General features: G+C 60.5%; 53 protein-coding genes and 1 pseudogene (1 of these 54 only partly in view). 27 read left to right on the forward strand and 27 right to left on the reverse strand.

Features of this window, described 5'->3' with window-relative positions:
• Both FZ934_RS25045 and FZ934_RS25050 read right to left on the reverse strand, forming a co-directional pair.
• A protein-coding gene (locus FZ934_RS25045) for a phage tail protein (RefSeq protein ID WP_153273507.1) crosses the window boundary here: on the reverse strand, positions 1 to 3,847 show its 5' portion. 2,636 nt of this gene lie to the left of the window's left edge; only the first 3,847 of its 6,483 coding nucleotides appear in the window; the start codon lies at positions 3,845 to 3,847; the stop codon falls past the left edge of the window.
• A 90-nt stretch (positions 3,848 to 3,937) separates the two neighbouring features.
• Positions 3,938 to 4,261 (reverse strand): hypothetical protein, encoded by a 324-nt coding sequence (locus FZ934_RS25050; protein ID WP_153273508.1) that lies wholly within the window; start codon positions 4,259 to 4,261, stop codon positions 3,938 to 3,940.
• A gap of 397 nt (positions 4,262 to 4,658) precedes the next feature.
• On the opposite strand from FZ934_RS25050, the gene FZ934_RS25055 reads away from it, so the two are divergent.
• Positions 4,659 to 5,351 carry a J domain-containing protein gene (locus tag FZ934_RS25055; RefSeq protein WP_432443632.1) on the forward strand — a complete coding sequence of 231 codons (693 nt, stop codon included), beginning with the start codon at positions 4,659 to 4,661 and terminating at the stop codon, positions 5,349 to 5,351.
• A 13-nt stretch (positions 5,352 to 5,364) separates the two neighbouring features.
• Here the strand turns inward: FZ934_RS25055 and FZ934_RS25060 are convergent, their stop codons facing one another.
• The 3 genes from FZ934_RS25060 to FZ934_RS25070 all read right to left on the reverse strand — a co-directional run bounded on the left by FZ934_RS25060 (position 5,365) and on the right by FZ934_RS25070 (position 7,734).
• A complete protein-coding gene (locus tag FZ934_RS25060) occupies positions 5,365 to 6,366 on the reverse strand; it encodes a Tim44 domain-containing protein (protein ID WP_153273509.1) in 1,002 nt (333 codons plus the stop codon).
• A gap of 84 nt (positions 6,367 to 6,450) precedes the next feature.
• Positions 6,451 to 6,909, reverse strand: coding sequence for a YbaK/EbsC family protein (locus tag FZ934_RS25065; protein WP_153273510.1), 459 nt, complete (start codon positions 6,907 to 6,909; stop codon positions 6,451 to 6,453).
• 33 nt (positions 6,910 to 6,942) lie between these two features.
• Entirely contained in the window at positions 6,943 to 7,734 is a 792-nt protein-coding gene (locus FZ934_RS25070; protein WP_113362655.1) for a DeoR/GlpR family DNA-binding transcription regulator, read from the reverse strand.
• 211 nt (positions 7,735 to 7,945) lie between these two features.
• Between FZ934_RS25070 and FZ934_RS25075 the strand changes: the two genes are divergently transcribed.
• A complete protein-coding gene (locus FZ934_RS25075) occupies positions 7,946 to 8,968 on the forward strand; it encodes an LLM class flavin-dependent oxidoreductase (RefSeq protein WP_153273511.1) in 1,023 nt (340 codons plus the stop codon).
• Between the two features lie 454 nt (positions 8,969 to 9,422).
• Complete coding sequence (locus FZ934_RS25080) at positions 9,423 to 9,707, forward strand: BON domain-containing protein (protein ID WP_113362721.1); 285 nt, start codon at positions 9,423 to 9,425, stop codon at positions 9,705 to 9,707.
• A gap of 349 nt (positions 9,708 to 10,056) precedes the next feature.
• Here FZ934_RS25080 and FZ934_RS25085 read toward each other — a convergent pair whose 3' ends face one another.
• The gene (locus FZ934_RS25085; protein ID WP_153273512.1) at positions 10,057 to 10,203 is read right to left on the reverse strand and encodes a DUF1127 domain-containing protein; all 147 of its coding nucleotides are present in this window, start codon (positions 10,201 to 10,203) and stop codon (positions 10,057 to 10,059) included.
• A 447-nt stretch (positions 10,204 to 10,650) separates the two neighbouring features.
• Here FZ934_RS25085 and FZ934_RS25090 point away from each other — a divergent pair, with 447 nt between their 5' ends.
• The 4 genes from FZ934_RS25090 (at position 10,651) to FZ934_RS25105 (ending at position 15,693) form a co-directional block, all read left to right on the forward strand.
• Positions 10,651 to 11,652 (forward strand): ABC transporter substrate-binding protein, encoded by a 1,002-nt coding sequence (locus FZ934_RS25090; protein WP_153273513.1) that lies wholly within the window; start codon positions 10,651 to 10,653, stop codon positions 11,650 to 11,652.
• A gap of 97 nt (positions 11,653 to 11,749) precedes the next feature.
• Positions 11,750 to 12,637: an ABC transporter permease gene (locus tag FZ934_RS25095; RefSeq protein ID WP_153273514.1), complete on the forward strand. Its 888-nt coding sequence runs from the start codon at positions 11,750 to 11,752 to the stop codon at positions 12,635 to 12,637.
• Positions 12,630 to 13,667 carry a quaternary amine ABC transporter ATP-binding protein gene (locus FZ934_RS25100; protein WP_153273515.1) on the forward strand — a complete coding sequence of 346 codons (1,038 nt, stop codon included), beginning with the start codon at positions 12,630 to 12,632 and terminating at the stop codon, positions 13,665 to 13,667. Before FZ934_RS25095 ends, FZ934_RS25100 begins: the two co-directional genes overlap by 8 nt.
• A gap of 229 nt (positions 13,668 to 13,896) precedes the next feature.
• Positions 13,897 to 15,693, forward strand: a complete 1,797-nt coding sequence (locus FZ934_RS25105; RefSeq protein ID WP_153273516.1) for a PAS domain-containing sensor histidine kinase — start codon at positions 13,897 to 13,899, stop codon at positions 15,691 to 15,693.
• 104 nt (positions 15,694 to 15,797) lie between these two features.
• Here the strand turns inward: FZ934_RS25105 and FZ934_RS25110 are convergent, their stop codons facing one another.
• A complete protein-coding gene (locus tag FZ934_RS25110; RefSeq protein ID WP_246737939.1) occupies positions 15,798 to 16,598 on the reverse strand; it encodes a 2OG-Fe(II) oxygenase in 801 nt (266 codons plus the stop codon).
• Positions 16,599 to 17,280: 682 nt separating this feature from the next.
• On the opposite strand from FZ934_RS25110, the gene FZ934_RS25115 reads away from it, so the two are divergent.
• Positions 17,281 to 17,808 (forward strand): hypothetical protein, encoded by a 528-nt coding sequence (locus FZ934_RS25115; RefSeq protein ID WP_153273518.1) that lies wholly within the window; start codon positions 17,281 to 17,283, stop codon positions 17,806 to 17,808.
• Between the two features lie 10 nt (positions 17,809 to 17,818).
• Here FZ934_RS25115 and FZ934_RS25120 read toward each other — a convergent pair whose 3' ends face one another.
• The 11 genes and pseudogenes from FZ934_RS25120 to FZ934_RS25170 form a co-directional block, all read right to left on the reverse strand.
• Entirely contained in the window at positions 17,819 to 18,763 is a 945-nt protein-coding gene (locus FZ934_RS25120; protein ID WP_153273519.1) for a LysR substrate-binding domain-containing protein, read from the reverse strand.
• A gap of 15 nt (positions 18,764 to 18,778) precedes the next feature.
• Entirely contained in the window at positions 18,779 to 20,359 is a 1,581-nt protein-coding gene (ahpF, locus tag FZ934_RS25125) for an alkyl hydroperoxide reductase subunit F (protein WP_153273520.1), read from the reverse strand.
• Between the two features lie 89 nt (positions 20,360 to 20,448).
• A complete protein-coding gene (gene ahpC / locus FZ934_RS25130; RefSeq protein WP_153273521.1) occupies positions 20,449 to 21,012 on the reverse strand; it encodes an alkyl hydroperoxide reductase subunit C in 564 nt (187 codons plus the stop codon).
• A gap of 157 nt (positions 21,013 to 21,169) precedes the next feature.
• Complete coding sequence (locus tag FZ934_RS25135) at positions 21,170 to 21,874, reverse strand: SDR family oxidoreductase (protein WP_153273522.1); 705 nt, start codon at positions 21,872 to 21,874, stop codon at positions 21,170 to 21,172.
• A gap of 60 nt (positions 21,875 to 21,934) precedes the next feature.
• Positions 21,935 to 22,852: a DMT family transporter gene (locus FZ934_RS25140; RefSeq protein ID WP_153273523.1), complete on the reverse strand. Its 918-nt coding sequence runs from the start codon at positions 22,850 to 22,852 to the stop codon at positions 21,935 to 21,937.
• 85 nt (positions 22,853 to 22,937) lie between these two features.
• A complete protein-coding gene (mmsB, locus tag FZ934_RS25145) occupies positions 22,938 to 23,822 on the reverse strand; it encodes a 3-hydroxyisobutyrate dehydrogenase (RefSeq protein ID WP_153273524.1) in 885 nt (294 codons plus the stop codon).
• Positions 23,823 to 23,986: 164 nt separating this feature from the next.
• Entirely contained in the window at positions 23,987 to 24,976 is a 990-nt protein-coding gene (locus FZ934_RS25150; RefSeq protein ID WP_153273525.1) for a branched-chain amino acid ABC transporter permease, read from the reverse strand.
• Between the two features lie 2 nt (positions 24,977 to 24,978).
• On the reverse strand, positions 24,979 to 25,866 hold the full coding sequence (locus tag FZ934_RS25155; RefSeq protein ID WP_153273526.1) for a branched-chain amino acid ABC transporter permease: 888 nt from the start codon (positions 25,864 to 25,866) through the stop codon (positions 24,979 to 24,981).
• A 4-nt stretch (positions 25,867 to 25,870) separates the two neighbouring features.
• Entirely contained in the window at positions 25,871 to 26,572 is a 702-nt protein-coding gene (locus FZ934_RS25160; RefSeq protein ID WP_153273527.1) for an ABC transporter ATP-binding protein, read from the reverse strand.
• Positions 26,572 to 27,353, reverse strand: a pseudogene (locus tag FZ934_RS25165) (ABC transporter ATP-binding protein). The gene FZ934_RS25160 and the pseudogene FZ934_RS25165 overlap by 1 nt, the downstream one beginning before the upstream one ends.
• Before the next feature lie 3 nt (positions 27,354 to 27,356).
• Positions 27,357 to 28,562 carry an ABC transporter substrate-binding protein gene (locus FZ934_RS25170; RefSeq protein ID WP_056821746.1) on the reverse strand — a complete coding sequence of 402 codons (1,206 nt, stop codon included), beginning with the start codon at positions 28,560 to 28,562 and terminating at the stop codon, positions 27,357 to 27,359.
• A 324-nt stretch (positions 28,563 to 28,886) separates the two neighbouring features.
• On the opposite strand from FZ934_RS25170, the gene FZ934_RS25175 reads away from it, so the two are divergent.
• From FZ934_RS25175 to FZ934_RS25195, 5 genes are all read left to right on the forward strand, one after another.
• Positions 28,887 to 29,825 carry a LysR family transcriptional regulator gene (locus FZ934_RS25175; RefSeq protein WP_153273528.1) on the forward strand — a complete coding sequence of 313 codons (939 nt, stop codon included), beginning with the start codon at positions 28,887 to 28,889 and terminating at the stop codon, positions 29,823 to 29,825.
• Positions 29,826 to 29,900: 75 nt separating this feature from the next.
• Positions 29,901 to 31,088: an acyl-CoA dehydrogenase gene (locus tag FZ934_RS25180; protein WP_153273529.1), complete on the forward strand. Its 1,188-nt coding sequence runs from the start codon at positions 29,901 to 29,903 to the stop codon at positions 31,086 to 31,088.
• Between the two features lie 457 nt (positions 31,089 to 31,545).
• On the forward strand, positions 31,546 to 33,003 hold the full coding sequence (locus tag FZ934_RS25185) for a transglycosylase SLT domain-containing protein (protein WP_153273530.1): 1,458 nt from the start codon (positions 31,546 to 31,548) through the stop codon (positions 33,001 to 33,003).
• A gap of 154 nt (positions 33,004 to 33,157) precedes the next feature.
• Complete coding sequence (locus FZ934_RS25190; RefSeq protein WP_153273531.1) at positions 33,158 to 33,616, forward strand: DUF4126 domain-containing protein; 459 nt, start codon at positions 33,158 to 33,160, stop codon at positions 33,614 to 33,616.
• Positions 33,616 to 34,983, forward strand: coding sequence for an FAD-containing oxidoreductase (locus tag FZ934_RS25195; protein WP_153273532.1), 1,368 nt, complete (start codon positions 33,616 to 33,618; stop codon positions 34,981 to 34,983). Before FZ934_RS25190 ends, FZ934_RS25195 begins: the two co-directional genes overlap by 1 nt.
• A gap of 45 nt (positions 34,984 to 35,028) precedes the next feature.
• Here FZ934_RS25195 and FZ934_RS25200 read toward each other — a convergent pair whose 3' ends face one another.
• Both FZ934_RS25200 and ampC read right to left on the reverse strand, forming a co-directional pair.
• Positions 35,029 to 35,379 carry a hypothetical protein gene (locus FZ934_RS25200; protein WP_153273533.1) on the reverse strand — a complete coding sequence of 117 codons (351 nt, stop codon included), beginning with the start codon at positions 35,377 to 35,379 and terminating at the stop codon, positions 35,029 to 35,031.
• A 519-nt stretch (positions 35,380 to 35,898) separates the two neighbouring features.
• Positions 35,899 to 37,083, reverse strand: coding sequence for a class C beta-lactamase (ampC, locus tag FZ934_RS25205; protein ID WP_153273534.1), 1,185 nt, complete (start codon positions 37,081 to 37,083; stop codon positions 35,899 to 35,901).
• A gap of 204 nt (positions 37,084 to 37,287) precedes the next feature.
• Between ampC and FZ934_RS25210 the strand changes: the two genes are divergently transcribed.
• The 3 genes from FZ934_RS25210 (at position 37,288) to FZ934_RS25220 (ending at position 39,639) form a co-directional block, all read left to right on the forward strand.
• Positions 37,288 to 38,172, forward strand: a complete 885-nt coding sequence (locus FZ934_RS25210; RefSeq protein WP_153273535.1) for a LysR family transcriptional regulator — start codon at positions 37,288 to 37,290, stop codon at positions 38,170 to 38,172.
• A gap of 85 nt (positions 38,173 to 38,257) precedes the next feature.
• On the forward strand, positions 38,258 to 39,094 hold the full coding sequence (locus tag FZ934_RS25215) for a nickel-binding protein (protein WP_153273536.1): 837 nt from the start codon (positions 38,258 to 38,260) through the stop codon (positions 39,092 to 39,094).
• A 41-nt stretch (positions 39,095 to 39,135) separates the two neighbouring features.
• A complete protein-coding gene (locus tag FZ934_RS25220) occupies positions 39,136 to 39,639 on the forward strand; it encodes a GNAT family N-acetyltransferase (RefSeq protein WP_153273537.1) in 504 nt (167 codons plus the stop codon).
• 49 nt (positions 39,640 to 39,688) lie between these two features.
• Here FZ934_RS25220 and FZ934_RS25225 read toward each other — a convergent pair whose 3' ends face one another.
• Positions 39,689 to 40,732, reverse strand: a complete 1,044-nt coding sequence (locus FZ934_RS25225; RefSeq protein WP_153273538.1) for an NAD(P)-dependent alcohol dehydrogenase — start codon at positions 40,730 to 40,732, stop codon at positions 39,689 to 39,691.
• 282 nt (positions 40,733 to 41,014) lie between these two features.
• On the opposite strand from FZ934_RS25225, the gene FZ934_RS25230 reads away from it, so the two are divergent.
• From FZ934_RS25230 to FZ934_RS25255, 6 genes are all read left to right on the forward strand, one after another.
• Positions 41,015 to 41,470 (forward strand): PTS sugar transporter subunit IIA, encoded by a 456-nt coding sequence (locus FZ934_RS25230; protein ID WP_153273539.1) that lies wholly within the window; start codon positions 41,015 to 41,017, stop codon positions 41,468 to 41,470.
• A gap of 180 nt (positions 41,471 to 41,650) precedes the next feature.
• Entirely contained in the window at positions 41,651 to 42,676 is a 1,026-nt protein-coding gene (locus FZ934_RS25235; RefSeq protein WP_153273540.1) for a sulfate ABC transporter substrate-binding protein, read from the forward strand.
• Between the two features lie 8 nt (positions 42,677 to 42,684).
• A complete protein-coding gene (gene cysT, locus FZ934_RS25240) occupies positions 42,685 to 43,542 on the forward strand; it encodes a sulfate ABC transporter permease subunit CysT (RefSeq protein WP_153273541.1) in 858 nt (285 codons plus the stop codon).
• On the forward strand, positions 43,532 to 44,404 hold the full coding sequence (cysW, locus tag FZ934_RS25245; protein WP_153273542.1) for a sulfate ABC transporter permease subunit CysW: 873 nt from the start codon (positions 43,532 to 43,534) through the stop codon (positions 44,402 to 44,404). Before cysT ends, cysW begins: the two co-directional genes overlap by 11 nt.
• 10 nt (positions 44,405 to 44,414) lie before the next feature.
• Positions 44,415 to 45,461 (forward strand): sulfate/molybdate ABC transporter ATP-binding protein, encoded by a 1,047-nt coding sequence (locus FZ934_RS25250; protein ID WP_113362624.1) that lies wholly within the window; start codon positions 44,415 to 44,417, stop codon positions 45,459 to 45,461.
• A 142-nt stretch (positions 45,462 to 45,603) separates the two neighbouring features.
• Positions 45,604 to 47,064 (forward strand): sensor domain-containing diguanylate cyclase, encoded by a 1,461-nt coding sequence (locus FZ934_RS25255; RefSeq protein ID WP_153273543.1) that lies wholly within the window; start codon positions 45,604 to 45,606, stop codon positions 47,062 to 47,064.
• Between the two features lie 47 nt (positions 47,065 to 47,111).
• On the opposite strand, the gene FZ934_RS25260 is transcribed toward FZ934_RS25255, so the two are convergent.
• From FZ934_RS25260 to FZ934_RS25270, 3 genes are all read right to left on the reverse strand, one after another.
• Complete coding sequence (locus FZ934_RS25260) at positions 47,112 to 48,098, reverse strand: alpha/beta hydrolase (protein WP_153274035.1); 987 nt, start codon at positions 48,096 to 48,098, stop codon at positions 47,112 to 47,114.
• Positions 48,099 to 48,250: 152 nt separating this feature from the next.
• Positions 48,251 to 49,111: an endonuclease/exonuclease/phosphatase family protein gene (locus tag FZ934_RS25265; RefSeq protein WP_153273544.1), complete on the reverse strand. Its 861-nt coding sequence runs from the start codon at positions 49,109 to 49,111 to the stop codon at positions 48,251 to 48,253.
• Positions 49,112 to 49,199: 88 nt separating this feature from the next.
• Entirely contained in the window at positions 49,200 to 50,663 is a 1,464-nt protein-coding gene (locus tag FZ934_RS25270) for a phospholipase D-like domain-containing protein (RefSeq protein WP_153274036.1), read from the reverse strand.
• A 209-nt stretch (positions 50,664 to 50,872) separates the two neighbouring features.
• Between FZ934_RS25270 and FZ934_RS25275 the strand changes: the two genes are divergently transcribed.
• The 5 genes from FZ934_RS25275 to FZ934_RS25290 all read left to right on the forward strand — a co-directional run bounded on the left by FZ934_RS25275 (position 50,873) and on the right by FZ934_RS25290 (position 53,654).
• On the forward strand, positions 50,873 to 51,136 hold the full coding sequence (locus tag FZ934_RS25275; RefSeq protein WP_153273545.1) for a DUF2934 domain-containing protein: 264 nt from the start codon (positions 50,873 to 50,875) through the stop codon (positions 51,134 to 51,136).
• A 288-nt stretch (positions 51,137 to 51,424) separates the two neighbouring features.
• A complete protein-coding gene (locus FZ934_RS27915) occupies positions 51,425 to 51,598 on the forward strand; it encodes a hypothetical protein (RefSeq protein WP_194273827.1) in 174 nt (57 codons plus the stop codon).
• 80 nt (positions 51,599 to 51,678) lie between these two features.
• Positions 51,679 to 51,993: a plasmid stabilization protein gene (locus FZ934_RS25280; protein ID WP_153273546.1), complete on the forward strand. Its 315-nt coding sequence runs from the start codon at positions 51,679 to 51,681 to the stop codon at positions 51,991 to 51,993.
• Between the two features lie 41 nt (positions 51,994 to 52,034).
• On the forward strand, positions 52,035 to 52,766 hold the full coding sequence (locus tag FZ934_RS25285; RefSeq protein WP_153273547.1) for a glutathione S-transferase: 732 nt from the start codon (positions 52,035 to 52,037) through the stop codon (positions 52,764 to 52,766).
• A 93-nt stretch (positions 52,767 to 52,859) separates the two neighbouring features.
• On the forward strand, positions 52,860 to 53,654 hold the full coding sequence (locus FZ934_RS25290; RefSeq protein ID WP_153273548.1) for an SDR family NAD(P)-dependent oxidoreductase: 795 nt from the start codon (positions 52,860 to 52,862) through the stop codon (positions 53,652 to 53,654).
• A gap of 65 nt (positions 53,655 to 53,719) precedes the next feature.
• Here FZ934_RS25290 and pcaF read toward each other — a convergent pair whose 3' ends face one another.
• The 3 genes from pcaF to FZ934_RS25305 are packed head-to-tail and all read right to left on the reverse strand — an operon-like array spanning position 53,720 to position 56,571.
• Positions 53,720 to 54,925 (reverse strand): 3-oxoadipyl-CoA thiolase, encoded by a 1,206-nt coding sequence (gene pcaF / locus FZ934_RS25295; protein ID WP_153273549.1) that lies wholly within the window; start codon positions 54,923 to 54,925, stop codon positions 53,720 to 53,722.
• 1 nt (position 54,926) lies between these two features.
• On the reverse strand, positions 54,927 to 55,709 hold the full coding sequence (locus FZ934_RS25300; protein WP_153273550.1) for a CoA-transferase subunit beta: 783 nt from the start codon (positions 55,707 to 55,709) through the stop codon (positions 54,927 to 54,929).
• Positions 55,710 to 55,719: 10 nt separating this feature from the next.
• A complete protein-coding gene (locus FZ934_RS25305; RefSeq protein ID WP_153273551.1) occupies positions 55,720 to 56,571 on the reverse strand; it encodes a CoA transferase subunit A in 852 nt (283 codons plus the stop codon).
• Positions 56,572 to 56,766: the final 195 nt, after the last annotated feature.

Here is a 56,766-nt window from a genome sequence, read left to right on the forward strand (position 1 = left end):
AAGCCGCCGCGCCGATGGATTGCCGTGCGGAAGCCGCCCGCTGGCGGACCTCGCCTTTCAGTGCCTCAAGTTGCGCGATGGCAGCCTCAACCGGATCGCCAGCAGCGGATGCGTCCCACAAGCCGGCGACGATGCCCCGGGCGGTCGATATGGCCTCGTTCAGCCGCGCTTCCAGGGCGCGCGCATCATCCGCCATTGTCTGCAGATGTGCTCTCAGCGCGATCGCCTGGGCGGCGCCACCTCCGACTCCGGTCGGCTTCGATCGCATCATCGAGACGGTTTCGACCACGGCACCGATCGGTTCGCCGGCGGCTCTCGCTGCGGTCAGGTTCGCCGGAGCGCTGCCGCTATCCACGTCGAACGTGCAGCGATCGAACATCGGATCGCGCATGCGGTCATCCGGCTGCCGCCCGTCGGGATCCGCCCGGTCGATGACCGGCCGTCCTGTTGGTGAAGGTGCCGGCGCATTGACAAAATCCACACCGGCGACCGGCAGCCACTGATCGGGAAGATCCCCATCCTCTTCCCGCACCGAGGTAAAGAAGACCAGTTGGCTTGGATCGCTTAGGCGCGAATGAACCGCCGCTGACGCGCCCGTATTTGCGCTTGCCAGCCGAAGCCGGATATCCGGCTTGGGAAAAAGATCCCGATCTGCATCGCTTCTCCAGAGGGGGACGATCCAGCCGGCCTCGATATCGCGACCCCAGCTGCTTTTCACCGGGATACGGCGGGTGCGAAACAGGCATGCTTCGACGAAACCCCGCGCCTTCTGTCCGCCGCTCTTTTCGGGATAGGCGCGATCCGGCTCCAGAAGCTCCACATACTCCTGAACCTTGCGCACGACGGGACGGCCGAGGTGCTGCCCCTCCTGCTCTTCGGCAAACTGATCCGGCGGCAAGACCGTCCGCTCATAGACGATGACGTGCTTTGCAATATTCCAGAACACGCCGATGCGGCCGATGCGCTCCAGCGTGTAGGTATCGGTTCGTCCAACAACCGTGTTCGAAACGATGCGCGTCTTTCCATTTGCAAAGAAGGCGCGCATGAAGCCCGAGCCGCCAAGCGCGGTGAAACTCGGCTCGATGATCTGCCCGCGTGTGCTCGCCGGTTTTTTCATCACCTCCTGAAAGATGTTCTTCGACTCGAAGCCGCGCGTGGCTCCGCCCTTCAGATTGGTGGATTGGCTTTGCGGATCCCACGGATCGGGATCGACTTCGGCATTTGCCCGCAATTCGAAAGCGACCTTGTCATCCACCGACAACGGGCCCTCGGTGCCCTCGCGGTAAATCCCGAACTGTGCGAGGCGCGTTTCATAGACTTTCGAGAAGCCGGCCGCGAGGTCCCGCTGGCGATCGTAAAGCTCCGCTTCCACAAGCGACTGCCGGCTCGTACCCGTCAGAGAACGGATAATCCCCTTCGGGCGCGCGGGAAGCGGCGTACGCAGTCCACCGATACGCGCGCCGATCTCCGCAAGCCGCAGGCCCGACGACGTCAACCGGCTTGCAAGGCCATAGAGGAACTCGAATCTGGCGGTCGCCAGCCCCGCGCCTGGAGCCCGATCACCGGCGGAACCGAGAATCCGGCGCAGGTTCCACGGCGCCTCTGCATACTGCTGCTTGAAATACGAGGACTGCAGCGACATGCGCGCAAGCGTCCCCAGGCGGTAGTCGACGGTAATCTCGGCGCCTGTCGGCGAGATCGGGGGCCACGGCGCACCCTTCTCGAACGCCTCTCCCGTGGCCTGTGGCGGAAAGGACAGGTTGAAACCATCGGTGACGCCGGCGATCTCCCATTTGCCGCCGCCGAACTCCGAGGTTTCCCAGTTCGCGATCTCCCCGTCACTGTCTTCGGACTGCGTGAGATCGAGCCCGAAGGTGGCGACGTTGGCCATTGCCACGGTCAATGGCTCGGCGTCGATGACGATCGTCCGATCTCCGGATTTCACCTCACCCGTCGAGGGGGTCCCGGCAGTGTTGCTGAGTGGTTTACGATGCAGCACAAGCGCGAGGCGGCGATTGCTACCGGTGGCGGTCACCTCTTCTCCGGTCAGGAAAAAAGGCGTCCGTAGCGAATCCTCTTCTGACGTCACCTTGGGCCTGTCGACGAGCACCAACGGCACATCGCGGGACAGGTTGCCCGCTATCCGCTTTTCGCGCGTGATCCTTGGGAACTCCGGATCAGAGGTGTCCACGTCGCGGCGCCTGAGCGGCTCGAGCACGGCATCGAATGCGCGTCCGCTGTCCGGTGGCGCGTCCTGCGCACCCGGACGGACATCAGCCAGATCGAACTGATCGATATGAGCGACAATTCTCGGAATTGCTTCACCCGGATAGGGCAGTCGGGCGCGTCCGGCCTGCCGTTTCGGATCACGCCTGGAAGTCGCATAGTGCGGCAAAGCCGAGTCGGCGGGATCAAACGTTACCGCAAGACGCATTTCCAGGCGACCCGCCTGCTCCTTCGCATGTCCGGGCACGTCGAAATCCAGCGCCCCGAAACGGAGGGCGGAAGTCGGCTCCTTGCCCGCATCAGTGTCAGCAACGATCTCGACCCTGATCTCCGGTATGCTGGACGCTCTAGGCAAAGCGTCGAACCAGCAGAAGGTATCTCTTATCGCCTCCCGCTCGACGCGTACCTTTACCCGGCGGCGGACCGGCAGGCCGTCATGGGTGACAAGACCCGGAAAGACCGCATCGGCGGTGAAAACAGCAGCCGCCTGCGTCGGGCGAAGGACAGCCAGGACAATATCGCCGACATCATCGCTGCGAGCGTCGGGCTGTACCATGTCGAACAGAGCATCAAACTCTCCGCTCTCCCCTTTGGAGCTGCCGACATTCTGCAGCAGGGGGACGAAAGACGTTTCGTGAGCATCGTCGACAGTTCTCAATGCGGAGAGATAGGGTTGTGCGACGCGCTCGTTCCAGAGATCGGCAAACAGGTGTGGCGACAGCGCCGTAATCTCGACGTAGGAATGAAGCGCGCTGTCTATTTTCCTGGGATCGTCGAAGTCCGGCTGATTGAATACGTCGGGTATCAGGTGGAAATCGACCGGCTTCGTGATCTCGATCGCAACTCGGGAAGCGCTACGGCTGTCCACAACGATGTTTGCCGAACCAGGTTTGGCGGATGTCGGCTCGACCTGCACCCGACCGCCGAAGGTCAAAAAGTCGTTTGCGCCGCCGCGACCCTTCCGGCGGATCCCCACCGGTCTGAGGCCAATGGCGCGCGGTTGCTTGTATTTGCCATCCGCTTTCGGAGGAATCCGCTTCACATCCCTGAAACCGATGCCAGTTGGCTGGCCAAGCATTCGCGCCAGCAATGGATAGGCATCAGGCGAAATCGCAACCGGCGCATTTGTTGCGAATATGGCACGTTCGAAGCTGTCGGAAGGCGAAGGATTGGAAAGCGTCTTGAGTGAACGATAGCCGCTGATTTCGGCGTCATCGCCTGGAAAGGCGTCCCCAGCGTAGTTGGAAGCGTAGTATGTGAAAACGTTAAGCGAGTCATCCGCATTGAACATGCCGGTCTGGGACAGTGTCCATCTCAGCACGCAGGAAAGGCCGGGACCGTCCGGTAGTAAGCTGGCCATCTGGAACGACCTCAGCATAGCGAGGACGATCTGCTGATCTTTGGCATAGTAATGAAAACGACCGCGCATCCGAAGGCTGAAGCGCAACTTCGTTTCATCGCCATCAAAGAGTTCAATGTATTGGAAGGTGCTGTCGGCGCCGAAGAAATTATCGAACACCAGCTTGCCCGTGATATCCAGCCCGAATTGCATCCGGCTGCGTTGGCCATCTGCGTTGATGGCATATAGGCGGCCCGCCAGCCGCGCGATGACGCCTTCCATATCGATACCCTCATCGATGGAGTGGAACACCTCGCCTGGGAGGCCATTCAGAAGTCGGTGTGGCGCAACCCGCGCAGGAGCGAACCTGCGTCAGGAACCGAGGAACCATTGAAACGGATCGTCACCAAACGTGCCTCCGAACCCCGGAAGCATGATTTCACCATCACCGGAGCTATTGCCCTCGGTGTAGCCCTTGAGGAGCATGACCTTGTGGTCGCTCTTGTCGTAGAGTCGCATGTTGTTGGAGTTTCCGGGACTGCCGAGTATCCAGTTTTCCCACTGTCCCTTGCTCTCCAGCAAGGCCGAGGTCGGATCGGCTTCCAAGACCGTCCAATCGCCCTTTGTAACGAGCGACCCGCCGGTGATCGTCAAAACAACATGCTTGCGTGGCCTTACAAGGCGCAATGTGGGCATAGCAATACCTCCCGCTGAGCCGATGGCTCCGCAGCAACATGAGTTCATTGATGGTAGGAAAATCAGAATTAAGAAGCGACAATCGCTAGATTATCTCGATTTTCGATTTATGAAATCGCAGGAAACGCAGAGAAATACTTATTTTAATCATGCATAGATCGGAATGTACGCAACATATGCATCCGAAATGACAATTTATACACTATAATTACCACCACCATTTCAACAAATCAATCCTAAAAATTGCATCTATAATTCGACACAACCAAATACTCGCGATGCCAGTCAACTTCGGTGGAGACAGCATTCCGCAATGCATTCTTTTGTCCAAACTCTGCCCCAGTGATGGTAGAAGAAGGGAAACCATGCCACGGCGCGCCTCGCGGGCGCCGGCGCGATGTCCGACAAAAGCGGAGAGATAGTGACCAATCCCTACGAGATTCTCGGCGTTCGGCGCGACGCGAGCGACGATCAGATCAAGGCGGCCTATCGGCGGCGCGCCAAGTCAACACACCCAGATTCCGGCGGCGACCCTGCCGCCTTCGGCAGGGTGCAGAAAGCCTATGAACTTCTGCTGGATCCCGTGCGCCGAAAGGTTTTCGACGATACCGGGTACGACGTCGAGTTGGCCGATCCGGTTGACCTCCAAGCCCTGATCGTCATCGAAAAGCTTGTCAACGAGCTGACGCTCGACGAGCGCGAGCCCGGCTCATTCGACCCTTTGGCCCGCATGCGTTCGGATCTGTCGGAAGAGATGCGCAAGGCGAGGTTCAGCAAACGCGAACTCGAACGCCACGCCGCCCGCATCGAGCATCATCTCGAGCGGCTCGAAAAGCGGCCGACGACCGACATTCTCGGCTCGATGCTGAGAGCGCGGATCAAGGCGATCACCACGGCCGTGAATGAGACCGAGGCCAAGATCAAGGCCAGCGAGCGCGCCTGCGAAATGCTCTACGACTACAGCTATGAAGTTGACCTTCGGGAAGGCGACGAGGCCTTGATCGAAGGAGAGGACGCGGTTGCTACGCTCTCGCCAAAGCGGGAAGAACGCCCGCTTTGGGTTGTGCCGGCCGCCGCGCAGGAAGGCTAGAGCGCCCGGCCGGTCAGGCCGCGCGCTGCTCTGTTCCCTGGATCGCCGCGAGCTTCCAGTCATTGCCGGGCTTGCGCACGAACGTCCAGACCTCGGTCGTTTCCGTCGGCGACCTGACGTCACCGCTGACGACGCGACCGCTTGTGCGCTCGACGAGCGCGTCCACCGACGAATATCGCATCGCAAGCGTGGCGTAGTCGGCACCATCTTCCCGCCAGGCTTCGGCAATATCGCCCTGCAGGAGCTTGACGTCGGAGACCTGGTTGCGAACACCGTTGGTGGCATTCTCTCCCAGTTCCTCCGCGAGATAGGACATGGCTTCAGGCGTCGTGAGTCGACGCAGCGTCGGATAATCCTCCGAGCCGTAGGCGGTCTGGACCTCGGTCAACAGACCCTCGAAGCGGTCGAGATCGCCCTGCTTCAGTCCGATCTCGTCACTTGGGCCTGAGTTCGCCTGGCTCTGGCCGTAGCCGGCTCCAGAGCCGATGGACGGGATGGTGAAAGACGATCCCGCGCTCGGCCTTACATTATACGATGGCGCGGAGGCGGCCGAGCCGTAAGACGGCTGGCGCCGATTGGCGAAGTAGCGCATGGCAAAGGAAACCGCCATCGCGATCAAAGCGATCTGAAGCAGCATCCCGAGGAAGCCGAAGCCGCCACCGAAGCCGTGTCCAAGCAACATGCCGAGCAGGCCGCCCGCAACCAGGCCGCCGATCATCGACCGGCCGAAGCCGCCGCCGAAGAAGCCACCGGGACGCTGGGCTGTGGAAGGCTGTTGCGTGCTGTAGGGTGCGTTCGTCTGCTGCCCCGGCGTCATCGACCGATCAATCGGAGCCGCGGGAGACGGTGCCGTTCGGGTCACGGGAGGCGCCTGAAATGTGCGCGTGCCGCGGCTTCCAAAGCCGGAACCACCCGCGCGCCGGGCATCAGCCTCTCCAATCGAAGCGAACACCGTAGCGCCCGTCAAGACGGCGATCGCCGCGATCTTGGCAAAACGCGAAACAGCAGCAGGCATCTCAAATTCTCCTTCCGGTGGAAACAGCAGTCCCGACCTATATAGGTAGGATTTCCGCCGTTTGAAGCAGAAAGCGAGTTTTGCCTATTGGCAGACATCCACCCAGGTTGCGTTGGTGAGTTCCGCCAGGCGTTCCGTCGCGATGCGCACCGCCGAATTGGTGGATCCGGCCGCTGGTACGACAACATCGAAGCGGCGCAGCGACACATCACAATAGACCGGCAAGGGCGTCGGCAGACCGAAGGGGCAAACGCCACCCACGGGATGACTGGTTACAGCAACCACCTCGTCGGCCTGCAACATGCGCCCCTTCGCGCCAAAGGCGTCCTTGAACTTGCGGTTATCGAGCCGCGCAAGACCGCCAGCCACGACAAGAATCGGTTCGTCGCCGACCCGTAGGCAAATGGTCTTGGCAATCTGCGAAGGATCAACCCCGTGCGCCTCAGCGGCCAGCGCCACGGTCGACGAACTCTCGGAGGTTTCGATGATCTCGATATCAGGGGCGTTTGCGCTGAAGAAAGCGCGGACGGTTTCAAGGCTCATGGCAAGGGATCGCAAAATCGTTGAAGGGAAATCTTATTCGGCCGATTGCATGGATTGCAACCGCCTGTCGGTCTCGATCAGCCGCACACCGTTTTCCCGACAAAGATCCTGGATGGAATCGATCTCGCAGTGATCGGTGATGAAGGTATTCACCTGCGACAACTGCGCGATCCTGACCGGGGCCGTGCGCTCGAATTTGGTCGAGTCGGCGACCAGGATGACATGGCGTGCATTGGCGATGATGGCCTGCGCCACCTTCACCTCGCGAAAGTCGTAGTCCAGCAACGCGCCATCCTGATCGATCGCGGATGCACCGATCACGGCATAATCGACCTTGAACTGACGAATGAAATCGACGGCGGCCTCGCCGACGATACCGCCATCGGACGCACGGACCACGCCCCCGGCGATCACGACTTCCATCGACGGCAGAAGCCTCAGCCGGTTGGCGACATTGATATTGTTGGTGATGACCATCAGCTCGCGGTGGTTGATCAACGCCTCGCCAACCGCCTCCGTCGTGGTCCCGATGTTGATGAACAGAGAAGCGTTGTTCGGGATGAGCGCCGCCGCAGCCAGGCCGATCGACTGCTTCTCACCGGCCGCGATCTGCCGGCGTGCCTCGTACTTCACATTCTCGGTGCCGCTCGGGAAAAGCGCCCCGCCGTGAACCCGTGTCAGCACCTGTGCGTCGCAGAGGTCGTTCAGATCCTTTCGGATGGTTTGCGGCGTGACCGAAAAATGCGCCGCCAGGTCTTCGACGAAAACGCGCCCATTTGCCTTGGCCATATCGACGATTTCGGTTTGGCGATCGCTGAGGAACATTTCCAACAGCCCTTTCCGGTCTTGCGTGCCCATGTTTGGGAGACATGCATATCAGAGGCTGCAAGTGCTAGCAAAGCCGGTCCGTTCTGCAAGCAGCCGGCGCGCCAGAAACTCCTCGCTTCGACATTCACCGCGCGATAGGGTCGCGCCATCTGCAGCGGGCCCTACCGGCCGAACTGTGTTCGAGCGTCTCTTGGCAAGGTAATCATTGATGAAAAAGATCGGTTTTCTCTCCTTCGGGCATTGGATGCCCTCGCCCCAATCCGAAACGCGCTCCGCGTCCGACGCGCTCCTCCAGTCCATCGATCTCGCCGTCGCCGCTGAAGAGCTTGGCGCGGACGGCGCCTATTTCCGGGTCCATCATTTTGCCCGCCAGCTGGCTTCGCCCTTCCCTCTGCTTGCAGCGGTCGGTGCCAGGACCAGCAGGATCGAGATCGGCACTGCGGTGATCGACATGCGCTATGAGAATCCGCTTTACATGGCCGAGGACGCCGGTTCCGCCGACCTTATTTCAGGAGGCCGGCTTCAGCTCGGCATCAGCCGCGGCTCGCCCGAGCAGGTGATCGATGGTTGGCGTTACTTCGGCTACCAGCTCGGCGAGGGAACGACCGCATCCGACATGGCGCGCCACCACACGGAAGTGTTTCTCGACGTCCTGAAGGGCGAAGGTTTCGCCGAGCCGAATCCGCGTCCGATGTTTCCCAATCCGCCCGGAGCTCTTCGTCTGGAGCCACATTCGGAAGGCTTGCGCGAGCGTATCTGGTGGGGTTCTAGTTCCAATGCGACGGCCGTGTGGGCGGCACAGCTTGGCATGAACCTGCAGAGCTCAACCTTGAAGGACGATGAAAACGGCCAGCCCTTCCATGTGCAGCAGGCCGAGCAGATCCGGGCCTATCGAGAAGCATGGAAGGCTGCCGGCCATCAGCGAGAGCCGCGCGTCTCGGTCAGCCGCAGCATCTTTGCGCTGGTCGGCGATCAAGACCGCGCCTATTTCGGCCGTGGCAACAAGGAGGCCGACACGATCGGCTTCATCGATGATACAACCCGGGCCATTTTCGGCCGCAGCTATGCGGCGGAGCCAGATGCCCTTGTCCGGCAACTCGCCGAGGACGAGGCTATCGCGGAAGCAGATACCCTGCTTCTGACCGTGCCCAACCAGCTCGGTGTTGCCTACAATGCCCATGTCATTGAATCCATCCTGACGCATGTCGCTCCGGCGCTCGGCTGGCGATAGCGCCGCCCAGGCGGGGGGACAGCTTTGTACCCAAAGAAGGCCCCGCCCGCCCATGGACATCACGGCAGCATTCTTTAGATGCGGAAGCCGTACGGATGTGCTCCGTCGGCTCTCTGCGACGGTTCCCCAACAACCGCTACATTGCTTGGCTCGCCGTTTCGGCGAGCCTTTTTCTCCAATCCGCGTGATGGTTTCTTTTGTCGCCGCATGAGAAACGCGTACACCATGTCAAAGTTAATTTCGGCACCTCGCCAACACGACTAAGATCCACCTCTTGGGCGCTGGCGGCCCCTATTGCAGGCCGTTTCGCAGAGGAGCGTGAACGGGATCTCTCTGATGACAATGGTCGGATGGATCGAAAGCGCTGCCTGCGCATTGATGCATCAGACAGTCGCGAAGCCGAAGGCGCCGACAAGCACCATCCGGCAACGCCATACGCAACGAGGAGGCGAAAATGGTAATGCGTTTCGATGGTTACGAACAATCCAGAAACAGCGCCGAGGCGGGCCACTGCTCGGCGGCGACCAGGGCTGCCGTGCGTAGCGCCCTGGAGGCGGCGGCCGAATTCGATAGCACTCAGATCATCGTCTCGATCCTGGGTGATTTCGTTGTTCTGGAAGGCTTCGTGCGCTGCCGCGGCGACGACGAACTGGCGGTGGACGTGGCCGCCGCCGTCGTAGGACCCGCCTATGTTCACAACCGATTGATCTGTCGGGGCGCGATCCGCAATCCACACTGATGTGATGCCGCTGGCCATTGATGATTTAGGCTAGACCTAAAAGCAAAAAAGCCTGCCGCGGGAGGAGGTGCGGCAGGCTTTCCTTGAATGGTCGAACAGCAACGGGAGGAGGAGTGTTGCTGTTCAGCAAAAGACCTTGGGAGGAGGAGTAGGTCTCTTGCAGAGCAAAGCGACGCGGGAGGAGGTGCATCGCTTCGATGCTTGTGACTATACACGATCAGCGCTCAATTCGTAGGCAGAAATTTGCAAGGCAGCCATGCGCTATGCGATTGCCGGGATGCTCGCAGGAAACAAAAAAGGCGCCCGCTTTGCGGACGCCGACAGCAGAGCCGATAAGGTTCAGCCGAACTTAGCGGGCGATAGCAGCCCGAGCAACGCTGGGGATGTCAGCGCGTGCGATACCAAGATCGTGAAGTTCGCGCGTGGTCATGCGGCCCAGCTCGGAGACCGTCTGACGATACCTGCGCCAATTGTTGAAAGAGCGTGCTACGTTCATGATAAATCCCCTTTCCGTGGGCTTTCGAAGCTCAGCTGCCAGTCCTTGGCGCTTTGTTTGCTTCGATGACGCTCATATAGGCGCAATCGCCTCCGTCTAACAGCAGCAAGTCGTCACGCCACCTATGCGCGGAATGCATGACGACTAGCACTGACGGTCAGATCCTTCACAGAGGGCTCAAGGATCGTTTGCTCCCGTATGCGGGAAAAAGCGAGACAGTCCCCCATAGGCATGGTTAAGTCGTTACTTGAATACCCGGGCTCCGTGGCAGCTGCTATCGAGGCAGTAGAAAATAACGAAAAACCGTGGCGCGGTTTGCGATTAGCCGACGGTTCGCATGGGAGAAAACAATCAGGATGAGTGGGAGAACCTGATGCCGATACTGGAGCCCGCAGACGCGGCATGTGGGCTCCCGGAAATCTCGCCGCTAAGAAAAAGGGAACCAGAATGAATAAGTTGCTTGCATCCACATGCCTCATGTTCAGCCTACTGGGAGGCATCTCCGTTGCCAACGCCGCTGAATGCGGCACCGTCACCATCGCCAGCATGAACTGGCAGAGTGCGGAAGTTCTCTCCAACATCGACAAGATCATCCTCAACGAAGGCTATGGCTGCCAGGCCGAGATCACCGTTGGCGATACCGTTCCGACGATCACCTCCATGGCGGAAAAGGGCCAGCCCGACATTGCTCCCGAGGCCTGGGTCGATCTTCTTCCCGATGTGGTCAAGCGCGGCGTCGATGAGGGCAAGCTCGTCCAGGCTGCGACGGCCCTTCCGGATGGCGGCGTTCAGGGCTGGTGGATTCCGAAATACGTTGCCGACGAGCATCCCGACATCAAGTCGATCGGTGACGTCCTGAAGCACCCCGAGCTGTTCCCGGATCCGGAAGATTCCAGCAAGGGTGCGATCTACAACGGTCCGCAGGGCTGGGGCGGTACGGTCGTGACGGCGCAGCTTTACAAGGCGTTCGGCGCTGAGAAGGCAGGCTTCACGCTCGTCGACACGGGCTCGGCCGCTGGTCTCGATGGCTCCGTTGCCAAGGCCTATGAACGCAAGAAGGGATGGGTCGGCTACTACTGGTCTCCGACCGCATTGCTCGGCAAGTACGAGATGGTGAAGCTCGAAGCCGGCGTTCCGGCGGACGCTGCCGAATGGAAGCGCTGCAACACGGTTGCCGACTGCCCGGATCCGAAGCCGAATGCCTGGCCGGTCGACCACGTTGTGACCCTGGTCGCAAAGCCGTTCTCCGAGAAGGCGGGCCCTGACGTCATGGGCTACCTTAACAACCGCTCCTGGAGCAACGAGACTGTCAACAAGCTGATGGCCTGGATGACGGAAAACCAGGCAAGCGGTGAGGAAGGTGCGAAGCACTTCCTCAAGGATAGCGCCGACGTATGGTCGAAGTGGGTTTCCCCGCAGGCGGCAGAAAAGATCAAGGCTTCGCTTTGATCGAAGCGGGTGCGGCGCGTGAAAACGCGCCGTACTGATCGCCGAAAAATATACAATAACACGATCTCGGCTTCTTATAAAAATAAAGGGGAACCGGATGGAATGGCTATACAAATTCCCGCACATGGACGACGATTCCCTTCGGAATCTCAAGAAGGCCATTGATGATGGTTTTCGCGCTTTCACGCGCACTTACGGCGATGGCATCGAAGCCTTCTTTTCGCCGCTGCAGAAATTTCTGATCGCCTCGGAGCGTTTCATGACGCAAACGCCCTGGCCGATCATCACGTTGATCATCCTGGCGATCGCCTGGGGCGCGAGCCGGAACATCAAGGTTGTTCTCGGCTGCCTCTTCACGCTGCTGGCGATCGGCTATTTCGATATGTGGGACGACACAATGCGGACGATCTCCATGATCTTCGTCTGCACCCTCCTGTCTATTGCCATCGGCATTCCGATCGGCATTCTGATGTCCCGCTCGGATCGCTTTCAGCGCATCGTCAATCCGCTGCTGGACGTGATGCAGACGATGCCGAGCTTCGTCTACCTCATCCCCGTCGTCATGCTGCTCGGCATCGGCAAGGTTCCGGGCCTCATCGCCGTGGTCATCTACGCCATCCCGCCGATGATCCGACTGACCAACCTGGGGATCCGTCTGGTCGACAAGGACGTTCTCGAAGCCGCGGATGCATTCGGGTCCTCGAACTGGCAGAAACTCAAGAATGTGCAGCTGCCGCTGGCACTCCCGACAATCATGGCCGGCATCAACCAGACGATCATGATGGCGCTGGCGATGGTCGTCGTGGCCTCGATGATCGGCGTCCAGGGCCTCGGCCAACCGGTCCTCAAGGCGATCGCCAACCAGTATTTCACACTTGGAATCTTCAACGGCCTTGCCATCGTCGGCATTGCCATCATCTTCGATCGGGTCAGCCAGGCATACGGACAGCGACTCCAGAAACATCGGGAGATCGTTCATGGCTAATCCGGCATTCGACGGCATCAGAGTTCGCAATCTCTACAAGATCTTCGGCCCCAACGCTCATGCCTACGTCGAGGCCGTGAAAAACGGCATGACGAAGGCCGAACTGAACGCCAAGGCCGGGCTTATCCTCGGGCTCAAGAATATCAATATCGACATGCCCGCGGGCTGCATCCAGGTCATCATGGGCCTTTCGGGCTCCGGCAAGTCGACGCTGATCCGCCACATCAACCGGCTGATCGACCCGACTGCCGGCGAGGTGCTGGTCGGCGGCGAGGATGTCGTCAAGATGAACCCGACGGGACTTCGCACCTTCCGTCGTCACCAGACCGCCATGGTCTTCCAGAAGTTTGCGCTGCTGCCGCATCGCAACGTCCTCGACAACACCGTCTACGGCCTCGAGGTCCAGGGCGTTCCGAAGTCGAAGAGCATCGACGTCGCGATGAACTGGATTGAACGGGTCGGCCTCAAGGGCTTTGAAAAAAAGTATCCGAACCAGTTGTCCGGCGGCATGCAGCAGCGCGTCGGTCTGGCGCGCGCGCTGTCCAACGACGCTCCCGTGCTTCTCATGGACGAGGCCTACTCGGCGCTCGATCCCCTGATCCGCATGGACATGCAGACTGTTCTTCTCGACCTCCAGAAGGAGATCAAGAAAACCATCGTCTTCATTACCCATGATCTCGATGAGGCGCTTCGGCTGGGCGACCAGATCGCAATCCTTCGAGACGGCGAAATCATCCAGCAGGGCACCAGCCAGGACATCGTGCTCCGCCCTGCGGACGAGTATATCGCCAATTTCGTTCGGGAGGTGAACCGCGGTCGCGTGATCCAGGTCGACGCAGTCATGGCGCCGCTGACACCTGGGTTCCAGGCGAACGGAACAACTGTTGCGTGCGGAACGACCATCGAAGATGCTATCCGCGTCCTTGCCATGGCACCGGCAGTCGACGTGGCGGTTACCGACGAAAGTGGCCAACCGATCGGTCTTCTCAACCTGCAACGGCTGGCGAGCGCCGTCGTGGCGCCGCACTAGGCATCGATCACGCTTGGGCCAGCGCCGCTTGTCATGGCGGCACTGGCTTTCCTTGGATGACCCACGGTTGTTTCGGGATTCATCATGTCGGAAACAACTCCGCCGATCGACCACGCGTGCGCCGTTTTCCTTGAAGATTGCTATTGACGAAAAGCCTGCAGACCGTTGAATTGTCGATGACAATTACGGGAGGGCGGACTCTTTGCCGAATAGTGACGGGGCAAGCGAGATGGCAGATGCGTTCTGCAACCGCGACTGGGATGACACCGGCCTGGGCCCGAAAGAGAATTGGCCGACTTGCCTGAAGGTGGCCGTCGACATCATGCTGTCGGCCGATGCCCAGATCGTGATGTTCTGGGGCGAGGACTTCATCGCTCTCTACAATGACGCCTACAGACCAACGATCGGCAGCAAGCATCCGCAGGCGCTCGGCCGCCCGGCAAGGGAGAACTGGGGCGAGTTGTGGGGCGATCTGGAGCCACTGCTTCGGCGCGTCCTTGATGATGGCGAAACCGTCGCCGCGAAGGATCGCCCTTTCTACATCGAACGGCATGGATATCCCGAAACTGTCTATTTCGACATATCCTATTCTCCGGTCCGTGATGACACGGGAAAGCCGCTCGGTGTCTTCTGCATCGTCAACGAGACAAGCGAACGAATCCGCTCCGAGAAAGCTTTGCGAGAGAGCGAAGAGCGGCTTCGTGCGATCTTTTCGCAGACGGCGGCCGGAATCGGGCAGCTGGATCTCGACGGACGGATTCTTCTTGCCAATCGCCGCCTGTCCGAGATCGTCGGTTACACCGAGGCCGAATTGCTGACGATGCACATACAGGATCTCACTCTGGCGGAGGATTGGGAGGAAAACGCTCGCCTGCTGGAGCAGATGGTGGCGACCGGACAGAGCTTCGAAATCGAGAAGCGCTACGTCCGCAAGGACGGCAGCCTCGTTTGGGTGTCCAACTCAGTATCAGCCCTGCGCGACAGTGGCGGAAAGATACGTCAGGCGACGGCGGTCATCATCGACATCACCGAGCGCAAGCGCGCCCAGGAAGTGGAGCGACGGCTGGCAGCGATCATCGCGTCCTCGGACGACGCCATCCTCGGCACCGATCTCAACATGAACATCACCAGCTGGAACATCGGCGCCGAGAAACTCTATGGCTATCGAGCCGATGAGACGATCGGCCGCTCAGTCCTGATGCTTGTGCCGGATGACCGGCTCGACGAGGAGCCCGCGATCCTCCGGGAGGTTAGCGCCGGGCGGAAGGTCGAGCCGTATGAAACCAAGCGGCGGCGGCGAGGCGGTAGCCAGGTTGATGTCCTGCTGAGCGTATCCCCGATCTATGATGTCTACGGGCGGATCGTCGGCGCCTCGAAGATTGCCCACGATATCAGTGCACGCAAGGAAGCCGAGCGGCTTCAGGCCGTGCTGGTGGGGGAGCTAAATCATCGCGTCAAGAACGTGCTCGCGACCGTGATGGCGATCGCCCGCCAGACTTTCGGACGAGACGAGGCTTATCGCACGGGGGTCGATGCATTCGAAGCGCGCCTGGCATCGATGTCTCGCGCCCATGACCTGCTGACGCACGGTAGCTGGGAGCGCGCGGCGCTTGCCGCCGTCGTCGAGCAATCCTTGTCGCCCTATTCGCCCGAACGGTTCCAAATATCAGGACCGCATCTGCAGGTCGCTCCGCGCGCCGTCGTTTCGATCTCGCTCGCACTTCACGAACTGACCACGAATGCGGCCAAGTATGGAGCTCTTTCCGTCCCTGCCGGCCGCGTCGTGTTGTCATGGTGGATAGAGGCCGGCGATCCACCGAGGCTTCGCCTGCGCTGGCAGGAGTCAGGCGGCCCGAAGGTGGAGCCTCCCACAAAGCGCGGCTTCGGCTCGCGCCTTATAGAAAGCCTTTTGGCGGCCGAGCTGCGAGGCAAGGTCTCGATAATCTACGATCCGGATGGCGTCTTGTGCGAGGTGGATGCCGAGATGACGGATGCCTGGGAATACGACACGAGCGCACCGGCATAAGCGTCTCGCGACCATGTCCAACGCTCCGGCACAAAACGGAATGCCAGCACTGCCGAGGGCCGAGCTGGCATTCATAATTTCGGCTCGATACCCGCGAGACGGCGTCAGAATCCCATCCGGCTCAGAGGGCCGATAATCTTGCGGAACAGCATCGGCGGCGTGACTTCCTTCAGCAACTCGCGCCGCTGCTCGGCATAGTCTCGCTTGTCCTTGGTGTTCGGGCGCGGCTTGAACAGTGTCGAATGTGATTTCCGGGTGTCATCCCAGGTCGCCGTGTAATAGTAGAGGGCGATGGAGAATCTTGAGCGATCATCCGGCTGGGCAACGACCGTCGGATTGCCGTGGAAAGATTCCGATGTCGTCGAGAAGGCCACCATGCGGTTGAAGAGCGGCACGAAACCCTTCACCTTCCCCTTCATCTCCTTGTCCCAGATTTCGAACGAGCCACCCCACTCCTCGCGCCAATCCTTGTTGAGGTAGATCAGCACGTTGATCCGGCGTTCGAGCTTCATTTTCGAATGAAGATTGAAATCCGCATGGATATCGAGATGGCCGCCATTCGCGACTTCATGGATGCCGGCGCCGAAGAAGAACGGGTCGGGAATCAAACCCTCAATACCGGTGAGGTCCTCGAGGAAGAGCAGAAACGGCCGCGAGTTGAGGGCGTAAAACAGGTTCTTGGTATAGCTGGGAAGCCGCTCCGGCAGGTATGATGTCTTCCTGTTCTCCTGAGCGCGAGCGAAGCTGCTCTCGGCGGCCGGCAGCGAGGAAAGATCGCTAAGCACATTCTCGAGAATATCCGGCGGCAGGAAGTTGTCGATGCAGATATGCGGATATGGCTCGTTGTGCTGGTAGGCCTCCGAATAGGATTTCGCTGCAGCACGCGCGGCGTCCGTATCAATCAATAAATTCTCGGAATTCAACGGATATGCTGGGTTTGCCATCTTTCCCTCCACAGGCGCATCGAGATTGTGGCGAAATCGTGAATCTTGTAAATGGTCCCACCGGGCGGCAATTGGGATGAAAAATACACCTTTCGATCTAGGTTGAGACCAAGGTTTCAGCCCCTATCGAAGCGAGTGGATCGACCACTACAGCATTTCCGACGACGTCGTATTTTCAGGAAAGTATTATGCGGCAAGGCCGAAAGCCTCGGCTGCGCTTCGAATTGGCGCTCAGCCCGCTTGAGGGTAGTGGCCAGAAAACGAAAAAGCCTGCCGCGGGAGGAGGTGCGGCAGGCTTTCGAAAAATAACCGAACAGCAGCTGGGAGGAGGAGTGCTGCTGTTCCCACAGGCGCCCTTGGGAGGAGGAGTAGAGCGCTTGCGAATTACGAAGGGCTGCCGGAGGAGGTGCAGCGCTTCGATGAAAAGGAGAATACAGGATTTCCGCCCAAATGATAGGCACGAACCTGCAGGGCAGCTATGCGCTATGCGCGTGGCGCGCAGCTGAATGTCGAGCTTGCCCTGTTTTCCGCATTGTAAGACTTCTCTTGGCGGAAATGGGAGAATGATCGTGCGGATCGTGACACTGGCTTTGGAAAACGGTTCTTTTCTGCTAGGAGGCGCCAATCAAAAAGGACATCGAGCATGGCTGCGGCGCGTTATCGTGAATATGTTTTAGATCTGAAGTCGCGTATCGAGGCGCTTCATGCCGAGCCGGAGCGCTTCCAGACTTATGAGCTGGCAATGGAGCTTCTCGCCAAGCAGAACCTCATCAGCTATTCGCTGAAGAAGCAGCGCGGCGTGAGCGACAGTCTTTTCTATCGCCGCGACACCGCGACGGGTCAAGGCGTCCAGATGCAACAGGAAACCGCATACAAGCTCTTCTCCGGCTTTCTGGGCCTTGGTGAGTTCTTCGCCGCGACCGGCCGAACGGACGGGCTGAACGAGGAAGCCTTTGCCGAGCGGCTGACGCGCAACTGGCAATATCCGAGTTGCGCCGTGCATCTCTCCTACCGCAAAAAGGGAAGTGAGCGGTCAACGTCGATGAAGATGCTGTTCATCGGACTGAATGGCGAGGCCGATGCGACAACCTACGAGAACGGCATGGACGATCTCACACTTCTCGTGCAGCAGCGCCCCTATTCGTCAGCCGTCCTTTGGGAATGGAAGTAGCCGCCGGATTTCAGCCGGCTGCGCCTGCGCGCAGCCGCGTTACGGATTGACCGTCAGGCGCTTCCGCAAGCAGGTCCTGCGCGACCTCGCGCACGAGCGCCGCGACATCCTTCAGGAAGCCTCCCATTGCCGAGCCGCTTCTCCAGAAAAGCGCGAGCTGACGACTTGGTGAATCATCTTCGAAATTGAGAAGGCGGATATTGCCGCGGACCGGGTAATGCGTCGCAAGTTCGGGCAGGAGGGTTATTCCGACATCGGCGCTGACCATCTGGCGCAAGGTTTCCAGGCTGGTGGCGCGGAAGGACGCCCGTTCCGACGCGCCTGACAGCCGGCAGACATCGAGAGCCTGATCCCGCAAGCAATGACCGTCTTCGAGAAGCATGAGATCAAGCCCCTGAAGCTCGTTCAGGGAGAGGTGAGTACGCTTCGCAAGGCGGTGCGCCGCTGGCACGGCCAGCAGAAATCGCTCCTCGAAAAGCAGCTCGGATTTCAGCCGCTCGTCATTGACGGGAAGAGCAAGGATGGCGGGATCGAGCGTGCCATCCCGCAGCCGCATCAGCAGGCTATCGCTCTTTTCCTCCGTCAGCAGGGTTTCGAGATCCGGGAAAGCTGCCCGCAGCCGCGGAACGACATGCGGCAGGAGATACGGCCCAAGTGTCGGGAATATCCCGAGCTTCAGGGTGCCGCAGCCCGGATTCTGGCTGCGAAGCGCCGCAGCCTTCATCTCGCCTATCTCGGCCATGATGCGCCGAGCCCGCTCGACCGCATCCTGCCCGAATGGCGTCAGCATCACCGCCCGGGGCGTGCGTTCGATCAACGGCGCTCCCAGCGCCTCCTCGAGCTTGCGTATCTGTATCGAGAGTGTCGGCTGGGTGACAAGGCAAACTTCCGCCGCCTTGCCAAAATGCCGATGCTCCGCCAAGGCGATCAGATACTCAAGCTCTCGAAGTGTCATTCTCTATCGCTGACGTTATGCGGCCTTGACCGCGTCCGCCGGCGTCTCCGCATGACGGATCAGATAGTCGAACGCACCGAGAGACGCTTTTGCGCCTTCACCCAGGGCAATGACGATCTGCTTGTAAGGCACTGTCGTGCAATCGCCGGCGGCAAATACGCCGGGCACCGACGTCTGGCCGTGATGATCGACGACAACCTCGCCCCGTGGGGAGAGATCGACAGTGCCCTTCAGCCACTCCGTATTCGGCAGGAGGCCGATCTGGACGAAGATACCGTCCAGATTCAGCGTGTGTCGCTGCCCGGCAATGCGGTTCTCATAGACGAGACCCGTTACCTTCTGGCCATCGCCCAACACTTCGGTTGTCTTGGCCGAGAGCACAACGTCGACGTTGGGCAGGCTCTCAAGCTTGCGCTGCAACACCTCATCGGCGCGCAGCTTCGAATCGAATTCGATCAAGGTCACGTGCTGAACGATGTTGGCGAGGTCGATCGCCGCTTCCACGCCGGAGTTTCCACCGCCGATGACTGCAACCCGCTTGCCCTTGAACAGCGGACCGTCGCAATGCGGGCAATAGGCAACGCCCTTGTTACGGTAGCTGTCTTCGCCGGGCACACCCATCTGCCGCCAGCGCGCGCCTGTGGCGACAATGACGGTCTTCGATCGAAGCACGGCTCCGTTCTCGAGTTCGACTGACACAAGCCCCTTGCCGGCAACCAGCTTGCTGGCGCGCTGCAGGTTCATGATGTCGACATCATAGTCCCGAACGTGTTCCTCCAAGGCAGCGGCGAAGTGCGGTCCCTCGGTATGACGAACCGAAATGAAGTTTTCGATCGACATGGTATCGAGCACCTGTCCGCCGAAACGTTCCGCAGCCACACCTGTCCGGATTCCCTTTCGCGCCGCATAGATTGCTGCAGCCGCACCGGCAGGACCGCCGCCGACCACGAGAACGTCATAGGGGGCGCGATCGTTGAGGCGCTCGGCGGCCTTCGCCGCAGCATTCGTATCCAGCTTGGAAACGATTTCCTCGATCTCCATGCGGCCCTGCCCGAAGACCTGACCGTTGAGATAGACCGTGGGGACCGACATGATTTGCCGGCTCTCGACCTCTTTGGGGAAGAGCGCGCCGTCGATGGCGACATGCTTGATCCGCGGATTCAATACGGCCATCAGGTTCAAAGCCTGAACGACATCGGGGCAGTTCTGGCAAGACAGGGAGAAATAGGTTTCGAACGTCAGGTCGGTGTCCAGATCCTTGATCTGGTCCGCAATCGCCTGCTCGACGCGCGGCGGATGGCCGCCAACCTGCAGCAGTGCCAGAACGAGCGATGTGAATTCGTGTCCCATCGGAATGCCCGCAAAGCGCAGGTTTATGTCATGCCCAGGGCTTGTCAGCGCAAACGAAGGCGCACGCTCGTTCTGGCCATGCAATTCCGTCACGGAGATCTTGTCGCAGAGCGACACCAGCGCGTTCAGAAGCTCCGACAGCTCGCGTGATTTCGCACTGTCGTCCAGCGACGCCACGATCTCGATCGGGCGGACAACGCGTTCCAGATAGCTTTTGAGCTGGGATTTCAGGGCTTCGTCGAGCATTGCGCACTCCGCTAAATAAATTCATCTGCCGCGCATGCGGCATAGCCGTAGCGAGCCGCTTCCAATCGAGGAAGCGGCTCACTGATCAATCAGATCTTGCCAACGAGGTGCAGCGAGGGAGCGAGCGTCTTTTCGCCCTCTTCCCACTTCGCAGGGCATACTTCGCCCGGATGCGCGCGGACATACTGGGCTGCCTTGATCCGGCGCAGCAGATCGGCGGCGTTGCGGCCAACACCTTCCGCCGTCACTTCCATGGCCTGGATCACGCCGTCAGGATCGACGACGAAGGTGCCGCGGTCGGCAAGGCCTTCGCTTTCGCGCATGACGTTGAAGTTGCGCGTTACGGTGCCGGTCGGGTCGCCGATCATGGTGTACTGAATCTTGCCGATCGTCTCTGAGCTGTCGTGCCACGCCTTGTGCGTGAAGTGGGTATCCGTGGAGACGGAATAGACCTCGACGTCAAGACGCTGAAGCTCGGCGTAATGATCTGCGACATCACCGAGTTCGGTCGGGCAGACGAACGTGAAGTCCGCAGGATAGAAGAAGAAAACCGCCCACTTTCCCTTCGTGTCGACGTCGGTCACTTCGACGAACTTGCCCTGCTTGTAAGCCTGGGCCTTGAAGGGCTTGATTGCGGTGTTGATGAGGGACATGCGGACTCCTGTAAATTGCTGCGAAGCGAGATATCGCTTTCGCGGCGCAACATAAACAGGCGTCCACCATAAATGAAATAGATAAACTATAAAATTCCGATAGAGAACATCAATCGATCCCTATCGGAAAAAGCAGGGGCGCGGCGCAGGTATCGCCTTAGACCGAACGCCCCAGGCCACCGTCGACACGGATGTTCTGGCCGGTAATGTAACCCGCGCCTTCAGACGCGAGGAAAGCAATGGTGGCGGCAATCTCCTCGCTCGTCCCATAACGCTTCATCGGGACCGAATCGCGTCGTTCCTCGGTGCCCGGCAGGCTGTCGATCCAGCCCGGCAGCACGTTGTTCATGCGGATGTTATCTGCCGCATAAGTGTCCGCATAAATCTTGGTGTAGGAAGCGAGGCCCGCACGGAAGACTGCGGATGTCGGAAACATCGCGGCGGGCTCAAACGCCCAGGCTGTGGAGATGTTGACGATCGCGCCGGACTTCTGCGCCTGCATGATCGGCGTGACGATCCGTGTCGGTCGGATCACGTTCATCAGGTAGACATCGAGCCCCTTGTGCCAATCCTCGTCGGTGATCTCGATGATCTGCGCCCGCGGTCCATGGCCTGCGCTGTTGACCAGGACATCGATCCGCCCCCAGTTCGACATGGCAAGATCGACGAGACGCTGCATGTCCTCATTCGATTGATTCGAACCGGTGACGCCCACACCCTGAAGTTCCGCGGCCAATGCCTCGCCCTTGCCCGACGACGACAGAATGGCAACCTTGAAACCATCCGCCGCGAGCCGGCGTGCCGCCGCTGCTCCCATTCCGCTCCCACCAGCTGTCACGAGCGCTACTTTTTGCGTTGGCATATCGCTGTCCTCTTCTTCAATGGAGTTCGACTTCAAGAATTTCTAAGGCTGAGGACCTGTTCAGTGACCATCCACCGGCACCGCTTCGACCGAGACAGTCTCCAACAGGTTCTTCCGATGGAAGATAAACAATCCCGCCACAACGATGATTGCCCCTCCCACAATCACGTACATATCAGGAATGTCGCCGAAGAAAGCGTATCCGAATGCAATCGCCCATATCAACAGCGTGTATTGCAGCGGCGCCAGCAGCGAAGCGGGCGCAAGCTTCAGGGAGCGGGTGATGAGCAGGTGCGCGCAGGACGCGACGACGCCGAGCGCCAGCATGCTGCCGAGTTCGATCGGCGTGGTCGGCTGCCACGACCCGATCGACAGAACGACGCCGACGACAAGCGCGGCCAGCATCTGCCAGGTTACCAGCGTCGTATCGCTGGTGTTGCGCAGATACCGGTTGAGTACCAGCGACATCGAGAATGACAGGCTGCCGACAATACCGAAAAGCGATGGCAAGGACAGCATCGCCGAAGATGGACGCAGGGCGATAACGACGCCGCAGAAGCCGACGAGGACGGCGAGCCAGCGGCGCCAGCCGATACGCTCGTTCAGAAAGAAATGAGAGAGGGCAGCGACATAGATCGGCCCGGCCATATAGAACGTCATAACGTCCGCGAGCGGGAGGTAGGCAACGGCAGCATAGAAGAGGCCGACATCAAGCGTGGCGAACAGGACACGCAGGACCTGCAGGCCCTTTCGCTCGACGCGAAACAGCTTCTCCGGCCCCTGCTTGACCAGCAGCGGTCCGAGCACGATGAAGCAGCCGAGCGAACGGATAAGAAGCACCTGCCCGAGCGAAAAGTTCGTCACCAGCCACTTACCCATGGCATCGTTCAGCGCAAAGAGAAGGTCTCCAAGCAGCATCAAGGCGACCCCGACCAGAACGGCGTTCTTGACGCCCGATGCCGTGGGTTGAAGCTGCATGTCGTATTCCTCTTGTCGGCCACCGCGGCGCTGTAGTTGCCGGGGCCGTCGCTGATATCGGTGAGCGTGTCAAGCCACCCGGGCGCTATATGCTCCTGCCGCGCAACATTTCGATGATGGCCGAAAAGTCGCGCCCTCCGTTGCCCTGCTTTTCGAAGAGTGCATATAGCTGCGCGGCCTCCGCGCCGAGTGGCGTCGACGCACCCGTGGAGAGTGCTGCTTCCTGGGAGAGACGGAGGTCCTTCAGCATGAGAGCTGCCGCAAAGCCCGGCTTGTAGTCGTTGTTGGCCGGTGAAGCGGGAACCGGTCCCGGCACCGGGCAATAGGTGCTTACCGACCAGCACTGCCCTGATGAGGTCGATGCGACGTCGAAAAGAGCCTGATGCGACAGACCGAGCTTTTCGCCGAGCGCGAATGCCTCGCAGACCCCGATCATCGATATGCCGAGGATCATGTTGTTGCAGATCTTCGCCGCCTGCCCCGCGCCCGCCTCGCCGCAATGGATGATCTTCTTTCCCATGGCTTCCAGAACCGGCCGTGCCTTCTCGAACGCCTCGTCGGAACCGCCGGCCATAAACGTCAGGGTCCCGGCAGTCGCTCCGCCAGTGCCGCCGGAAACCGGAGCGTCAAGCGACAGGCATCCGGCTGTTCTGGCCAACTCATGAGCCTTTCGCGCGCTGTCGACATCGATGGTCGAGCAGTCGATGACGAGTGTTCCGCTCGCGACCGAGGCCAGGATATCGGGCCAGGCCGTCAAGACATGTTTTCCTTGCGGCAGCATCGTCACCACGATTTCCGCTCCCGAGACCGCCTGGCTGATATGGCTCGCCGGCACCACGCCAGTTGCTTCCGCGGCTTGCAGAACGGTTGCGGCGAGATCGAAACCGGTCACCTCATGGCCCGCCTTGACGAGGTTGGCGGCCATCGGCCCACCCATGTTGCCAAGTCCGATGAATGCGATGCGTGCCATGCCGTTCTCCTACCTGTTGTCTTCGAGGATCATGGCGGCCGCCCTCTCGGTAATCATGATCGTCGGCGAATTGCTGTGAAAGGTACCGAACGGATAGGTATGTCGCAGTCTCGTTCGGTCGAGAGAGAATATTCCGGTCCTCGGAGAGACGATTGCCTGGCACGTTAGCGGCGATAGACGAAGCCGAGTTTCCGACCGAGGCGCGACGCGTAGAATTCACCGATGATGCCGCGGCGGAAGATCAGCACGCAGATCATGAACACGACGCCCGTGATGATCGTCACCGGGAATTCCGATGTTGCCAGATAGTTTTCCAGTGTGACGATGAGGCCCGCGCCGAACAGCGGACCGATCAGCGTGCCGATGCCGCCAAGCAGCGTCATCAGGATCACCTCGCCCGACATCTGCCAGGCGACATCGGTCAAGGTCGCAAACTGGAAGACCAGCGATTTCACGGCGCCCGCGAGCCCCGCCAGCGCTGCCGACATCACGAAGGCACCGAGCTTGTAGCGCGCGACGGAATAGCCAAGCGATACCGCCCGCTGCTCGTTCTCACGGATCGACTTCAGGATCATTCCGAACGGCGAGTTGATGAAGCGCCAGATGATCAGGATGCCGACGATGAAGACGGCAAGAACGAAGTAATACATGTTGGTCGAGCTGCTGAGGTCGATGAGGCCGAACAGATGGCCGCGCGGCACGGACTGGATGCCGTCTTCGCCGTGCGTGAACGCCGACTGCAGGCAGAAGAAGAAGAACATCTGCGACAGGGCGAGCGTGATCATCGCAAAATAGATGCCCTGACGGCGGATCGCGAAAAAGCCCATGACGAGACCGAGCACCGCTGCGCCCACCACGCCAACGAGGATGCCGAGTTCCGGCGAAAATCCCCACTCCTTCACGGCATGTGCCGTGAAATAGGCGGCCCCACCGAAGAACGTCGCATGGCCGAACGAGAGAAGGCCGGTGTAGCCAAGCAGCAGGTTGAAGGCACAGGCAAACAGCGCGAAGCACAGAAGCTTCATCAGGAAGATCGGGTAGAAAAAGAACGGCGCCAGGAGCAGAAGCAGTAAGCCGATGACGAGGAAGGCTGCCTGCACCGACAGCGCTGTCCGGCTCTTTTCCGTCCTGAGGGTTTCGGTGATCTCCGTCATCGTCATGCATCCCGGCCGAAGAGGCCCGCGGGCCTGATGAGAAGAACAATCGCCATGATGACGAAGATCACGATGTTGGACGCCTCCGGATAGAAGACCTTGGTCAGGCCTTCAGCAATACCGAGGACGTAGCCGGTAATGATCGCCCCCATGATCGAGCCCATTCCGCCAACCACGACAACGGCGAAAACGACGATGATCATGCTGGAACCCATCAGCGGCGACACCTGGTAGATGGGTGCTGCCAGCACGCCCGCGAAGGCGGCAAGACCAGCGCCAAGCGCGTAGGTCATTGTCAGCAGCACCGGCACGTTGACACCGAACGCCTGGACGAGCGTGGCATTCTCCGTGGCAGCTCTGAGATATGCGCCGAGTTTGGTCTTTTCGATCAGAAGCCAGGTACCCAGGCAGACCACCAGCGACACTACGACCACCCAGCCGCGATAGATCGGCAGGAACATGAAACCGACATTGACCGCACCGGTAAGGGCTGCTGGCGGCGCATAGGGCTGGCCGGAAGAGCCATAGAGATAGCGAAAAGTCCCTTCCACGGCGAGTGCCAGACCGAAAGTGAAGAGCAGGCCATAGAGCGGATCGAGGTCATAGAGCCGGCGCAGGAAGAGCCGCTCGATCACAGCACCCGCCACTCCGACGATAATGGGCGCCAGGATCAGCGACGGCCAGTAGCCGATACCGACATAGGCAAGCAGAAGATAGGCCGCAAAAGCCCCGAGCATGTACTGCGCGCCATGGGCGAAGTTGATGACGCGCAGCAGGCCGAAGATGATGGCGAGGCCAAGGCTCAGCAACGCATAGAAGGAACCGTTGATCAGGCCGATCAGCAGTTGGCCCATGAACGCCTGCAGCGGAATGCCGAAGATCATCGTCATCCGATCATACTCCCAACACCTTGTGCAGCGTATCCATCCGCTCCGGCAATTCGCCCACGGGGAATTCCGACACCATCTGCCCGTGGTCCATAAGATAGAAGCGGTCTGCGATCTTGCTAGCGAAGCGGAAATTCTGCTCGACGAGCAGGATCGTCATGCCGCGCTGCTTCAATTGCTTCAGCACCTCGCCGATGCGCTGGACGATGACAGGCGCCAGGCCCTCGGTCGGCTCATCGAGCAATAGCATGCGAACGCCGGTGCGCAGGATGCGGGCGATCGCCAGCATCTGCTGCTCGCCACCCGAGAGCTTTGTGCCCGGGCTGGTGCGGCGCTCATAGAGGTTCGGGAACAGCTCGTAGATCTCGTCAACCGTCATGCCTCCCGAAGCGACCACCGGCGGCAGCAACAGATTTTCGGACACCGTCAGCGTCGAGAATATGCCCCTCTCCTCCGGAACGAAACCGATACCGCGATGCGCGGTCTTGTGCAGCGGCACCTGCATCATGTCTTCGCCGGCGAAGGTCAGCTTGCCCTTTCTGGAGCGGACTATGCCGGTGATCGTGCGCAGCGTCGTCGTCTTTCCGACGCCGTTGCGGCCAAGGATGGTGATCGTCTCGCCTTCGCCGATCCGCATGTCGACACCGTGCAGGATGTGGCTTTCGCCGTACCAGGCGTTCAGCCCCTGGACGTCAAGAAGTGTCGCCATCACCCCTCCTCCGAGCCCATGTAGGCCTGGCGCACCCGCGTATCGGCACTGACCGTCGCATAGTCGCCCTCCGCCAGGATCTCTCCGCGCTGCAGCACGGTCACATGCTGGCAGATGTTGGCGACGACAGACAGGTTGTGCTCGACCATGAGAACGGCTCGGTCTCGCGCCACTTCGCGGATCAAGGACGAGACGACGCCGACATCCTCGTGGCCCATGCCGGCCATCGGCTCGTCGAGCAGCAGCACGCGGGATCGAGGGCCAGCGTCGTTGCGATCTCGAGCACACGCTTTCGGCCGTAGGAAAGATCCGCCGCAATCGCGTCGCGCTCCTTGGAGAGACCGACCTTCGCCAGCAACTGTTCTGCGCGGTCGTTCAGGGCGTCGAGTGCTGACAACGGACGCCAGAACTGCGTCGACAGATTGTTGGGCCGCTGTAGCGCGACGCGGATGTTGTCGAGCACGCTCAGGTGCGGAAAGACGGCAGAAATCTGGAACGATCGCACCAGCCCCATACGCGCCACCTTGTCGGGTGCCGTCTTGGTAATGTCCGTGCCCATCAAGGTGATCGAACCAGCGGTTGGCTGCAGGAACTTCGTCAGCAGGTTGAAGACCGTGGTCTTGCCGGCGCCGTTGGGGCCGATCAGGGCATGCACGCTTGCATCGTGCACATCGAGATCGACATTCTTGACGGCGGTGAAGCCACCGAAGTCGCGGCGCAGACCGCGAGCGGAGAGAACCACCCGCGGTGTCGCGCTCGATTGGGTTGCGGAGACCGCCATCGGTCAGTTCGCCAGAGTGCAGCCGCTCTTGGCGGGATCGATATAGGCTTCCTTGCCTGGAATGGTCGCGAGGACATTGAAATAGTCCCACGGCTCCTTGCTGTCAGCAGGCTTCTTGACCTGCAGCAGGTACATGTCGTGGATCATGCGACCGTTCGGGCCAACGGTGCCGCCGCGGCCGAAGACATCGTCGACCGGCAGTTCGTGCAACTGCTTGGCGACGGCTTCGGTATCGTCCGTACCGGCCTTGTCGACGGCCTTGAGATACTGGAGGACCGCCGAATACGTACCCGCATGGATCATGTTCGGCATCTTGCCGGTGCGGGCGAAGAACTTCTTGCCGAATTCGCGGCTCTTGTCGTCAAGGTTCCAGTAGTAGCCCTCGGTCAGCGTCAGGCCCTGCGCTGCTTCAAGGCCAAGGCCATGCACCTCGGCCAGTGTGAACAGCAATGCCGCCAGATGCTGGCCGCCCTGGGTGATGCCGAATTCGGCTGCCTGCTTGATCGCGTTGGCGGTATCGAGGCCGGCATTGGCGAGGCCGATCACCTTGGCGCCAGATGATTGCGCCTGCAGCAGAAACGAGGAGAAGTCCTGCGTCGAGAGCGGATGGCGAACCGATCCGACCACCTTGCCGCCGTTGGCCTTCACGAAGTCGCTCGTCTGCTGCTCCAGGGAGTAGCCGAACGCATAATCGGCCGTCAGGAAGAACCAGCTGTCGCCACCCTGCTTGACGAGCGCGCCGCCTGTGCCGACGGCAAGGGCGTGGGTGTCATAGGCCCAGTGGAAGCCGTAGGGCGAGCATGCCTTGCCTGTCAGGTCGGTCGTGGCCGCGCCGGTGACGATGTCGATCTTCTTCTTTTCCTTCGCCACGGCCTGAACGGCGAGCGCCACCGACGAGGTCGTCAGTTCCATGATCGCGTCGACCTGCTCGGTGTCATACCACTGGCGGGCGATGTTGGAGGCGATATCGGGCTTGTTCTGGTGGTCGGCGTCAACGATCTCGACAGGAACGCCAAGCACCTTGCCGCCGAAATCCTCAACCGCCATCTTGGCTGCCTCGACCGAGGACTTGCCGCCAAAGTCGGCGTAGACACCGGATTGATCGTTCAGGATACCGATCTTTACCTTGCCGTCGGATGCACCATCGGCGAGCACAGCGGTGCTGCTTGCAAGCAGAAATGCCAGCGACGCAATGAGATTCTTTCGCATAAGTCTCTCCTCCCAGAGATTGGCCAGAATGCGGGTCTGTTCAAATTTGGCCAGCCGCCCTCCTCAAAGCTGCCGGCGCGTGCCTCACGATCATGGAATTGGTCCATTCAGGCAAGGCCGCTTTACAACTAATTCCAAACAGTATCTGTTCGTTTTTGAACAGAACTGTCGTTCGAGCACGGCCTCCGACCCAATGAATGCAGATCGTTAGGGCACTTTCGTTGAAAGCTAGGGCGGAGCACGGCGAGGCGCAGTCCGCGCCGCATTAGACGAAAGACCAATATCGAACGGCCGGATGACGCCAGGGCCGATTGGGGGGCTCAATTGAACAATCCGCCGCAATTCACCTGGGACGACCTGCAGTTCTTCCTGGCGGTTGCCCGCACCGGGCAGCTGTCGACCGCCGCGCGGCAATTGCGCACCAGCCATGCCACCGTCTCGCGCCGCATCGACCGGCTGGAGTTCGCGCTCAAGGTCAAGCTCTTCGAGCGCAACCCGCGCGGCTATGTAATGACGGCGATGGGCGCACGCTTTGTCGAGACCGCCGAGAGGATGGAGCAGGAGACCGAGCGGTTGCGCGCTGATCTTACCGACGGCGCAACGCAACGTGGCATCGTTCGCCTCAGCGCACCGGAGGGCTTCTCGAACTTTTTCTTCGCACACGTGTTGTCGCAGTTCGTCGCCCACCATCCCAATCTGTCGCTCGAACTGGTGACGATCCAGCAGATCATGTCGCTGTCGCGCAAGGAGGCCGATATCACGGTCGCCCTCGACGAGCCGAAGGGTGGACCTTATTTTTCCGACAAGCTCACCGACTATCATCTCCAGGTCTACGGCTCGCGGGACTATCTGCGGCGAAGCGCGCCGATCACCTGCCGCGACGACCTCCTGGAGCATCCCTTCATCAGCTACATCGAGGAAATGATCTTCGCGCCCGGTCTCGACTATCTCGGCGACGTGCATCCGCGCATCAAGCCGCAGTTTCAAAGTTCGAGTATCTTCGCGCAGCTGACGGCGACCCGCAACGGCCTTGGGCTGTGCGTACTTCCCTACTTCTTTGCCAGCCGCTACCCGGAACTGGAACGGGTACTCCCCGAAGAGGTCGATCTCAGGCGGCACTACTGGATCACCTGCCATCGCGATCTGCGCCAGTCGCCACGGGTTCGAGCCGTCATCGATTTTCTGCGCGAGGCGGTCACCGGCGAGGATGTCAGGTTCGTGCCGCCCTGGGTCAAGCGCAAGATCGACGTCGAAATCTCCTGACAAGTTGACCCTTCCAACCCGCAGGTCTATGCCCGAAGGATGTTCGCACCGGAAGGTGAAGGAGGAGGAACGACCATGCAGCATACCCGCGAGATCTTCGATTGGGCCGATCCTTTCCGGCTTGTGGAGCAGTTGACCGACGAAGAGCGCATGGTGCAGGAGACAGCCCACGCCTATGCTCAGGACAAGCTGGTGCCCCGCGTGCTCGAAGCCTTCCGTCATGAAAAGACCGACCCTGAGATCTTCCGCGAAATGGGCGAGCTCGGACTGCTTGGACCGACGATCGCCCCGGAATATGGCGGCGCCGGCCTCGGCTACGTTGCCTACGGGCTGATCGCCCGCGAGGTCGAGCGCGTCGACAGCGGCTACCGCTCGATGATGAGCGTGCAGTCCTCTCTCGTCATGGTGCCGATCGATGCCTTTGGATCGGAGGCGCAGAAGCAGAAGTACCTGCCGAAACTTGCGACCGGCGAGTGGATCGGCTGCTTCGGCCTGACCGAACCGAACCATGGCTCCGACCCGGGCTCGATGGTGACGCGCGCAAGGAAGGTCGATGGCGGCTACAGCCTCTCCGGTGCCAAGACCTGGATCTCCAATGCGCCCATCGCCGACGTCTTCGTCGTCTGGGCCAAGACCGAGGATGGCGTCATCCGCGGCTTCATCCTGGAAAAGGGCTGGAAGGGTCTGTCTGCGCCGGCAATTCACGGCAAGGTCGGTCTGCGTGCTTCGATCACCGGCGAGGTGGTGATGGACGAGGTTTTTGTGCCGGAAGAGAACCTGTTGCCCAATGTCACCGGCCTCAAGGGACCGTTCACCTGCCTGAACTCGGCCCGCTTCGGCATTGCCTGGGGCGCTCTCGGCGCTGCGGAGGACTGCTATGCCAAGGCCCGGCAATATGTGCTCGACCGCAAGCAGTTCGGCCGGCCTCTGGCCGCCAATCAGCTGGTCCAGAAGAAGCTTGCCGACATGATCACCGAAATCTCGCTCGGCCTGCAGGGCTGCCTCCGGCTCGGCCGCATGAAGGAAGACGGGCATCCGCCGGTGGAATTGACCTCGATCGTCAAGCGCAACTCCTGCGGCAAGGCGCTGGATATCGCCAGGCTTGCCCGCGACATGCTCGGCGGCAACGGTATCTCCGACGAATTCGGCATTGCCCGTCATCTCGTCAACCTCGAGGTGGTCAACACCTATGAGGGGACGCATGACGTTCACGCGCTGATCCTCGGCCGCGCCGTCACCGGCATTGCCGCCTTCGCCAACTGAGCCAAGGCGAGGCGCTCGTCCAATGGGACCGGCGACAGGCGGCCGCATTCGAGAACACTCGGAACCAAAATGCGTTTCCCGCGTTCAAGGTGTGATGTTCAAGCAATCGTCTTCCTTTTCGACCCCGCCACAATGCGGGGTTTTTTCTTGGTCGGCGCCCCCTTCTTGCGTCGTCATCTTTTCCAGCCCATTAGCAGCAATAACCTTCCCCGCGTCGCGAGGTTGAAGCTGACGGAGGCAGGCTGGTGCTTCTTCGGACTGGATCGGAGAGCGGCGTGGCAGAGGATAACGCCGGCAGCACGTGGCTGCTGGATCGATCAAACGGAGCGATATGACGTTTGTTACCTAATGTGTCGCGGGGGTTAACTGTAACGTACTTCCCCAGCGAGGAGCTTCAGCCGCATAGTTCATGGACAGAGTGGCCAAGCGCGAAACGGCGCTTTGCGGAGGATGCACGATGAAATCGCTTCCAAAGTGTTTGGTTCTGGCAGTTGCCTTGTCCTCGTCTTGTCTCCTGCCGTCAGGCGCCTTCGCGAATTCGGCAGCTCCTGCGGGGAAGCCCGCCCTTATTGAGAGACATGTCATCGACCTCGACGCGATGAAGCAGCGCCGCATCGTTCGGGTTATCGTGCCCTTCAGCAAAACGATTTATTTCGTCGACAAGGGACGCCAGTTTGGCACCGCAGTCGAGTTCGGCAGAGAGCTCGAAAAGGTCCTCAACAAGGACCGCAAAAAGCAGATCGATCATGTCAACGCCATTTTCGTGCCGACGCCGCGAGACCAGTTGCTCACCGCGCTGAACGAGGGACTTGGCGACATTGTCATGGCCAATCTCACCATCACGGACGAGAGGGCGAAGGCCGTTGATTTCACCGATCCGCTTTATGCCGACGCGAAGGAAGTCTTGGTCGCATCGCCAGCCAGTCCAAGCGTGGCCAACCTTGATGCGCTCTCAGGCCAACACGTCGCGGTGCGCAAGTCGAGCAGCTATTACGAGCATCTTCTCACTAGAAACCGGGAACTCGTCTCCAGCGGAAAGAAGGAGATCGTTATCGACCCGATGGATGAGAGCCTTGAGGACGAGGACCTGATGGAGATGGTCAATGCGGGCCTTCTTCCGTTCACTGTCGTCGACTCCTACAAGGCAGAGATCTGGGCGCATGTCTTTCATGACTTGAAAGTGCGCGACGACGTCGTGGTGTCCTCGGAAGGCAGGATCGCGTGGGCGATCCGCAAAAACAGCCCGCAGCTGAAAGCCGAACTCAATGCCTTCGTGGCAACGCACAAGGTCGGCACGACATTCGGCAACATCTTGCGCACGACGTTCTTCAAGCAGGACAAGATCGTCAAGCGCGCCTATTCGCCGTCTGATGTGCAGCGGTTCGAGGCGCTGATCCAGATTTTTCGGAAGTATGGCGGGACATATTCCTTTGATTATCTGATGCTGATCGCACAGGGATATCAAGAATCGCAGCTCGACCAGTCGCGACGCTCGCCGCGGGGTGCCGTCGGCATCATGCAGATGCTGCCGTCGACCGCCAAGGACAAGGACATCGGCATCAGCGGCATCGACAAGGATCCGGATCGGAACGTGGAGGCCGGCGCGAAATACCTGCGCCACCTGATCAAAACATATATCGACGATGAGAATCTCCAACCCAAGGACCGGCAGCTCTTTGCTTTCGCTGCCTACAATGCCGGGCCGGGAAATCTTCGCAAATTCCGCGAAAAGGCAAAGACGATGGGGCTCGATCCCGACGTCTGGTTTGGCAATGTCGAAAATGGCGCGGCAGCCATCGTCGGACGCGAGACCGTTCAATACGTCAGCAATATCTACAAGTACTATGTCGCCTACTCGCTGCTCGTGGAGCGCATGGACGAGCGTAAGCGGACGGAACTGTTGCAGCGGAAGTAACCGCATGCTGACGATTGCCGGTCTTATCTTCGGCGCTCGGTCCTCGTCTTCGGCAATTGCGTCAAGTAGACCATAGCGCAAATTGAAACCTGCACGACAATATGCAAGCCTCCCGTGACCGCGATTGAATTGCACGCGGCATGGGGGATTGCACATGCTTTTGTTTCTTGCATTTCTGATTGGAATTATCGCAGGGCTCAGAGCCATGATGGCGCCGGCCATTGTTGCCTGGGGTGCCGCTCTCGGTTGGTTTGACGTTTCGCAGACACCACTTGCCTTCATGGGATATCGCTGGACTCCCTGGGTGTTCAGCCTGCTTGCCGTCGTCGAGTTGATCACCGACCAGTTGCCCTCGACACCGTCCCGCAAGGTCCCGATGCAGTTTGCCGCTCGCCTGATCATGGGCGCGCTGACGGGCGCCACCATCGGCGCATCCGGTGGCTCGCTGATCGGCGGGCTCATTGCCGGCGTCGTCGGCGCCGCGGTTGGCACACTTGGCGGAGCGGCTGCCCGCGGCAAGCTCGCCGCCGCCTTCGGCAAGGATACACCGGCAGCGCTGATAGAGGATGCGGTTGCGATCATCGGCGCGCTGATCATCGTGGGAGCAGTATGATGCCAAGTTTCGACGCCATCGTCATCGGGGCCGGCCAGTCCGGTCCGTTCCTTGCCGCCCGCATGGTCGCGAAGGGCATGAAGGTGGCGTTGATCGAGCGCAAGTTCCTCGGCGGCACCTGCGTCAACGCCGGCTGCATGCCGACGAAGACGCTGGTGGCAAGCGCTCGCGCCGCCCATGTTGCGCGACGCGCCGCCGACTATGGGGTGCTGATCCCGGGCGCCATCGGCATCGACATGACGGTCGTTCGCAAGCGCGCCGAGACCGTGACGATCAACGCCCGCAACGGCCTGATCGGCTGGTTTGCCGGCATGGAGGGCATGACCGTCATCTACGGCCACGCCCGCTTCGAGGATGCCCATACGGTGAGCGTCAATGGCGAAAGGCTGACCGCTCCGAAGATCTTCCTGAATGTCGGCGCGCGGCCGACCATTCCTGACATGCCTGGGATCGGCGATATCGATTATCTGACGAGCACCTCGATCATTCACCTCGACGAGCTTCCGAGGCATCTTGCCGTCATCGGCGGCAGCTATATCGGGCTCGAATTCGCGCAGATGTATCGGCGCTTCGGCGCCGAGGTGACGGTCATCGAGCGCGGCCCGAAGCTCGCGTCGCGCGAGGACGCCGACATCTCCGATGCGATCGCCGACATCCTGCGAGCGGAAGGTATTGCCGTCCACACGGATGCCGATGGCATCGGTTTTTCGAAGACGACAAACGGGAGCGAAGTCCACATCGGTAAAGGTCAGCCGCCAATCGAGGCAAGCCACGTGCTCGTTGCCACGGGACGCACGCCTAACACCGATGACCTCGGGCTCGACAAGGCCGGCGTCGCCAGCGACAAGCGCGGTTACATCACCGTTGACGACAAGCTGGCCACCAATGTCGAGGGCATTTGGGCACTCGGCGATTGCAATGGCCATGGGGCCTTTACCCATACCTCCTACAACGACTTCGAGATCGCCGCCGCCAACCTGCTCGACGGCGAGGATCGCAAGCTCAGCGACCGCATCCTCGCCTATGCGCTCTACATCGATCCGCCGCTCGGGCGTGTCGGCATGAGCGAAAAGGAAGCGCGCGCCACCGGCCGCAAGATCATGGTCTCCACCCGCCCGATGAGCCGCGTCGGTCGCGCCAACGAGCGCGGCGAAACCAAGGGTTTCATGAAGGTGATCGCCGATGCCGATACACAACAGATCCTCGGTGCTGCGATCCTCGGGATCGAGGGTGACGAGGCGATCCACGGCTTCATCGATGCCATGAATGCCAAGACCCCCTATCCGATGTTGAAATGGGCGGTGCCGATTCATCCGACCGTGTCAGAGTTGATCCCGACGCTGCTGGGAGACCTGACGGCGGTTTAGTGTAACCCGCCAGAAGGCGCCCGAAGCCGCCACACGGGGGCATTTTTAATTCTTCTCGCGCCTATTGAAGCCGTTCGCCTCGCCAACTGCCTCTCCGATGGGGAGCGTATTGCCAGCAGATGTGATGGCCGGCGGGCAAATATCGGACGGAAAGTCAGTGTGCAATTTTTGCTTGAGGGCTTCAACGAGTTCCGGACGCAGCCCTTCACCACGTCCGGCGGCGACGACATGTAGTGCCAGGAGGAGGGATGACATGCTACGTTCCTCTGTCTTGAGAACGATATGGTCAACCGAGACGGCTGCGTTAGCCACCCGATTCATGCAGCGATGCGCTCCGGCATTCGATTTTGCGCGCTGCATCTCGACGGTGCTGATGCGGTGTCCCTCGCCTTCCATCCGGCTTGCCCGCAACCGGGGCGGAGTTCATAGAATGCGCCTGATATAGGCACGGCTTCGCCTTCACACGGCCGGTTCGGCCCGTGGGTTTGCTCCTGCATGGCACTCGGACGGGGCGCTGGAAATTGCCTCGCTGGAGTAAAAACAATATGGCGCTTCCCAGCGCCCCGTTCGGCGGTTTTTGTTCGCAACTCCGGCCTCTCTGCCGCCTTGCCAGAGGAAGTATCACTTCCCTGGGGGCCATGTGTGCCACACAGGCACGTCCGGGGCTCAACTCGACGCCGCATTCGCGCGGGCCGCCGTCCCCGGAGGGAGACCATTTTCTGCAAACCCCCGATGCGGAAGCTCACGTCCTTCCTCCACATCCGGCGCCGGTCCCGCCTCGCCGCAACGCCTTGCGGTGTATCCGCGACGGGACGGGCTCATTATCGCTATGATCGGCACTGCGTGAACGAAAGCTGGCCTAACCGGTTGACGCCATTGAGGGACACGGCCAGCCAATCCCCTTTCATCAGGCGCTCAGTCGGCGTTCGGGGTGGGCAGATCGTCATCCAGTGTCGCCAATATCCGGTAGGCGGCTTTGACGCGTTCGCCGTTCGGATAGTTCTTGTTCGCGAAGAGTGCGATACCGATGCGCTTGGATGGCACGAAGGCGACATAGGCGCCGAAGCCGTTGGTCGACCCGGTCTTGTTGAGAAGCGCATTGTTCACCGGCGGCCGTGGCGGCGACAGCTTCTCGATCTCGTTCGCCTTCAAGGTCATGTCGGCCGAGTTGCCCGCCAGAAGCTGGTCGAGGGTCGTCGGGTACTGGTACATTTCCCAACCGAGGCCCTGTGTCATGCCGCCGACCTTGTAATAGCCCGTATGGGTCGCAGCGATCGCCGATTGCATTGTCGTGTCGAGATCGGAGCCGTCCATGTTGGCTTCGACGAAGCGGAGCATGTCGCTTGCCGTCATCTTCACACCGTAGGCCTCCGAATCCAGGACGCCAGGCGAAACACGGATGGCCTTGCCGGCTTTTGAATAGCCGTAGGCATAGTTGTCGTTGTCAGCCTTCGGAACCGAGATGAAGGTATGGCTGAGGCCGAGCGCCGGAAACAGCTTCTGCTGCATCAGATCGTCGAACGGCCACCCCATCGCCTTGGCGGCGGCATAGCCGAACAGGCCGATGCTCGGATTGGAATATGCGCGGTGGGTTCCCGGCGCATAGGCGGGTTTCCAACTTTTGTAATAGCTGACCATCCCCTTGTGATCGGTGACATCATCGGGGAACTGCAGCGGCAAGCCACCCGCCGTGTAGGTGCCGAGGTCGAGCATGGTCGCTTCGGCAAGCCGGCTGCCGGCAAATTCAGGAAGATATTTGGCCGGGCTCTCGGCAAACGAGAGATCGCCGCTCGCGTGAGCATAGCCAGCAAGAGTCGCGGTGAAGGTCTTGCTGACCGAGCCGATTTCAAACAGCGTCGCGTCGGTCACCTTCCGTCCGTCGGCCTTCGATGCCACGCCGTAATTGTAGATATATCGCTTTCCGCCGACCGTGACGGCAATTGCCATGCCGGGAATATTGTTCTTCGCCATCAGGGGGACGGCTACGGCGTCAACGATGCGGGCAAGATCGGCCCGGCGGTCGGCCGCCTGCGCACCGGCGCCGACCAAAACTGAAGCGGCGGTGAGAACGGCAAATGTCGATGGCGGAATATTTCTCATAGCAAATACGGTGCCTCGGGTTTCATGGAATTGCCGCGGGCACTCGCCGCGGCAGCACGTCCAATACAAAATGCGCTGAGATACCGGGCACTCTCGCGTTGTCGGAGAAGTAGCTTGGCTCAGGCGTGATTTGTATACGAAGCCTGTACGGCCGCCTCAAACGACGATATCTAACATGAGGCATTAGAAAAATTTGGGGTTAGCATGGTTCGTCCCCATCTGCCGCTGAACGCGCTCAGAGCTTTTGAAGCATCCGCTAGGCACCTCAGCTTCACCAAGGCGGCGATCGAGCTCTGCGTCACGCAGGCTGCTGTCAGCCACCAGGTCAAGAGCCTGGAAACGCGGCTGAACGTGACGCTCTTCGAACGGCTGCCGCGCGGATTGATGCTGACCAGCGAAGGCGAGACGCTGCTACCGGCGCTCCGCGATGCCTTCGACCGGATCGCCGGGACATTGGAGCAATTCGAGGGCGGGCACTATCGCGAGGTGCTGCGCGTCGGCGCCGTCGGCACTTTTGCGGTCGGCTGGCTGTTACCGAGGTTGCGGGCCTTTCAGGCTCAGCACCCATTCATCGACCTGCGGCTCTCGACGAACAACAACCGGGTCGATATCGCCGCCGAGGGTCTGGATTATGCGGTCCGTTTCGGCTCGGGCGCGTGGCACGGCATCGAGGCGTTGCGGCTGCTGGAAGCGCCGCTGTCGCCGCTCTGCGTGCCCGAGATCGCGACACAACTGAACTCGCCGGCTGACCTCTTGAAGCAGACGTTGCTGCGTTCGTACCGCGCCGATGAGTGGTCGCAGTGGTTCGCATCTACAGGGCTGGAGGCCAGCCTGCCGCCGTTGAAGAACATCGTCTTCGATTCCTCGCTTGCCATGATGGAAGCCGCGCTACAGGGCGCGGGCGTTGCGCTGGCGCCGCCGCTGATGTTTTCCCGGCACTTGCTTGCCGAGGCAATCCGCCAGCCCTTCGGCATCACGGTCACCATGGGCAGCTATTGGCTGACCCGCCTGCAGTCTCGGTCGGAGACGCCGGCGATGTCGGCCTTCCGTGTTTGGCTATGCGCGGCAGCGGCTACGCAGACCGTCTGACCTGACGCCCTGCGCTGTGGACCTCGCGATGGCATCGGCGTAGGATACGGCCAATGCTGAGGGGCTCTCCGAAGGACGCACGAACGTGGCTATCTTCATGGACCGGCATGATCTTGCGGGTACATCCGCTGAAGACATAGCCGATGCGCATCGCAGGGATCTGGCTGTCGAAGATCGGTACGGGGTGAGGTTCCTGACCTATTGGTACGACCAGCGGCGCGGAACGGCATTCTGCCTGATCGATGCGCCGGATGCGGAAACGGCGCAATGCGTGCATCGCGAAGCACATGGCTTTATCGCCGGCGAAGTGGTCGAGGTGGCGCTGTCGGCGGTCGAGGCATTTCTTGGGCGCATCAACGAGCCGGAACAAAAGGCAGGCGAGACGGGCGTCGAGCGGGATGCCGGTCATCGGGCGATCCTGTTTACCGACATTGTCGGATCGACCGAGATGACCACGCGGCTCGGCGACCGGATGGCCGCCGAACTGGTGCGGGCGCATGACGCCATCGTTCGTCGCTGCCTGGCGCAATGCGAAGGCCGAGAGGTCAAGCACACCGGTGACGGCATCATGGCTGCCTTCATCTCCACGCACGCGGCTGTCGGCTGTGCGATGAGCATCCAGCGTGAATTCAGGACTTACAACAGCGGCACACCGGAACCCATCCATGTCAGGATCGGGCTTGATTGCGGCGAACCGATCGAGGATAGCCGTGACCTCTTCGGCTCGACCGTGCAACTGGCCGCTCGGCTCTGCGCGGAGGCCGACAGCGATCAGATCCTCGTATCGGAGAATATCTTTCGCGAACACGGGGCGGCCGACCTCTTCGCCAACGCATCGCGGCGAAGTCTCAAAGGATTTGAGAAACCGGTCCTGGCATTCGAATGCGAGTGGGCCGATGCCGACGAGGCGCGGTCGAACTGACGCCTTCAGATCTTGGGCCGACAACAACTGAGGGACGAAGGATGATCTCGATCGCACCGGCGCGAACTGAAGAAGATTTCGAGACCTGCGCCTCATTCTGTCGGGCGCTTGGCGAACTGGATGTGGCTCAGGGCAAAGCCTTTGGCGTTCCGGCGGACCTGATCATCGGCCTCTATCACGGCCAGACCGGCGATAGCCTTGCCGAAAAATTCGGCTCGGCGAATGCATCGATGCTCATTGCAAACTGGAACGGCACGGCGGCCGGCTGTATCGGTCTCGCCGCCTTTGATACGGAGGCGGGCGAGATTCACAAATTCTATGTGGATCCCGCCTTTCGCGGGCGGCGCATCGGCCATGCCTTGATGACGGCGGCACTGGAGGTGATCAGCCGGGCCGCTCACCGAAAGGCACTGGTGCACACGGCGATCTACATGACACAGGCCGTCACCTTGTACGAAGCCTTCGCCTTTCGACGTTGCGAGCCATTCAGACCTGTTCCCGAGGCGATCCGGCACACGGAAATCTTCTTCTGCCGCAGCATCTGATCGGTTCGGCGGCTCGTCCCGGAGCCGCCCCCCTGGCATCGGCATCGCGTTATTCCATGACGATCTGCAGCTTCACATCGTCAGGACGGGCCTCCACGGCGCGATCGAAGGCCTTGATGGAGTCCTCGAAGCCGAATGTCTCCGAGATCAGCGGCTTAAGATCGACACGGCCGGAGCCGAGCAGCGCAATCGAGCGTTCGTATTGGTGGGCATAACGGAACACCGTCTCGATACGGATTTCCTTCGTCGAGGCTGTCGAGACATCGAAACCGACAGGATTGACGGGCAGGCCGACGGCGACGATGACGCCGCCGGGTCTCGGCAATTCCATGACGGTCTCCCAGGCCTTCGGCGAGCCGGAGCATTCGAAGATCACATCGGCGCCCCAGCCGTCGGTCAGCCGCGCGACTTCCTCGGCGAGGTTCTTCTCACGGATATTGACCGGAATGACGCCCTGATACTGCGCAGCGATATCGAGCTTCGGCTGCGCGAGGTCTGCGACAATCGCACGAGCGCAACCGCCGGCGAGAGCCGCGATCGCCACCATCGTTCCGATCGGGCCGGCGCCGAGGACGACGGCGGTATCGCCAGGCGCGATCTTCGCTTTCGTCGCGGCCTGCATGCCGACAGCAAAGGGCTCGACCATGGCGCCTTCTGCGAAGCTCACGTTATCGGGAAGCTTGTAGGTATAGTTGGCGGGATGGACGACCTCCGGTGTCAGCACGCCATGAACAGGCGGCGTTGCCCAGAAGGTGACGGCGGGATCAACGTTGTACATGCCGAGCCGGCTCGCCTTGGAATTCGGATCGGGAATGCCAGGCTCCATGCAGACGCGGTCGCCGACCTTCAGATGGGTAACACCAGCGCCGACCTCGACCACGGTGCCCGCCGCTTCATGGCCGAGCACCATCGGCTCGTTGACGACGAAGGGGCCGATCTTGCCATGCGTATAGTAATGGACATCCGAGCCGCAGACGCCGACCGTGTGGATCTTGATCTTCACCTGGCCGGGACCGGTGTCCATCGGCAAATCGATATCGCGGAGCGCGAGTTCATGCTGGCGCTCGAGCACCAGCGCACGGACTTTGGCCATTGTTCTGTTTCCTTCCCGTTGCCTCCCCGCGCCGATCAAATCAGCGCGGCTTTGGAAGGACTATAAGACCCCACGCGTTCGAAATTCAATCGCACTTGGATAGCTTTTGCTCATCAAATGATGAATTGCCCATAAAGCGACATTCTGGGGATGGCTGCGGCATTTATGCCTCCTTTATATTTCCCGACCCCGCACCCCCTCGACCATTTACCCGAATTGAACATATGAACGGCGAGCGTCGCGCGAGCCATCGCGTGGCCAGCAGACAAGCAGAGAATTTCTATGGACTTCACGAAGATCATTCAGCCGGAACACGTGTTCATCGGCGTTTCCGTAACGACGAAGTGGCGTGGGCTGCAAGCGATCGCGGAAAAGGCGGCGCGTGCATTCGGGATCGAGGAGAAGGCGATCCTTCATGCCCTGGAAAGCCGCGAAAGCCTGGGCTCGACGGGCATCGGCAACGGCGTCGCCGTGCCGCATGCAGTCGTGGAGGGCATGACCCATCCTCGCGGACTGTTGCTGCGGTTTGCCAAGCCGGTGGACTTCGAAGCCGTCGACGACCTGCCGACCGACATCGCCTTTGCCCTTCTCTTCGGCGAGGCGCAGCGCGGCGAGTATCTGAACGCGCTCGCAGCAATTGCCCGCCAACTCCAGTCGCCAGGCATCCTGATGGCGATGCGCAAGGCAAAAACCTCGGAGGAACTCTACTCCGACTTTCTGGCCGACTCCCGGACCTGACAGCCCTCCCGCTCTCTTAGACACCTCCCGTGCAGTCATGAGAGATGCGAGCAAGTTCATTTCAAAAGCCGGCCCGAAATGGCACTCCATTCCGGCTGGCAGCCGCGGAACAGAAACAATCTTCGTTTCATTATACGACCAACTTGGTAGAGTTTGGCTCATGAACGAAGGAGGTTCCCGATGAAATCAGTACGGATTACGCGGCTTCTGGCAGCCGCGGTATTTGCAGGTAGCGTAGCAATCAGCGCTGTTGCGCCCGCATTCGCGGACCAGGCCCTCTTGAACGTTTCCTACGATCCGACGAGGGAACTCTACAAGGATTTCAACGCCGCATTCGCGAAGAAGTGGCAGGCGGACACGGGCGAAGCCGTTACGATCCAGGCGTCGCACGGCGGATCCGGCGCACAGGCCCGCTCGGTCATCGACGGACTTGAGGCCGACGTCGTTACCCTCGCTCTCGAAGGCGACATCGACGCGATCGCCAAGAAGACCGGCAAGATCCCGGCCGACTGGAAGACCAAGTTCCCGAACAATTCCACGCCCTACACCTCGACGATCGTGTTCCTTGTCCGCAAGGGCAACCCGAAGGGCATCAAGGACTGGGCCGATCTGGTGAAGGACGACGTTCAGGTCATCACCCCGAACCCGAAGACCTCGGGCGGCGCTCGTTGGAACTTCCTGGCTGCCTGGGCATGGGCCAAGCAGGCCAATGGCGGCGATGACGCCAAGGCGCAGGAATACGTTACGAAGCTGCTTCAGCACGTTCCGGTTCTCGATACCGGCGCGCGCGGCGCAACGACGACCTTCGTACAGCGTGGCCTCGGCGACGTGTTGCTTGCCTGGGAGAACGAAGCCTACCTCTCCCTCGAAGAACTCGGCCCTGATCAGTTCGAGATCGTAACGCCGAGCTTCTCGATCCGCGCGGATCCGCCGGTTGCGATCGTTGACGGCAACGTCGACAAGAAGGGCACGCGCAAGGTGGCCGAAGCCTACCTCAACTACCTCTACTCCGACGAAGGCCAGAAGATTGCTGCCAAGCACTTCTACCGTCCGATCAAGCCGGAAGCTGCCGATCCTGCAGATATCGCCCGCTTCCCGAAGCTGACGCTCGCAACGATCGACGACTTCGGTGGTTGGAAGGACGCTCAGCCGAAATTCTTCGGCGACGGCGGTGTATTTGACCAAATCTACAAGCCGGCCCAATAATACATCGCATGACAGCACATAGCCCCACACGGTGGCGGTTCAGGCGGCCGAGCGTCATTCCAGGATTTGGAATGGCGCTCGGCCTCACCTTGACCTGGCTCACCCTCTTGATCCTCATCCCGCTCTCTGGCCTTGCCTGGAGGTCGAGCGAGCTCGGCTGGGCCAGTTTCTGGGCCATCGCACTCGATGCGCGCACGCTGAACGCTTTGCGCATCAGCTTCGGAACTGCCTTTGCGGCCGCCTGTGTCAACGCCGTGTTCGGCATCGTGCTTGCGTGGGTACTCGTCCGCTATCGCTTCCCCGGCAAGCGCGTGATCGACGCAATGGTCGACCTACCCTTCGCTCTGCCGACTGCCGTCGCCGGTATTGCACTCGCCACCCTCTATGCGCCGAACGGCTGGGTCGGACAGTTTCTGACACCGCTCGGAATCAAGATCGCGTTTACGCCGCTCGGTATCGTCATCGCTCTCGTTTTCGTCGGCCTGCCCTTCGTGGTTCGAACGGTCCAGCCTGTGATGGAAGAGATCGACAAGGAAGTCGAAGAAGCCGCCGCCACGCTCGGCGCGACGCGCCTGCAGACGATCTTCCGTGTTCTGCTGCCGGGGCTTGCCCCCGCTGTATTGACCGGCTTTGCCCTCGCCTTCGCTCGCGGCGTCGGAGAGTACGGCTCGGTCATCTTCATCGCCGGCAACCTGCCGTTCAAATCGGAAATCGCGCCCCTGCTGATCGTGATCAAGCTCGAGGAATACAATTACGCAGCCGCGACAGGCATTGCCGCAGTCATGCTGGTGCTGTCGTTCGTGCTGCTGCTGGTGATCAACCTCATCCAGGGATGGAGCAGGCGGAGGTACGGTTATGGCGCTTGATGGCACCATCACGACAACAAAGGTTCGCTCCGTCGTCACCGAACATCGGGTGGCGCGCTGGACGCTGATCCTGGCGTCGCTCGTCTTCCTGACCTTGATCCTGCTTTTGCCGCTTGCGGCCGTCTTCGTCGAGGCGTTCCGAAAAGGCGGAGCTGCATTCTTCGAAGCGCTGCAGGACGCGGAAACCTTCTCCGCGATCAAGCTGACGCTGATCGTGGCGGGCATCAGCGTTCCGCTGAACCTGGTCTTCGGCGTTGCTGCCGCCTGGGCAATCGCCAAATTCGAGTTCAAGGGCAAGGCTTTCCTGACGACCCTTATCGATCTGCCGTTTTCGGTATCGCCTGTCATCGCCGGCCTGGTCTTCGTCCTGCTGTTCGGGGCCAATACCTATCTCGGCAGCTGGTTGAGCGCGCACGACATCAAGATCCTCTTCGCTGTCCCGGGCCTGATCCTCGCGACGATGTTCGTCACCTTTCCCTTCGTGGCACGGGAATTGATCCCGCTCATGCAGGAACAGGGAACGGGCGATGAAGAGGCCGCAATCTCGCTCGGCGCCAATGGTTGGCAGACGTTCTGGTATGTCACCCTTCCGAACATCAAATGGGGGCTGCTCTACGGCGTATTGCTGTGCAACGCCCGCGCAATGGGCGAGTTCGGCGCCGTATCTGTCGTCTCGGGTCATATCCGCGGACAGACCAATACGATGCCGCTGCAGGTCGAAATCCTTTATAACGAATACAATTTCACCGGTGCCTTCGCTGTTGCCACGTTGCTTGCCCTGCTTGCTTTGGTCACGCTCGTTTTGAAGACGCTCCTCGAAATGCGCTACAGCGAAGAAATCGCCGCAAGCCGGCGGCATTGAAGGAAATAGAATGGAAGTTCGCGTCCAAAACATACGCAAGGAATTCGAGCGTTTTCCGGCTCTTCACGATGTGTCGCTCGATATACGGTCTGGCGAGCTCATCGCTCTGCTCGGGCCATCCGGTTCTGGCAAGACGACGCTTCTGCGGTTGATCGCCGGCCTTGAGAGCCCGACCGATGGCAAGGTGTTCTTCGGCAACGAGGACGCCTCCAGAAAGACGGTACAGGAACGCAATATCGGCTTCGTCTTCCAGCACTATGCATTGTTCCGGCATATGACGGTTCTCGACAACGTCTCGTTCGGCCTCAAGGTGCGCCACGGAGCACGCCGGCCGCCGAAGGCGGAAATCCGTCGCCGCGCGCTCGAGCTGCTGGAACTTGTACAGCTTTCCGGTCTTGAGAAGCGCTATCCGACGCAGCTTTCGGGCGGCCAGCGTCAGCGCGTCGCGCTGGCGCGCGCCATGGCGGTCGAGCCGAACGTGCTGTTGCTCGACGAACCATTTGGCGCGCTCGACGCCCAGGTCCGCAAGGATCTACGCAAATGGCTGCGTGAGATCCACGATCGCACTGGCCACACGACTGTCTTCGTGACGCACGACCAGGATGAAGCGATGGAACTGGCGGATCGCGTCGTCGTCATGAGCCAGGGTGCGATCGAACAGGTCGGCACCCCTGACGATGTCTATGACAACCCGAATTCGCCTTTCGTGTTCGGTTTCGTCGGCCAGTCCAACTGTCTGCAGGTCCGGATTGCGGATGGCGAGATATGGTTCGAGGATCGCCCCCTCGGGTTGAAGGCCGAAGGCGAGCCCGATGGCGAGGCGCAGCTTTACTTCCGTCCGCATGACATTGAACTCAGGGACGGCTGCGGCGGCTGCATCGCTGGACTGATGACGAGCAGCAGGCGCGTGGCTGGTACCCGTCACATCGAACTGAACATCGGCAAGGACCATCCGCCGATCGAGCTGGAGCTTCCTCCTGCCCAGATCGACAGCCTCGACCGCAGCCGGATCGCTTTCCGGCCAACGCGCTGGAAGCTGTTTCGCACGGCATCGTGACGCAGCCAGACTGGCGGCACGGGCAATATCGTGCCGCCAACGTCAATCTATGGTTTACCAATCGCTAGTAAGAGTTGACGCAATCTCCCGATCAGGCGCGCGCCTCGACCGCGCTTGCGATTGACGCTCTAGCGGTGACCCCATGACAGCTGACTCGGCCGACACTGACGTTTTCGATCTGGCGCCAATCGCGATGTGGATCGAGGATTTCAGCGGGGTCAAAGCCCAGTTCGATGCCTGGCGTTCGGCCGGCGTCGAAGACATCCGCACATTCCTGCGGGAAGATCCGTCACGGGTCGCAACCTGCTCCGCTAAAATCCGGGTCCTGCGTGTCAACGCCAAGACGCTCGAGCTCTTCGAAGCCGAAGACATCGACCACCTGACGAGCAATCTCGGCAGGGTGTTTCGCGACGAGATGCTGGAAAGCCATGTCAACGAATTGGCGGCTCTCTGGGAAGGAAAGACGGAGTTCAGCGGCAGCGCCGTCAACTATTCCCTCTCCGGCCGACGGCTCGACATCCAGCTGCGCGGCGCGGTGCTTCCCGGACACGAGCAAACGCTGGCCCGGCTGCTTCTGACGACCGAAGATGTCAGCGACCGGGAGCAGGCGCGGAGGAACGAGCGCGAGAACCGTCAATATGCCGAAGGCATATTCGAGCACTCCCCCGTATCGCTCTGGGTCGAGGACTTCAGCCGTATCAAGACATTGCTGCAGGATGTACGCGATCGCGGCATCGTCGATTTTCGCGTGTTCACCGACGTCCACCCGGAATTCGTGCGGCAGTGCATGAGCGAGATCAAGGTGATCAACGTCAACCAGGCGACGCTCGATCTGTTCTGCGCGCCCGACCGCAAGACGCTTCTCCAAAGCCTGAACAGCATTTTCCGTGACGAGATGGAAAAGCATTTCCGCGAGCAGCTGATCGAGTTGTGGAACGGAAATCTGATGCACCAGCGCGAGGTCATCAACTATGCGCTCGACGGCTCCGAACGTTTCGTTCTGCTGCAATTCTCGGTTCTGCCGGGACGTGAGAAGGACTGGTCGCTGATCCAGGTGGCGCTCACCGACATTACGGCGCGCAAGAAGGCGGAAGCCTATCTGGAATATCTCGGCAAGCACGACGTGCTGACCAAGCTGCATAACCGCGCCTTCTATGTCGACGAGCTGAACCGGCTGGAGCGCAAGACATTACGGCCCGTATCGGCGATCATCATCGACCTCAACGGCCTCAAGGACGCCAACGACCAGCTTGGCCACGATGCCGGCGACGCACTTCTGCGGCGGCTCGGAGAGGTGCTGAACGGCGCTGTCTCGCTTCCCAACCACGCGGCCCGTATCGGCGGTGACGAATTTGCCGTTCTGATGCCCGGCGCGGATCGACAGGCCGCAGGCGCAATGATGGATACCATCAACGAGCTGCTGAAGATCAACAACCAGTTCTACTCGAATGCGCCGCTGAGCATATCCTTCGGCATCGCGACCAGCGATGTTGGCGAGACGATGGAAGCAACGGTTCGGCGGGCGGATCTTGCCATGTACGAGCAGAAGCGCGCTCACTACGCCGACAGCAAGCGCGGCTTGTCCCGCGTTCAGGCTATGTGACCTGAGGAGCGCCTGCGCGGCCGACGGCAGCCGAAACGTCGCTTAATTCACTCCTTCGGCCTGTCGGAGAAATGCTGCAGCGCGTATTCGGCTGCTTTCTGGTTGGACTGGCGGGCATCATCCAGCCAGAATGGGAAGAGCTGCCATTGGTGGGTCATTCCCGGCCATTGCTGCAAGGTAACGTCGACGCCGGCCTGCCGGGCTTTCTCCGCGTGCTGCAGCGTATCGCTTAGCAATGCGTCGTTCGAACCGACCTGAACCAGAAGCGGCGGAAAGCCCTTCATGTCGGCATAGAGTGGCGACACCCGCGGATCGCTGGGAGACCTTGCGCCGAGATAGGCCGCACGTGCGTCGTCCGACAGGAAGCTGGCAGTCAAGGGGTCGGAGGCGCCGTCCTGCTGGTCCTGCGGCAGCAAATTGACCACCGGGCTCATGGCGATGACGGCCGCAGGCAATGGCCCCCTCAAAGTGATCTGTCGCAACACGGCCTCGATCGCCAGGGTGGCGCCCGTCGAGTCGCCGGCGATGACCACGTTGTCGTTCTCGTACCCGGAATCCAGAAGCCACTGATAGGCCGTCAACGTATCATCGATCTGGGCGGGAAACGGATATTCCGGCGCAAGTCGATAGTCGATCAGGAGAACATCTGACGATGCCGCCTTTGCCAGCGAACCGGCGAGTGCCTGATGCGTCTCGGGTGAGCCGGCAAAGAAACCGCCGCCGTGAACGTAAAGGATCACGCGCTTGCCCATGGGGTGATGCAATCGCGCCGGCCAGATGAGTTCGGCATCCACACCACCCGCGTCCACCTGCCTGACCTGAATGCGTGACGCTTCCGGAGCCTGTTCCATCAGGTCATCGAACGCGAAGCGTCGCTGTTTCAGGCTCTTGGCGCCCGCATAGCCCGTCTGCAGCTTCTTCAGCAAATCGCCGACCTGCTGCTTCGAGGCATCGCTCTGCTGGGGCAGGTCAGTCGCATATGCGGTCGTGAGCCCGATGGCCGACGACAGGATCGCCGATGCGATCAACGCCATGACGCGTCGCACAAGCTCGTGCAGTTCCGGTTTTCCTGGCGCATGCGGCCTCGGCATGGTCGAGCCTCTCCAATGCTCAATCGAATGCCGCTGAAACTGCCATGTCCCGCTATGGAGTCAAGCGTCTGTCTTTGCTGCAGTTTGCTCTGCTATCATCGGGCATGGCCGGCTTTCGGGCGGGAGGCTTTGCCAACCACCTTCTCTTCCTCGCCGCTCAGGTTAACGACCGCCTTGATCGGCAGATGGTCGGAGGCAATGCGTGCCAAAGGCGTATCGTGCGCCTCGACGGTTGCTACCATACCCTTGCGATTTACCATGATCCGATCCAGCGCAAGAACGGGCAGACGTGCAGGAAAGCTTGGAACGGCGGCCGGTTGCGGTCCGAAGATGGACTGAAACGTATGCAGCGACGACCGGTCGCCGAGGCGCCATTCGTTCAGGTCTCCGAGCAGAATGGTCGGCGTGTCGGATTTCTGTCCCATCAGTTCAACGAGAACCTTGGCCTGCCGCGCCCTGGAATGTCGAAGCAAGCCGAAATGGGCGGCAATGATGCGCAGCGCGCCGCCTGCCTCCAGTTCAAGCTCGGCGACCAGCGCCCCGCGCGGCTCCAGGCCAGGCAAGTTGATCTGGTGGACGTCTCGCACGAGACCCTTCTTGAAGAGGACGACATTGCCATGCCAGCCATGGGCCTTGCTCATGCCGGTCACCGGGACCGGCAGCAGTCCGGTTTCCCTCTCCAGCCGGTTCAGATCGAGAATCCCGGTTCGCTCGCCGAAGCGCGTGTCCGCCTCCTGCAGCGCAATGACGTCGGCGTCGATCTCGTGGATTACGCGACTGGTTCGCTCGGGGTCAAAGCGCCGATCGTTGCCCACGCACTTGTGGACGTTATAGGACGCAATGAGAGTGCCTTGCACCCGCGGCGCCTTTTCCGGATGCAGCGTATCCAGCCGTTTCTTGCGGTTTCGGATCGAGGCAAGAATGCTGGCGGGGAGGCTATCGTTGCGGGCATGCATTGCAGTGATGAGGTTCCGTTGAACAGGGGCACCTATGGCAGTATAGGCGCCCTGCCGAAACTTGCCATGTCCGATCGCGGAAAAACTGTCACAGGTACGGTGATCCAAGCCACAAAATCTTATCCAGCAGCCGCACAGGAAACGGGCGGGATCGCAACCCGTTCAAGGTGACTGGTGACGCAGACTTGATCGCTTCGTCGATATGTTCGTCGATCTCATTGGCGAAGCCCTCATTGAGCACCTCCAGATCGATCTCGAAGTTCAGGCGCAGCGACCGCGGATCGAGGTTAGAGGATCCGACGTAGGACCAGACCCCGTCTATGGACAGCAGCTTCGAATGGCTGAAGGCACCGCTCGCCCGCCAGATGCGGCAGTAATTGGCGACGATCTGGTCGAACTGAGCGGTCATCGCTCGATCGACCAGCACCAGGTTATTGACCTGCGGGACGACGATATCGACCTCCACACCGCGGCGCGCCGCCGTTGCCAGCGCGCTGATCAGTTCGCGATCCGGCAGGAAGTAGGGTGACATGATCCTGATCGATTTGCGCGCGACCGAAAAAGCCCCCATCAGCATCTTGTGGTTTGTTTCGATGCTTCTGTCAGGTCCGGAGGCGACGGCGCGGATGAACACGGGATCGCCCACCGCCCGTTCTGGCGGCGCTATCCGCCACGCCTCAGTCGTCAGTTCCTCGCCGGTCGTGAAGCGCCAGTCTTCCGCGGCAACGTTGAAGATGTCCGCAACAACAGGCCCGGTCACCATGAAATGCGTGTCGCGCGCAAAACTGTCGCCCACGGTCTCCCGTGAGAAGCCTTCGCGAATGTTCATCCCACCCGTCAGCACGAGACCGCCGTCGACGACAAGTATCTTGCGGTGGGTGCGAAGGTTCGCATAGGGCAGCCGCAACCCCATGATGACGTTTCCGTTGAAGACCGCCACCTGCACGCCACCTTGATCGAGGTGGCCGAGAATGCTCGGCACCGAATAGCGCGCGCCCACCGCGTCGATCAACACGCGTACCTCGACGCCGCGCTTGGCCGCGGCAATCAAGGCGTCGGCAATGCGGAGCCCGATCCGGTCACGGTCGAATATGTAGGTTTCCAGGAGGATGGAGCGCTGGGCGGTGTCGATCGCCGACTGCATGGCGTTGTAGCAGTCGTCGCCGGTTTCCAGCATGTCGATGGTATTGCCGGTCGCGATCGGGTTGCGGGCAACGCGATCGCCGAGCGTCTGCAAGGCCGCGAACCGCCGGCCGAAGCCGCTGATGACGAGCTCGGCGTCCGCGTCGAAGCTCTCCAGTTCGTCCAGATCCGCCTCGGGTATCAGGGCGTCACGGCGCAGGCTGAGCGAGGCGCGACGAATACGATTTATACCGGCAATGGCATAGAAGACGGCGCCGACGATGGGCGACAGGAGAATGACCCCGACCCAGCCAAGTGCCGCGCGGACCTCCTCCTTGGTCATGGTGGCATGTATTGCTGCCGCCGCGCCCATGGCAATCGAAAGAACGAATAATATATGCGGCCAGTAGGTCGATATCATATAAAACATGCGCGAAATATAGCGGCTATCGCTCGCCATTCAATTGCATCAAAAGGACGGCTCCGGTTCAACCCGGGGACCGCACTCGAAACCCCTGATGTTGCGCCGCGCATATATTGCCGCAGTGCATCAAAAATAGCTTGAAAGAGGGTGATTCGTCTGGAACTCTGCCTTTAGTATCGCGTTAGACATTCGCATCCTTGGACGGGAGATCGGCGATGACGGAAACTCAGGAAGAGTGGATCAAAAAGCGCGCCTATGCGCTTTGGGAAGAAGAAGGTCGCCAAAGCGGCCGGGATCACATCCATTGGGAACAGGCCAAGCGGGAACGCGCGGCGCTTGAAGGGTCGGCCGCCTCGGTCGACGGCAAAGAAGTAAAAAATCGCGCCAAGCGCGCAACCAGCGCACCCAAATCCAACGGCTCTGCCAAGGGTGTTCCGAAGACCGAAGCGAAGCGCGCTTCGGTTCGAAAGTCCGCCTGACGCAGAAGATTTCTGTTCTGTTTCAAGGGCGCCTAGGGGCGCCCTTTCCTACCGCGTCACACGCCTGAAGCAATCGCTCTCTATCGTTGTGATCGGCGCGTTCATGACATGATTCCAACTCGCAGAAAATTCACCTCGGCTCGACCGCGGATGGAACAAAAATCGGGCTCGAATGTTTTCTGCGTGCATCGATGGAGGATCGTCATGAACAGAAGCTATTTTGACGCCATTCTGGTTTCCCTGATTGTCGCAGGGTGCTACCTGTTCATCGCCCCTGTGTGAGATGTAATGTACCTCGTGGTTTTCGCCGCAATCTCCTATCTCATCCTCGCCATGATCCTCGTGATCGCGGTCGACAACATGGTCGGCCTTTTCTTCCGGGAAACCAGCCAGATTTCGGCGCAGCGCCTGTCTACGCTCGCGCGTGTCATTGCCGTATCCCGCAAATATTACCGCCGCTAGATCGCGCCCTCGTCGTGCTGAGGCTCGGAACCTTTCGCGCACCTCATCATTGACCTTCTTTCAAACGAAAGGAGATCGACATGCATAGAGGCGACAAATCCGCTTACACGGACAAGCAGAAACGAAAAGCCGAGCATATCGAGGAGGGCTACGAGGATCGGGGCGTTTCCACCAAGGAGGCCGAGCGCCGCGCCTGGGCGACGGTCAACAAGGAAAGCGGCGGCGGCAACAAGTCCGGATCCGGCAGAGGCAAGGCCGATACGCACGAGTCCTCCGAAAAGGGCGGGCGAAAAGGCGGGGCTGCGTCGGCAGCGCGTCCGGCAGCCGAGCGTTCCGCGTCCGCAAAGAAGGCAGCGGCCACGCGCAAGCGCAATGAGCAGCATACGCATCATTGATTGCGGGTGATAAGCGACCATGAGCATCGGGAGGGATATCGATGGCCTACGAGCTGTATTATTGGGACGGCATCCAGGGGCGTGGCGAGTTCGTTCGTCTGGCGCTTGAAGAGGCCGGGGCCGAATATATCGACGTCGCCAGGCAATCGGGCCACGCCATGGGCACCGGCGCCATGCTGGAGCTTATGAAAAGCAAGCACGAGCCGCATATCCCGTTTGCGCCGCCCTTTCTGAAGGACGGCGACCTCATCGTATCGCACGTCGCCAATATTCTCTTTTACCTCGGTCCGAAGCTCGGTCTTGCGCCGCCGGACGAAAAGCTGCGCTATGTGGCCAACGGCTTGCAACTGACGATCACCGACCTTGTCGCCGAGGTGCACGACACACACCATCCGATCGCGACGTCGCTCTATTACGCGGACCAGAAGGACGAAGCGAAAGCCCGCTCCGCAGCCTTCATCAAGGAACGCATCCCGAAATTCCTTGGCTATTTCGAGCAGGTGCTGCAGCAGAACCCCGGCGGCCCCACCCATATTGTCGGCGATAAGCTTAGCCACGTTGATCTGTCGCTGTTTCAGGTGATCGAAGGTCTGCGCTATGCCTTTCCGAAAGCGATGAAGACCTACATGAGCAACTATCCGGGGCTAACGGCGCTGCGCGATACCGTCGGCAAGCGCCCGAACATCGCCGCCTATCTGCGCTCTGATCGCCGCCTCGCCTTCAACGAGGACGGCATCTTCCGCCACTACCCGGAACTTGATCTCGCGCCATAGCGGATATCCATTGCCGCGTGTCGATGGTGACTGATAAGGTCCCGCCAACTCGCCCTTACCCATCCCAACACATTCCTGGAGGCTATCGCTGCCATGGCAAATCTTGCTCAATTGCTCGCATCCATCAAGATCCCGGATCTCGCCGGCAAGTCGGTGCTGATAACAGGCGCCTCGACCGGCATCGGAGCGGCGCTTGCCCGCGCCTTTGCCGCGCAGGAGATGAAAGTCGGCATTCACTACAATGCGAGCCGGGAGCCTGCCGAGGCTTTAGCAGAAGAGATCCGCGCTGCCGGTGGCACCGTGCACCTCATTCACGGCGACGTTTCGAAGGAGGGCGAGACGGAACGGGTGGTCGAGGAAACCGCCAGAACCTTCGGGCATCTCGACGGCCTGATCAACAACGCCGGCGGCATGCTCGGCCGCAAGCCGACCGCTGAATATACCGACGAGCATTACCTGAAGGTCATGGATTTGAATGCACGCTCGGTGCTCGCCGCGACGCGCGCGGCCCATCCATGGCTGAAGAAGCAGGGCGGCTTCATCATCAACACAACGTCGATTGCCGCGCGCAACGGCGGCGGCAATGGCGCGGTTCTTTATGCGGCATCAAAGGGCTTCGTCTCGACGATCACGCGCGGTCAGGCCAAGGAGTTCGTTCCGGATCGCATCCGCGTCAACGCGGTGGCGCCCGGGGTCATCGGCACCCCGTTCCACGAGCGCTACACCAACGACGAGCAGATGGAACTCCAGCGTAAATCCATCCCGATGGGCTTCGTCGGAACGCCGGAGGATTGTGTCGGCGCCTATCTCTTCCTTGCGTCTCCAACGCTATCAGGCTACGTCACCGGCCAGATCATCGAGGTCAATGGCGGCCAGTTGATGCCATAGAGGCAAGCTTCTTTACGGGAAACGGCGCGGATCATCTCCGCGCCGTTTTCATTTGGCATTGCAAATCATACGCGCTCGAGCGCGACGGCAATCCCCTGGCCGACGCCGATGCACATGGTCGACAGCGAGTACCGCCCGCCGGTTTCCCGCAGCTCCAAGGCCGCCGTGCCGGCAATGCGCGCACCGGACATGCCGAGCGGATGACCAAGCGCGATCGCGCCACCGTTGCGGTTCACGCGGCTATCGTCGTCGGCGATACCGAGTTCGCGCAAAACGGCGAGGCCCTGAGAAGCGAAGGCTTCGTTGAGTTCGATGACGTCGAACTGATCGTGTGTCATCCCCAGGCGAGCCATCAGCTTGCGCGATGCCGGAACCGGGCCGATGCCCATGATCCGCGGCGGTACGCCGGCCGCCGCCCCGCCCAGAATCCGAGCGATCGGTGTCAGCCCGTATTTCTTGGCGGCAGCCTCGCTGGCGATGATGAGCGCAGCGGCGCCATCGTTCACACCGGAAGCATTGCCAGCAGTCACAGTGCCACCCTCTTTCTTGAAGGGCGTGGAGAGCTTCGCGAGCGCTTCCATCGTGGTTGCGCGCGGATGCTCATCCTTGTCCACGACGACAGGATCGCCCTTGCGCTGAGGAATGGTGACGGACGTGATTTCCTTCGCCAGCCGACCGTTGCTCTGCGCTGCGGCTGCCTTCACCTGGCTTCGAACGGCAAACGCATCCTGATCTTCCCGAGAGACCTTGTAGTCTGCGGCGACGTTCTCGCCCGTCTCCGGCATCGAATCGACGCCGTACTGCTTCTTCATCAGCGGATTGATGAAACGCCAACCGATGGTCGTGTCGTAGATTTCGGCGTTGCGCGAGAAGGCCGTCTCCGCCTTCGGCATGACGAAAGGCGCGCGCGACATGCTCTCGACGCCGCCGGCAATCATCAAATCGGCCTCGCCGGCCCGGATGGCGCGTGCCGCCGCAATTACAGCATCCATACCGGAGCCGCACAGGCGGTTGATCGTCGTGCCGGATACGGAGACCGGCAGGCCGGAGAGCAGCGCAGACATGCGGGCGACGTTGCGGTTGTCTTCGCCGGCCTGGTTGGCGCAGCCGAAGATCACGTCGTCGACCGCTTCCCAATCGACATTGCCGTTTCGCTCGATCAATGCCTTCAGCGGCACTGCGCCGAGGTCATCGGCGCGAACGCCAGACAGCGAGCCGCCGAAGCGGCCAATCGGCGTGCGGATATAGTCACAGATGAAAGCGTCAGCCATTTCAAGCGGCCTCCTTGTTGCCCTGATGGGCCTTCTTCGTGCGCGCGTTGATGTCGCGCAGCGTCGCAAGCTCCGTTTCGGTCGGAGCCGGCGTTTCGATCACATGGTCGGCGAACTTGATCGCCCAACCGCAGTTTTCGACAATCTGCTCGCGGCTGACGCCATGATGGATCGAAACGACCGTCAGCTCCTTCGTGACGGGATCAGGCTCGAGGATGCAGAGATCGGTGATAACCCGCGTCGGCCCCTTCGTTTTCATGCCGAGGCGCTCGCGATGATTGCCGCCTTCGCCGTGGCCCATGGAGGTGATGAACGGCAGCTTTTCGACGAAGCCGCGCTTGGAGAGCGCCATGGTGATGAAGATCTGACCGCAATTGCTGGCAATCTCCGGTGCCCCGCCGCCACCCGGCAGACGAACCTTCGGATGATCGTAAGGACCGACGACAGTCGTGTTCAGATTGGCGAACTTGTCGATCTGGGCGCCACCGAGGAAGCCGGTGGTGATGCGGCCGCCCTGCAGCCAGTAGCGGAACATTTCCGGCACCGAGACGGTAAACAGAGCCGTGTCGCAAAGTTCACCGTCGCCGATCGAAAGCGGCAGCACATCGGGCTTCGTGCCGACAGTGCCGCTTTCATAGATCAGCGTAATGTCCGGCGCATGGGTGAGCCGCGCGACGTTGCAGGCCGCCGACGGCGCGCCGATGCCGACGAAGCAGACATCGTCGTTGGTCAGGGCGCGCGAGGCTGCGATGGTCATCATTTCTGTCGGGGTAAAATCGCTCATCTCAGCCTCCTCACGCAGCCTGCTTCTTGGCATGCTTGGCGAAGTCTTCCGGCCCCGCATTCATGATGTTTTCGTCCACCCACTTCAGGAAGCTGTCGCGATCACGGGCGATCTCGTCCCAGGCGATGTAGAAGGCATTCGAGCGCGGATAGTAACCCTGCGCATATGATGGGAATGCGCCGCCTGGAACCGCGGCCACCGCAGTCACGGCCCAGCTCGGAAGCACAACGGAATTCGGAGATGGCGGAGCGAGTTCGTCGACAATCTCCTCGACCGTGACGATCGACCGCTTGGCTGCAAGAACCGCCTCCTTCTGGACGCCGACAATGCCTTCCAGCAGCACGTTGCCCGTGCGATCGGCACGCAGCGCGTGAATGATCGTGACATCCGGCCGAATGGCCGGAACGGCTGCCAGCACTTCCCCGGTGAAGGGACATGTCACCGACTTGATATTCGGGTTCACCTTCGGAAGATCGGCGCCGATGTAGCCGCGCAATGCCGCGAACGGCAGGTTGGCGGCGCCGGCCTCATAGGCGTTGGCCATGGCGGCATGGCTGTGTTCCTCGATCTCCAGCGGTCGAGGCCACTGGTTTTCCACGGCGTCACGGAAGCGATGCAACGAGCCGACACCGGGATTGCCGCCCCAGGAGAATTTCATGCCACGGGCGGCACCTACCCCGATCAGCTGATCGTAGAGGATATCCGGGGTCATGCGGATCAGGAAGAGATCCTTCTTGCCCTGACGGATCACTTCGTGACCGGCGGCATAAGGAATGAGATGGGTGAAGCCTTCCATGGCGACCGTGTCGCCATCTCTGACGTTTTCGGCGACGGCTTCCTTCAACGATACGATCTTCGCCATATGGCCTCCCGCAATCTGCTGTCGAATGCGCGCCAATAAGCGCCTCCAGGGGCGTATCGTCAAATATTTTGTGCGTTATTTGATATTTGTTCTTATACCGCACACATCCTGTAGATGTATGCGCTGCGGTTGGTTGGGTTGACAGCGAAATCTTCACCCGCAATGGGATTGCGCAAAAAGGCCCAACCAGTGAAT

It is taken from the genome of Rhizobium grahamii, assembly GCF_009498215.1.
Classification (GTDB): Bacteria; Pseudomonadota; Alphaproteobacteria; order Rhizobiales; family Rhizobiaceae; genus Rhizobium; species Rhizobium grahamii_A.

Bases quoted from the DNA above. Each gene is read 5' to 3' on its own strand.
- FZ934_RS25050 (WP_153273508.1), bottom strand. From the start codon at position 4,261: ATGCCCACATTGCGCCTTGTAAGGCCACGCAAGCATGTTGTTTTGACG.
- FZ934_RS25055 (WP_432443632.1), top strand. From the start codon at position 4,659: ATGTCCGACAAAAGCGGAGAGATAGTGACCAATCCCTACGAGATTCTC.
- FZ934_RS25060 (WP_153273509.1), bottom strand. From the start codon at position 6,366: ATGCCTGCTGCTGTTTCGCGTTTTGCCAAGATCGCGGCGATCGCCGTC.
- FZ934_RS25065 (WP_153273510.1), bottom strand. From the start codon at position 6,909: ATGAGCCTTGAAACCGTCCGCGCTTTCTTCAGCGCAAACGCCCCTGAT.
- FZ934_RS25070 (WP_113362655.1), bottom strand. From the start codon at position 7,734: ATGTTCCTCAGCGATCGCCAAACCGAAATCGTCGATATGGCCAAGGCA.
- FZ934_RS25075 (WP_153273511.1), top strand. From the start codon at position 7,946: ATGAAAAAGATCGGTTTTCTCTCCTTCGGGCATTGGATGCCCTCGCCC.
- FZ934_RS25080 (WP_113362721.1), top strand. From the start codon at position 9,423: ATGGTAATGCGTTTCGATGGTTACGAACAATCCAGAAACAGCGCCGAG.
- FZ934_RS25085 (WP_153273512.1), bottom strand. From the start codon at position 10,203: ATGAACGTAGCACGCTCTTTCAACAATTGGCGCAGGTATCGTCAGACG.
- FZ934_RS25090 (WP_153273513.1), top strand. From the start codon at position 10,651: ATGAATAAGTTGCTTGCATCCACATGCCTCATGTTCAGCCTACTGGGA.
- FZ934_RS25095 (WP_153273514.1), top strand. From the start codon at position 11,750: ATGGAATGGCTATACAAATTCCCGCACATGGACGACGATTCCCTTCGG.
- FZ934_RS25100 (WP_153273515.1), top strand. From the start codon at position 12,630: ATGGCTAATCCGGCATTCGACGGCATCAGAGTTCGCAATCTCTACAAG.
- FZ934_RS25105 (WP_153273516.1), top strand. From the start codon at position 13,897: ATGGCAGATGCGTTCTGCAACCGCGACTGGGATGACACCGGCCTGGGC.
- FZ934_RS25115 (WP_153273518.1), top strand. From the start codon at position 17,281: ATGGCTGCGGCGCGTTATCGTGAATATGTTTTAGATCTGAAGTCGCGT.
- FZ934_RS25120 (WP_153273519.1), bottom strand. From the start codon at position 18,763: ATGACACTTCGAGAGCTTGAGTATCTGATCGCCTTGGCGGAGCATCGG.
- ahpF (WP_153273520.1), bottom strand. From the start codon at position 20,359: ATGCTCGACGAAGCCCTGAAATCCCAGCTCAAAAGCTATCTGGAACGC.
- ahpC (WP_153273521.1), bottom strand. From the start codon at position 21,012: ATGTCCCTCATCAACACCGCAATCAAGCCCTTCAAGGCCCAGGCTTAC.
- FZ934_RS25135 (WP_153273522.1), bottom strand. From the start codon at position 21,874: ATGCCAACGCAAAAAGTAGCGCTCGTGACAGCTGGTGGGAGCGGAATG.
- FZ934_RS25140 (WP_153273523.1), bottom strand. From the start codon at position 22,852: ATGCAGCTTCAACCCACGGCATCGGGCGTCAAGAACGCCGTTCTGGTC.
- mmsB (WP_153273524.1), bottom strand. From the start codon at position 23,822: ATGGCACGCATCGCATTCATCGGACTTGGCAACATGGGTGGGCCGATG.
- FZ934_RS25150 (WP_153273525.1), bottom strand. From the start codon at position 24,976: ATGACGGAGATCACCGAAACCCTCAGGACGGAAAAGAGCCGGACAGCG.
- FZ934_RS25155 (WP_153273526.1), bottom strand. From the start codon at position 25,866: ATGACGATGATCTTCGGCATTCCGCTGCAGGCGTTCATGGGCCAACTG.
- FZ934_RS25160 (WP_153273527.1), bottom strand. From the start codon at position 26,572: ATGGCGACACTTCTTGACGTCCAGGGGCTGAACGCCTGGTACGGCGAA.
- FZ934_RS25170 (WP_056821746.1), bottom strand. From the start codon at position 28,562: ATGCGAAAGAATCTCATTGCGTCGCTGGCATTTCTGCTTGCAAGCAGC.
- FZ934_RS25180 (WP_153273529.1), top strand. From the start codon at position 29,901: ATGCAGCATACCCGCGAGATCTTCGATTGGGCCGATCCTTTCCGGCTT.
- FZ934_RS25185 (WP_153273530.1), top strand. From the start codon at position 31,546: ATGAAATCGCTTCCAAAGTGTTTGGTTCTGGCAGTTGCCTTGTCCTCG.
- FZ934_RS25190 (WP_153273531.1), top strand. From the start codon at position 33,158: ATGCTTTTGTTTCTTGCATTTCTGATTGGAATTATCGCAGGGCTCAGA.
- FZ934_RS25195 (WP_153273532.1), top strand. From the start codon at position 33,616: ATGCCAAGTTTCGACGCCATCGTCATCGGGGCCGGCCAGTCCGGTCCG.
- FZ934_RS25200 (WP_153273533.1), bottom strand. From the start codon at position 35,379: ATGGAAGGCGAGGGACACCGCATCAGCACCGTCGAGATGCAGCGCGCA.
- ampC (WP_153273534.1), bottom strand. From the start codon at position 37,083: ATGAGAAATATTCCGCCATCGACATTTGCCGTTCTCACCGCCGCTTCA.
- FZ934_RS25210 (WP_153273535.1), top strand. From the start codon at position 37,288: ATGGTTCGTCCCCATCTGCCGCTGAACGCGCTCAGAGCTTTTGAAGCA.
- FZ934_RS25220 (WP_153273537.1), top strand. From the start codon at position 39,136: ATGATCTCGATCGCACCGGCGCGAACTGAAGAAGATTTCGAGACCTGC.
- FZ934_RS25225 (WP_153273538.1), bottom strand. From the start codon at position 40,732: ATGGCCAAAGTCCGTGCGCTGGTGCTCGAGCGCCAGCATGAACTCGCG.
- FZ934_RS25230 (WP_153273539.1), top strand. From the start codon at position 41,015: ATGGACTTCACGAAGATCATTCAGCCGGAACACGTGTTCATCGGCGTT.
- FZ934_RS25235 (WP_153273540.1), top strand. From the start codon at position 41,651: ATGAAATCAGTACGGATTACGCGGCTTCTGGCAGCCGCGGTATTTGCA.
- cysT (WP_153273541.1), top strand. From the start codon at position 42,685: ATGACAGCACATAGCCCCACACGGTGGCGGTTCAGGCGGCCGAGCGTC.
- cysW (WP_153273542.1), top strand. From the start codon at position 43,532: ATGGCGCTTGATGGCACCATCACGACAACAAAGGTTCGCTCCGTCGTC.
- FZ934_RS25250 (WP_113362624.1), top strand. From the start codon at position 44,415: ATGGAAGTTCGCGTCCAAAACATACGCAAGGAATTCGAGCGTTTTCCG.
- FZ934_RS25255 (WP_153273543.1), top strand. From the start codon at position 45,604: ATGACAGCTGACTCGGCCGACACTGACGTTTTCGATCTGGCGCCAATC.
- FZ934_RS25260 (WP_153274035.1), bottom strand. From the start codon at position 48,098: ATGGCGTTGATCGCATCGGCGATCCTGTCGTCGGCCATCGGGCTCACG.
- FZ934_RS25265 (WP_153273544.1), bottom strand. From the start codon at position 49,111: ATGCATGCCCGCAACGATAGCCTCCCCGCCAGCATTCTTGCCTCGATC.
- FZ934_RS25270 (WP_153274036.1), bottom strand. From the start codon at position 50,663: ATGTTTTATATGATATCGACCTACTGGCCGCATATATTATTCGTTCTT.
- FZ934_RS25275 (WP_153273545.1), top strand. From the start codon at position 50,873: ATGACGGAAACTCAGGAAGAGTGGATCAAAAAGCGCGCCTATGCGCTT.
- FZ934_RS27915 (WP_194273827.1), top strand. From the start codon at position 51,425: ATGTACCTCGTGGTTTTCGCCGCAATCTCCTATCTCATCCTCGCCATG.
- FZ934_RS25280 (WP_153273546.1), top strand. From the start codon at position 51,679: ATGCATAGAGGCGACAAATCCGCTTACACGGACAAGCAGAAACGAAAA.
- FZ934_RS25285 (WP_153273547.1), top strand. From the start codon at position 52,035: ATGGCCTACGAGCTGTATTATTGGGACGGCATCCAGGGGCGTGGCGAG.
- FZ934_RS25290 (WP_153273548.1), top strand. From the start codon at position 52,860: ATGGCAAATCTTGCTCAATTGCTCGCATCCATCAAGATCCCGGATCTC.
- pcaF (WP_153273549.1), bottom strand. From the start codon at position 54,925: ATGGCTGACGCTTTCATCTGTGACTATATCCGCACGCCGATTGGCCGC.
- FZ934_RS25300 (WP_153273550.1), bottom strand. From the start codon at position 55,709: ATGAGCGATTTTACCCCGACAGAAATGATGACCATCGCAGCCTCGCGC.
- FZ934_RS25305 (WP_153273551.1), bottom strand. From the start codon at position 56,571: ATGGCGAAGATCGTATCGTTGAAGGAAGCCGTCGCCGAAAACGTCAGA.